Genomic DNA, 57,671 nt, shown 5'->3' on the forward strand with positions numbered 1-57,671 from the left:
TATGATAATGTTGCCTGGAAGGCCTGATAACGGATTTTGATGTTTTGCTGCAGAAACTTCCAATTCCGTTGTCTTTTGAAGCAGATCTTTTATGGTGACAGTTCCAATAAACTTATTGTTCTCTGTAACCACTATTAAATCATACAGCTTGTCATTGGTTCGTTCCATCGCTGAATCGGAAACAACATTTATGGGAGTGTCATGTTCAACATTTAAAAATTCCTTATCCATTATATCTGATATACATTTGTTTTTGTATAGTGAATATCCATAATTTCCGCTCAATTTAAGTGCAATTTTTTCTTTTGTAACTATACCAATTGGTTTACCATTGTCTACTACACATAACCCTTGGCAGTCATCATTTCTTATGATGTTTTCATAAACAATACTCACCCTTTCATCAGGTGATACTATATAAGAAGCCTTAGCTAGGTTTTTTATGTATATATTCGATGTAACCCCATTAGATATGTGGTTCTTTCTTGAATTTATTTCTATGATTGACTTTAGTACGGATTGGTCAATATCTCTAATATTTTCTTCAGGTTTTTGAAAGTAATATCCTTGTCCATATTGAACACCCAGATTAATAATTGTTTCCAGTTCATCATATGTTTCTATTCCTTCGGCTATAATTGATATGTTTGATGCTTTTGAAAATTCAACCATACCCTTGACCAATGAAAATTTTAATCTGTCCTTGCTTATGCCTCGAATCAGATTCATATCCAGCTTAATGAAATGAGGATTTACATCACTTATGAGATTTAATCCTGAATAACCGGATCCTGCATCATCAATTGCAATGCTGTAATCCTGATTTTTGTAATATGATATGGTTGATTTAAAACTGCTGATATCCGTTATTACATTCTTTTCTGTTATTTCAAAAATAATGCTCTTGGGATCGATGTTGTATTGTTTTAAGAAATCTTTGGTAAATCCCCTCTTAAATGTCTCATCATGCATTATACATGGATTTACATTTATAAATAGTTTCTTGCTGTACGGCGGAATCATGAATATGAAGGCAGCTTCCAGGGCTTTTGTCCTGCATAAAAGCTCTAATTGCCATAAGCAGTTGTACTTTACTGCTGCATTAAACAACATATCCGGATTTTTTATTTCGCTTTCACATGTTATCCTGCTAAGTGCTTCATGACCATATACTCCTCCATCCCTTAGAGATACAATAGGCTGAAAAACAGTCCTTATTTTTTTGTTATCAATCACATAATCCAATGCTTCTTTTATTTTATCTGACATTTGCTTAACTCCGTATGCAATAGTAATATTTTAAATTTTACCATATTTAAAATAATATAATATTCAATTAGTTGTAATTTTTTCGTAAATTGCATGTAAAAGAGTAATTAAAACACTCTCCTTTGAAAATTCCATGTATCTAAATGTGAAACAATACACAATTTTTACATTTTTTAATACGTGTGTTTACAAATCTCGTTTACATTATATCAATGAGACAATCTTTAATTCATATTCGAGAGGAGATAATTATGTACAAAAAAGTTCAAGAACTGAAAAAAAACGTAAATTATAAATCCATAAATACATTCATCAAAAGACTTCGAAGATTAATCCCTGATAAAACCAAATCAAAAAAAACTGAATTTGAAATTTCAGAAGATAAAAAAATAAGATTCAATGACTTAAAACTAGGAACAAAGCTTACAATTTCATTTGCATTGTTAATATTGCTTTTTATTATTCCAATTTCCATAAGTCTTTACAACTTTAATGATGCCGCTGAATTACTCAGTAATACAAATGAAGTAACAGTACCAGAAATATATCTGGCATCTTCAGTGTCAAAAAGCCTAAAGGACATTGAAAAAAATCTGTATGCCTCAACATTAACAGACAATATTACTAAAAAGGAAGAATACATTTCCATCAGCAGAGATTTATATAATCAAATGACTTCTAACATGAAGGACTTAGAAATACTGCTTGTTACTGACACAGATAAAGTTAAAGATACATTAAAACTTCTGGAAAAAGAAGCAGTAATCAGGGATGAGGTTATGAATCTCAAATATAAAAGCGATGCTACAAGGCTAATTTTCAATTCATATGAGCCTGTTGTAAATGATATCAATAAAAATCTAAATGAAATAACAGATGGAATAAATCTCAGATTACAGGAGGACGCACATACATCAAATAGAAGTGTAAGATTTTCATTTCTATTAACTGTATCAATTACCATGGCTGCAGTTTTCTTAGGTTTTATTATTACCAGAATAATAACAAACAGTATAGTATCACCCGTCAACGAAATTGAGGGATTGGCTAAATCCTTATCAGAAGGCAACTTAAATTACAAAATAACATATACATCAAAGAATGAACTGGGCAAATTAGCTGAAAATATGAGAAAATCAATTAATACATTAATTTTATACATAAAAGAAATAGATGAAGTAATGAGTGAAATATCAAAAGGTAATTTTAATGTAAAAATAAGCCAAAGTTTTAACGGACACTTTGAAAGGATAGAGCATTCAATTTCGGAATCTGCACACATGCTTTCAAAAACAATAAAAAATATAAACGGATTATCTTCAGTAGTATCAAACAAATCAGAAAATATATTATTAAATTCTCAGAAAATTTCAAAAGGCGTTACTGAGCAGGCTAATTCAATAGAAGAGTCATCTGCAGCAATTGAAGAAATCTCCGTCCATATAAAAGACACTGCCAAAAACACTTCTATTGCAAGCAATAAGTTAATTGCTATAGGCAACGAAATTACTGCCTGCAATAAAAGAATGGAAGAGATGGTTGCTGCAATGACGGAGATAAATATCAAATCAAATGAAGTAGGAAAAATAATTAAACTCATTGATGACATAGCATTTCAGACTAATATTCTTGCACTGAATGCTGCAGTTGAAGCAGCACATGCAGGTTCTGCAGGCAAAGGATTTGCCGTAGTTGCAGATGAAGTGAGAAATCTTGCAGTCAGAAGTGCTGAAGCTGCCAAAAAAACATCCATTCTTATAGAAGAAACAGTAAAAGCTGTAACAAATGGAAATGAAATTGCCGATAAAACTGCTTTAACGCTTAAAAACATTGTAGTTAGTTCAAAAGATGCAGCTAGTACAGTAGAAGAAATTTCGAAAGCATCAGAAGAACAATCTGTTGCAATTGAACAAATTAAAGTTGGAATAGAACAAATCGCCGCAGTTGTACAAGTTAATTCTGCAGCTGCAGATAATGCCTCAGAAGAATGTGACGATTTGTTTACTCAGACAAATATGCTTAATGATTTATTGTGCGGGTTTAGTTTTTAAAAAGGCGCCGACTGTACAGTCAGCGCCTATGTGAGCTAATAACTAAGAGACCTGAATTTACTCTCTGTTGTACTCATGATATTGCTGAGGTGTTACCCCCACATGTTTTTTGAAGATTTTTCCGAAATAATTTGCATCCTTAAACCCCACAGAGTTTGCAATTTCAAATACCTTCATTTCGCTTTCACTTAATAGTTTTTTTGACTTTTCAATCCTTAGTCTTGTAAGGTACTGCGGAATGCTCATTCCGATTTCTTTATTGAAAATTTCACTCAAATAAGTAGGCACAACTTTAACATGGGCAGCAATATCGTCCGGTAAGCAATATGTAATAATCGCTGAACCTGACATTCAATTCAGCGCCGCAATGTGAAATAAGCTCACTCTTTACATATTCTTCCTTTTGTCCAATGACGATTTCATTCAGTAAAATCATCCGGACAAATTCATTGTTATTCCTGAATCCTTGGTCAATATAATCCATAAATTGCCTCCATGTTAATATTATAACATAATGCAACAAAAAACCCTCAGTATTTTTCTTTGGGTTTTTTGTCACTTGAAGGGTATGTGAAATCAGATTTCTGCTATTAGCATATACTATTTAACTTTCGACAATGCATCCTTCACTGCCTCGATTATTGCTTTGCTTGTAACAGTTGCACCGGAAATTGTATCAACATCTGCAGACTGAGCTTCAACAATGGCTGATGGAACATCGGAAATAGCCTTATCTGATATGTTAGGTGTTTCGCTGTGCTTCAAGACTTCTACAGAAGCTATCTTTGTTCCGTCCATAGTCACCTTAACTGTCAGGGTGCCCCCCATGCCTGAACCTTCGCCTGAATATTCATTTTCACCCAGTTTTATATCCTCTTCAGCATTAAGATCTGATGGTATTGTATTTTCCACAACTGTAACAGGAGCGTCATCTTTTGCCTTAGCTGCGTTTTTTCCTGAAATTCGTCCAAAGAATATACACTCAGCCAGGTTTCCACCGCCATTATATATATCAGCATACACTGAGCCAAGTTCTCCAGCACTGTACAAATGCGGAATAGGGTTACCGTCCAGGTCAAGCACTTCCCCATTCTCGTTACGAACAGGACCTCCCTGAGTATTGGTGAATGATGGCACAAGTTTTAAAGCATAGTATGGACCGCTTTCGGAAAGAGATTTAAGGTTTTCAGGAGCACGGTCAAATTGAGGGGCATCCTGGTCTGCGCAATATGAATTATATTCAGATACCTGATTCGTGAGGCCTTCAGCATTAACGCCTATTTTTTCTGCAAGTTCCTTTATTGAATCAGCTTTAACAATTCAGCCCTTTTCAATTTCTTCAGAACTGTCCTTGCTCCAGGACGGATATATTGGTCCTTCCAGACGAGCAGCTTCATCAAATACAGCATAGGCAGGAGACGGAATCTGCATTGAAACCCATGTGCCGCTGTTGTTTATGTGTCCGTGTCTTGGAAAAAATGCCTCATTGACAAAACGGGTACCGTCAGAACCTACAAATATTATACTCTTCTTATTAAATCCATATAACTGCAATGCATACCCGAATGTGGTTTCACTGTTGGGATCCTTGAAATTCAGGTCAGGTCCGGACAAAGTGCTCATGTGCCACAAATCAGCTCCAGCCTTCATAGCCATTTTTATTCCGTCCCCTGTGTTGTAATGAGCGCCTTTAGAGAAACATTCCGGCATTTGTGTATAATTTTCTACCATTGTTTCATTGTTTTCAAATCCTCCGGTAGCAAGAACTACACCATTTTGTGCACGGACGTTCAATGTCTTTCCGTCCTTATCAACTTTAATTCCAAGAACTATTTTGCTTTCTGGATCCTGAATCAATTCTGTTCCAGGAGCCTCAAACCATACATCAATATTGTCCTTGTGTTCTGCTACATTCTTTTTGAAAAGACTCCAGAATTTGCCTGTGAATACTTCTTTTTCATCAATTATTACTGAGCTGATTCCATCAGAACCCGGTGCTTCAGGATATTCTATTAAAGGATATTCTATTATTTCTTTTGCGCCGTGGGCAGTGAGCCATTCTCTTATTGCCATGCTGCCGTCAACTATGGTTTCAACTATTGCATCGCTTTGATTGTCATAACCTCCGCGGATTGCTTTAAAGTAAGTCAGGGCTTTTTCCCTATCTGTTGGAGCCGGTATTATCTGTGCCGCATATTTTGTGTTTCCGCCTTCCTGTCCTTCAGGTGCTTTTTCAAGAAGCAATACTTTAGCTCCTTCTTCAGCAGCTGTTAAACTGGCTACAGCTCCTGCTCCTCCATAACCTACAACAACTACATCGTATGCAGCATCCCATTTTATTGTATCCGCATAGGACTTTACTTCTGGTTCAGCAGCTGCTGGTTCTTCAGCTGCAGTTTGTTTTTCCTGAGCGCAAGCTGCAAGTGAAAACATCATAACTACAACCATTACTAATGAAATCAATTGTTTGAAGCTTTTCATTTTGTTTTCTCCCCTTATGTATAATTTTGTTACATATGTTAATATAGTAACATTGTTGCAGAGTTTTGGTAGAGTAAAGAATTATAAACATAAGGAAAATATTAGGTTTTTTCAAATAAAGTTCTTATTTTTATTGTTTTTTGCTTTTATATGATGTATTGGCATTCAAATTCTTTGCTGCCCAACCTGTTAATTACATAACTCAATTTGTATTTAATTGAATAATATAGGGTTGTTTTGTTTAGTTTATTATTTAAATGACATAAAAATAAACCAACATTCATTGATTGGCGACCAGGTTTCCAGAAATACTCACTATTCTTTTGTAATTTTTTCTTTATATTGCTGACCCCATAAAAACATGGAATCAAGTATGGGTTTTAAGCTGTTTCCTGTTTCCGTCAGCGAATACTCCACCCTTGGAGGTATTTCTGCATATGCTTTTCTGTTAACAAGCCCGTCTTCCTCCATATCTCTCAGTTGTTGTGTAAGAACCTTCTGACTTATTGAGCCGATGGATTTTTTTAATTCCCCAAAACGCTTGGTTCCTTCTATTAAGTCTCTCAGTATAAGTATCTTCCACTTGTCGCCTATGATGGACAGCGTTGCTTCAACCGGGCAAAGCGGCATTTCTTTTTTCATTGTTCCTCCCATTAGTTACCTTGAGGTACCTACAGCACTTCAAGGTGCTTACTTGCGTTTATATACCGTTGGCATTATTATATACATGTGGCCGTAAATAATCAAACAAAGAAATATTATTTATTTGGTTATAATATTGATTGTACAAAGTGAAAAACTTACTAATTGTCAACGTAAAGGAGAAAAAAATGAATGAAGCAATAAAATTTATTAAAGAAAACCCGGTGATGTACTTTTCTACAGTTGGGCTGGACAGCAATCCCAAGGTTCGCCCATTCCAATTTATGTTTGAAAAAGAAGGAAAGCTCTACTTCTGCACCAGCAACCAAAAGGATGTATATGCTGAAATAAAAAATCACCCTGTTGTCGAACTGACAACCTGCAATTCAAATTTCGCATGGATCAGATTAAGCGGTAAGGCCGCTTTTGTATCAGATGCCGGAATAAAAAAAGATGTTCTTGAAAGCAGCGAACTGGTAAAATCCATATACAAGACACCTGACAATCCAACATTCGAAGTATTTTACCTGGAAAGTGCAAAAGCAACAATTGCAGATTTTTCCGGCAATCCTCCCAAGGAATATTCTCTTTAAACAAAAACCTCACTTGCCCTATGTCAAGGAGAAGTGAGGTTGAATTATTTTAACTCATTAATTAAAATATCTGACAAAAAAATGCATGTCTTCGGATTTGTATCCCCGTTTAGTGTAGAAGTTATATGCATCAGGGTTGCTGAACTCTGACTGGAACTGCAGTCTTTTATAGCCATTTTCCTTAGCGTAATTTTCAATGCATTCCATAGCTTTTTTCCCCAACCCTTTTCTACGACACCCTTCCGACAGGAACAGGTCATCAAGTATTAAGGCCTTACCGTGAGCCCATACGCTGAATATGGTCATAAGATTGGCAAAACCAACTGTTTCATTTTCCTCTTCTACCATCATCATTGTAATTAATTCAGGACTGTTGAAGGCCTCTTCAAAAACAGATCCAAACTGTTCATCAGAAATAGTGTCAGCATTATTCCAAAACTCTTCATCGTTCAACTCATATGCCATAAATGCCCTATTCAGCCTTATCCAATTTTCCTTGTCATTAATGTTGCATAATCTAATATTCATTTCACTTCTGTTCCTCCCCATTCAACTGCGGCAAAACCGTTTCTCTTAAATGTGTTCAGTCTTTGTTCCGGAACTTCAATATAATTATCCAAAGCCTTGTATGCCATAAAAACTCTTAGTACGCTGTCCGGTTTAGGCGTAATATATAGATTTGCATTGTTTTCATAAGCAGCTGTCTGGAAAGTTATGAGATTATATTTATTATCCTTCATCAGCGGCAGCCAATACACTATAAATTCATTCAGCTCCCTTGCAGTCAATCCAAGATACTCCAGCTTATCCTGTAAAAACCTGGCGGTATCAGATCCCTTAACAACAAAACCTTGTGACATATCCCAATCAGCGGCACCTTTGCCTTCCCAATATAAATATGAGTATTCTCGTCCATCTGATTTGTTAATAAGAGTGCCGTCCGGATAAGCCGTTACATTCCATCCGTCATTATATTCAGGATATGAACAAGTCAACACTCCATTTAGTTCAATTTTAACGGATACATCTTCTTGTTTTGTGGGATACAGGTATATGACCGGTTTTGCATAGTCTCCCAGAAACCTGTACTCAAAATACTGTTTGATTGCATCATAGGAACCTAAATAATAAGAATCTACCAGGTATGCTACATTATAGCTTATCATACGTTCAGTCAATTGCAGCTTGTAGGATTTATTGTTTGGATCCGTATGAGAAAGCCAGTCACTGTACAGATTAAATGAAGAATCTTTCATATCTTCACAATAGCCTTGCTTGATTTTTCCTATTAGTTCCCATGTACCAAATGTGGATTTGTAATTTTCCCAGCTGTACATAGTGCTTGTGGTTTCCAGTCCATAAATCTCATGAGTAAATGGACTTTCTTCAAAAACCATGGGTTCTCCAAAGTAGTAATAAATGCCTTCTTTATCTTTGCTGAACACTTCTTGAAACTTCAGTTCATTTCCTTCCAATGTAAAAATGTAGTCCGTGTCAGAAACTTCTCCTGTGCTTCTGTTCTTATATGACATATTAAACCAAGCTTTGCTTCCATCTTCAAGAGTTTTTAACCCTAAGACGTTACCTAACTCGTAGATGACTGTGTGATAGTTATAAAGTGTTCCAATGTAAATGAGATTTTCATTTTCAATACGGTAAATATCAACATCAGCAGCTTCAGTGTCGTAGACTGTGTATGAAGGATCCGAAATATCAGAATATCTTGTAGCAAGAACCTCAGGTGTATTGTCAAAATCCAAATCAAGCAATGTTATGCCCAATGTGGATTCCGTGTTCAACACATCCATTTTTGACATGAGGGTGTTGTAAACGCCAAGCATCTCAGGATTCTTATCCTCTGTATTTTCAAACATAAATGACTTTGTAAGAACTCTTTCCGTATCTGTTGTAATCAATTTATAATCATCAATAGAAGCTGTGATGTTGTAGCCGGATTTAACACCATAGCTGCAGTCAATTTCACCAAATGTAAGCTGAGCATATACATAGGATGAACTTGATCTCATCAGTGTATCTTTCAATGCACCGTCAACATCAGCAACATTCAAGAAAAGTGTATCCGCCTTAATATTGAGACCATTGATGGTATAATCACAACAAGTAGCATTCGAATGATATATAGGCAAGCCGTACATGTAAGCAGGATCTATAATAACATCGAAAGTATCGCTTGTATTTCTGCGTATAAAGCAATTTAACGTTATGTTATCAACACAGTATCCATAAACAATATCCTTAACATTAACTTCTGAACTTTCATCTGTACCTTCTAAAACTAAAACCGTATTTTTCTTGATTAAATTATAAGGACTTTCAAAGCTTGAAAACGAATTTGTACCACTGTTGTCAAAATGCACAAATTCCATGTCTGAAATATTGGAATCTATGAGATTATTGTCGAATCCTTCATCAAATCCGTCACAGTACAATGCCTGACTTGAATTGCGTACAGTATCATAATATTCATCTGAAAAAACAGCTTCTGTTTCAGATACTATTTCTGTTGCGGATAAATAATCATCAAATAAGACTCTGTTTCCATCTTTTTCAGTTATCTTGATTTCATTTAACCGGTTTATATCAATTTCTTTTAGAGAAAATGTATTATTTTCTGCCGGCGAAACGTTATCCACATCGCTGTTATTAGTTATTTCTTCAACTTCGCTCATATTTTCTTTTACAGCAGCCTCATCAACTTTTTCTGTATTGCTGCAAGCCGTCAATAAAATCAAAATGCCGATCACTATCATTTTTCTGCTCATATTCATCACCCCTAATAAGCAAAAGTATTATAGAATATTATTGTCCTTTAATTCCTTTATTGCATGTTTTATAGCCAGCTTAATGACAAAATACAAAACAATCGCCGGTACAATTATAAATATTGGAAACATAAAAACACCAAGTAGTCTTGACATGTATCTTCCTCCTCTCACTTTCATGTTGATCTTTTTCTTTCATCAACTGCTCAATTTTCTTTTCCAGTTCCTCTACGTCTTCAGTTACATGTTTGTTTGGCCAATTTTAAACGCTGCAAACATAAGAAAAGCAATGATTGTAGAAGGAACAATAAATACTTTGGTATAATAAACCACATAATCTCTGACGGTGTATTTATCTCTATGATCATCCAGATAGTTTCCAATCATTGATAAGCATTCCTTTATTTGTGATGCACTGACATTATCAAATATGATATTGTTAGATCCCAGTGATATGTCAGATGTGCCTTGTAAATTTTGAGACTTATATTCCTGTATTATCTTTGATATTTCATCTCTGTTTTTTCTTACGAAACTTTTGTCTATTCCCTTGAAACAATAAAATTTAGACTTAATTACAATAGTGTAAATTATAATTAAAACTGCCGGAACAAATAACAAACTGAAGAGATAATATGCTTCAGGAGAAAATCCGGTTCCGGCCCACCTAACAGCAAAAATAACAATATATAATGAAATTATGAGAATATTGGAGTATTTCTCCGGTATAAAGTTTTTAAGTTTAAAGTCCATTGTCAGCATAATAGCCACAAAAAACAAATAAATGATTATAGTCTTAATAATTATACCTTCCATAATCCCTCCCGAACTTCTGGCAAATAATTAATCTTATAAAATGGGACAAAATTTAATTGATTTATTTAAACTTCATTGTCTATTAGCTTTCGTGCGAATGACCTGGCATGTTCTGCTTTATCATCAGACATGAACTCGGTCTTATATCCCAAGTCTCTTTCAGACAGCATGCCAAGATAACTCAGTTGTGAATGAGCACAATATCTTTTTATGCCTTCCTCAAACAAATCTGCCCCTTTTTCAGGTCTGTATCCGCAGGTTGTAATAACAGCCAGCATCTTGCCTTTCCATATGGAAGGACCCTTTTCATCTCCATAATACTTATTCATTCCATAAACTAAACGGTCCAGCACAGATTTCAAAGGAGGTGTACAATACCATGAATAAATTGGTGATGCCAAAACAATCACATCGCTGTCCAGTACTTTATCAAAAATTTCCTGCATATCATCATTGTAGCGACACCCGAAAACAGTCCAGTCCTTTTGACATCTGCGGCAGGCAGTGCAAGGCTCAATATGTTTGTCGTAAAGCCAAATAAAATCATACTTGACCTGGTTAATATCAAGTTCTTCCAAAAATGGCTTCAACAGCTGATATGTATTTCCGCTTTTCCTGGGGCTCCCCATAAGAATACAACACTTCATTTTACGTCTCCTTAAGATAGATATTATAAGATGTACTATTTAAATTAAAATATATCTTCTAAATTGCTATATGTCAATTGAATTGGATTAAAAACTAATTAACTATGGTTTTTGGATACTCAAACACTCTATAGTCTGATATTTTCCATTCATTGTCTTCTCGTTCAAGTCTTAATTGGCCTTTAGCGGAATCATCCTGCAACACACTTCCGTCATTGGAAATAAACTGAATTTTAACTTCAAAATTGTAATCTGCCTTATTTTCTTCTGCTCCAGATTCTTTTCCGGACAAATCTACATCCATCACCTGAATTGTACAATTATTTAAGGCACAATGCTGCGTAAACATGAAGTTTTGCCTGTTTTTCAAGAGTACATTGTATGCTCTGTTTGTCATTAAGGATTTGATGACTTCGTCATTTGCTTCTATAGCTTCTGCAAACTCCTTTTCATCTGCAGGTCTTAAATCCAGGAAATTATTATACTTTTCAACTTCTTCTTTATCCACCGTATACATTTCCATAAAAAACTTTTCTGCAACAGCTTGACTGTCATTGTCAACAGATTTGTCACATCCCGCCATAATGAATAGACTTAAACATAAGGTAAATAAAATCACTGTTTTTTTCATAATACCTCCCTAAAATTTGCACAACAATATATGGTAAATTAATCCTATATAATAGGACGAAAATTTTTAATAATTGTTCACTTAAATTTTTAAACAAGTATTGACAAAAATTCTTTTTTGCCATATAATGAACAATGTTCAGTTTGAAAGGAGAAAGTATGAATACAGTAGTTACTTCTAAAGAAGCTATTTTAAAGGCAAGTAAAGAAATTGCAACTGCAAAAGGGCTTCAAGCTCTCAACATGCGTGACGTTGCAAAGCACTGTAATGTTGCAGTAGGTTCGGTTTACAATTACTTTCCTTCTAAGGCAGACCTTGCAGCTGAAACAGTGGAAGATATCTGGAAAGATATATTTCATAAATTAAGCAATACTCATAATGAAAATAACTTTATAGAACGTGTAACATGGTTATTTGAAACTGTAAATAGCGGAGTAAAAGAATATCCGGCTTTCTTTACCATACATTCTGTTAATTTTGCTAATGAAGATAAAGCAAAGGGTCGCAAAGTCATGAATGAGTATTTCACTCATATGAAGAAAGGCCTGCTTCAATCATTGCAAAACGATAATAATGTAAAAAGGAATACATTTAATGAAACATTTACACAGGAGCATTTTATTGATTTTGTATTTTCAAACATCATTACATTGTTGATTAATAACCAACAGTCCTGTTATGTGTTGAATGAAATCATTAAGCGCACAATTTATTAAATAAAGATAAAGATCCCAACGGTTGTTGGGTTTTTATAAAAATCAAAATGAACAACGTTCAGTTTAAGGAGGATTTTATGCAAGCTATATTTGAAACAATATTCGATGCTGTGTACCTGATTATGGTTATTACCATAGGCATCACAATAATTTTAAAAAGTAAAGGAAACAAACAATATTTGCTGTTCGGTATCATGGCTGTGACTCTTGGAGCAGGAGATTCGTTCCATCTGATTCCTCGGGCATATGCTCTTAGCACCACTGGCCTTGATAATTTCGTCATCGCCCTTGGTATAGGAAAGTTCATCACTTCAATAACAATGACTGTATTTTATGTATTGTTATATTATGTATGGCGCTTGCGCTACAATGTAAAAGATAAAAACGGACTTACCATAACCATGTATGCACTGGCAGCATTAAGAATTTTTCTTTGCCTTTTCCCCCAGAATGCATGGACAAGTGCCACTGCTCCATTATCATGGGCAATATATCGCAACCTGCCATTTGCTGCAATGGGAATTATTATAATATTCTTGTTCTACAGCAAGTCCAAGAATACATCTGATCATGATTTTAGGTTCATGTGGCTGACAATTGTTCTCAGTTTTGCATTCTATATACCGGTAGTATTGTTTGCAGACATTATTCCGGTTATTGGAATTTTAATGATACCCAAGACATGTGCCTATGTCTGCACTGTACTGATTGGATATAAGGAGATGAAAAAAATGTCAGTAAATGCAACATAGTTCAATTAACCTTGTTAAAAAAGGTCGGTATTTATAATTAAAATACCGACTTTTTGCATTATTTGAAGAGACCTAGACTTAATCCTTAAGCACGTACTAATTACAAGATTATTTTCAGATGCAATATTTTCATATCCAGGTCTTAAACTGAAAAAAGTTTTACCAAGGTAAGCTTCATAGAAAGAGCATCCTATGATATTTCCATCATCTTCCCAAATCATATTCCTGTGGCTCATAGTCTTATCTGCCCATCCTGAAGAAAGTGCATATTCTAAAAATGGAGCAGGAACACCATTTCTCCAGTCTCTTTCATAAACATCAATCATGAATTGATATACCTTCATAAAATCCGAAAGAATCATGAATGGCCTTTTCATTATATTTTTCATATTATTCCCCTCCTATAATATCTTTTAATTAATAATTTGAATAAAAGATCAAGCATACAATGTCATAGGCAGTGTCGTAGTTACAGGGTTATTATTAGGCTGTTATTTATTTGGACAGCCTTTTTTGTAAAATTGTCGGTGAAGGCACCTTGAATTATGCAGCTTTAATATATATTAATTATTTTATCAGAAAACACAATTTTTCCGTCTTCAAGTAAAATTATGTCACCAAGGAAATTATCCACAATATTTACATTTGTCTTATTGCATAGGTAAGCAGGTGCTTCTGTTAATATTATTTCACCTTCAAACATGAAAGCGATCTTGTCGCTCATGATAAATGCATCTTCTTTGTCGTGGGTGATCATAACAATTGTTATATTAAATTGTTTATGAATTTTCAAAATAAAATCCCGAATGTAAATTTTCAGGTTATTGTCAAGACCAGTGAATGGTTCATCTAACAACAGTACCTTTGGCTCAACTGCCAATGCCCTCATTAAAGCAACCAGCTGCTGCTGACCTCCTGAAAGCTGAGAAGGGTATTTGTTTAAATGTAATTTCATATTAAAAAAATCTGTTAATTCAACTGTCTTTTCATCGACGTAACTCTGGCTATATTTTTTCATCTTCATTCCAAACTGAATGTTATCAAGTACAGTTAAGTGTGGAAACAGCTGCTTTGACTGATACACCATTACAATCTGCCTTTTTTCCATGGGCACATCATTAATAACCTTTTTATCCAAAACAACTTTTCCGCTGTCAGGGTTAAGAGCCCCTGTAATTATTCTAAGTACAGTGGTCTTGCCCGCTCCGCTTGGTCCCAAAATGGAAAACAGCTGACCTTTTTCAATATTCAAATTTATATTTCTTAAAAGTTTATTTTTCCCAATAGTATAATTTATATTTTCTAAGGCTAAAAAGCTCATACATTTCTTCCTTTGTTAAATAATTTTTCAATCAATGAACACAGCACCATTATTACTATACCATACAATATGTATAGCAGGGTATACACTGATGAAATGTTTCTGTCAGATCCGGTAATATAAGGCGTCATTATCATAGAGAAATTGACAAACTCTGAATCACCTATGAAGAAGTTTATAAAATACTGTGAATAAGAGATTATGAAAGCCATTATGAAGCCTGTAACATAGCCCTTAAAATAAACAGGCACATTGATTAAGTAAAATGATTTCCACTTTGATGCCCCAAGTCCTCTTGCTACCTGCTCCTGTTCGATTCCCCAGATTTCATAGCATGAATATACTAATTTAAATGAATATGGCAGAGAAAAATATATGTGAAGTAATATTACAATTAATCCACTGCATCCCGAGAAAAGTTGAAGAAACATTTTGTGGCTTCCAATGCATATGCTGACTACCGGAAGAAGCATGGGCAAGTAAAACAAGCTTTCAAGTTGAATTTTATATTTAAAATTCGTTTTTATTAAAAATCTGGAAAGCATTATGCTTAAAACTAAAGAAATAAATGCAACCAATAATGAATATACAACTGACTTTGATGCAATTATATAGTCTTGAGAATTAAAAAAATACGCAAAACCTTTTAACGTAAAATTATGAGGCAGTAAGTTTTCTGTCCCCCAGCTTGAAAAGAATGACCATAAAATCATAGACACAAGAGGCAATATGAGGAATATCATTATGATAAAAAATATTAATTTATTTAATAATTTCATATTGCACCTTCATTTTCACTTTTTAAGATTCTGTAGTATACAAAACATAGTATAAAAGAAATTGCTATCATTATCATATTTATTGCCATGCCATAGGCACGATATGTCATATCTGGATTTAAATAAGTATTATACGCAAGCACTCCTATTGAAGGAGGATTAGAAGGTCCTAAAAAGTAAAATCCTTCGTAAACAAACAAATTATAATTGAATATAACTAAAGCAGACGACAATATAGCCTTTTTACAAAGGGGCAGCAGAATCTTCATTACATACGTATTATTTGTGCAACCCAGGTTTCTTGCTGTTTCCTTATATGCAGCGTCAGTTTTTAATAATATGGGATAAACAGAAAATGCAATAAATGGAATCCCCTTAAACATGTTGAGCAAAATTACAGCCAAACCGTTTGAATTATAAATAATATTCAAACTATCTATTTCAATACCAATAAATTGAAACATGTGATATAAAAGGCCTTTGTCACTGTATGTATTGTAAATTAAAGCTGCGGCTGCAACATATGACAGAAAAATCGGAAATCTGTATGAAATGTTAGTAAAAGAACTTTTTGACTTAGAAATAGCATATCCCAAATATGTACCGAGGACAACCGATAAGGAGGATGACATTGAAGCAACAAAAATACTGTACAAAAAGCTACTAACAAATATCTTGTCAGTAAAGAGATTTGCATAATATTTATAGGTTATTTCATATAAAAAAAGCTCAGGAATCAACCCTAAGCTTTCCTTTAAAGTGTTTACAACAACATATGCTGTAATAGAAAACACAATTAAAAATGATGGCATCACCAAAATTGCGTTATTTATTTTATTGTTTTCCAAAAAGAACCACATCCTCCCAAACTTTTTCAATAATGGTTACTAAGTCAGCTCTTAATTCAGGCTGCTTGTGTTTAGAAAGCTCATCATAGCTTAAAATGCTGTTTTTATATTGATCTTGAGGTGTCAATGCTTCATCAAGACTTTTTTGTTCATTTACACTTAAACTGTCATATTCTAAAACAGGAAGGTCCCCCCATCCACTTAAATTTGCTTTTGATATCTGCATTTCAGGAGAAAGCGCTGCTTCAATAAGTTTAATGGAATTTTCCACATGTGGCGAATTTGCCGCTATTGCCAGATAATGAGTGTTGAAAGGCGTTCCCTTTTCCCACACAAATGTTTTAGTGCTTTCACTCCAACTCTTGTCCTTTACCTTGCTTAACGCTTTGTTTGCATTGTAATCCATGGCTATATAAACATCTTTGTCCTGATACAAACCATCAAGCTGAGCAGAATCTTTTGGATAGGTCTTGCCTTCCTTCCAAAGATACGGCTTTATTTCATTTAAATAATTCATTGCAGGCATTACTGCTTCTTTAATAATTTCATAATCTGCGGGAAGATCCTTAATATTTTCATATCCTATGATGTCGTATATGACAGTTCGTATAAAAGCAGAACCAACGAAGTCTGTGGCTTCAGGATAAGTAAATATGCCCGGATTGTTTTTAACCAGCTCTTTTAACTCTTCTGAATTCTTTGGGGGTTCAGGTAGAAGTTCCTTGTCATGAACGAATACAAACTGAGCCTTTCCCCATGGTGCCTCATATCCTTCAGTTGAATATCCAAAATCAACAGTTGCTTCCGGTCCTTCTAAATCCACATATTTTTGAGCATTTTCTGTTTTATTTAAAAATGGTCCGTATAATAAATCATATTGTTTTGCATAATAAAAGTTTTCTCCATTAATCCATATAACATCAATAGAGCCGTTATTGTTATAATTTTTTTCATTAGTAAGCTTCATTAAAATTTCATCAATATTCATTGGAACTCGAACGACTTCAATGCCATAGTTTTCCGATGCATATGGTGCAAGTTCATTGTCAATCCATTCATTAACTCTCTGATCTCCGCCCCAGCCATATATTGTAACGGTATTATCCGTCTTGGGCCTGTTAATAAATATTGCTCCTATAATAATTACTGCTAATAATCCAATTATAATTTTTATTTTATTTTTCATAAATTTCCTCCAATGCTTAATGCTCTTGTAGCATCAATAAGCCTTTGCATTGCCGTAAATAATACTAACCCAGCATAAATGAATGCCATTATCCTCATAAATGAATTTAAAATCATCATAATAGTAAACATTATAAATCCTTCAGTTCTTTCCATGAGCCCTGCCTGATAATGAAAACTCTTCTTTCCTTTGTTTTCCATCAGCATACCTGAAGTTAAAAATACTGACATTGAAAGAACAATGGCAGAGGTGAGACATAGAAGTGCAAAAGTAGAATCTTGGTGCTTCAATGCAAACACAATTATAAAAACAAGTTCAACCACTCTGTCAAAGCATATGTCCAGCAAAGTTCCGGTCTTAGTGATTGCTTTCATCTTTCTTGCCATTGTTCCGTCTACAGCATCTAAAAAACCGGAAACCCACAGCAATAATATTGCTATCACAATGTTATCGAAATAGTAAACAATGCTTGCAAAAATTCCTGTAACCAAGGCAATAACAGTAACCTGCGTTGGTTTTAATCTTAAATTGATTAAATATTCGGATGTTTTGTCAAAATATTTATCCACATATTTTCTGCAGCGTGTATCAAGCATTATTTTGCTCCTTTTTAATAAAACTGACTGCCCTGAATCTATTTACCCACGATGATGATGCTTCTGTCTCAAACAACAGCTCAAGGATGTGTTTTGATTCATAGGAGTTTTGTTTAAATGTATCCCTGCATGAAGCACAATAAGTAACTATTTTTTAGAAGGAGCCTGGTTCTCACGTAGATTAAAAAGTTTTTTTCCCTTTTCTGGTTCCAGTGTCATGAGCATATTCTTTTTGCCGCAGCAAATGGTGTTTTCCTTGTTATTTTTAAATTCCAATACTTCAACACCTAATTTGTTCAGAATATTTCTCACATAATCTGCTGCCTTTACGTCGTGAACTATGGGACAAGGATCATGAAGTGAATAACATTCACCTTTCAAACTATCGTGTTTTTCTTCTGGGAAAATTTCATCTATTAATGCCCATGCTGACTGCACATTGATTTCTTTATATTCTGATAGTGTTACCAGACAGTTTGGGCACAGTGTATATATGTTTTTTACCTTATTTTCTTTAAACAATTTATGTAGGTTCGCTTCTATTTTTATATAGTCCTTGCCTTTATTTATATACTTTGACGGCTTGCCACAGCAATATGTGCTGTAAACAAGTCCGGGAACTTTCTTTTTAAGAAGAAGGTATGTTTTTTCCGTTATTTCTCTTCCAAGAGATAAAACAGCACAGCCGGGCCAAAATATATCCTGACCCGGTTGTATATTAGCAAATACTTTATTATAGCTCATTAACTGATGATTTTTAACAATTAATTCTCTGAAATTCATAATTATAATTCTTTCTTTTTATTTTGTCTGTCATTATATAAATGCTTTATTAACACAATTAAAATACTCAGTGCAAATAATATTAACAGTGCAGTTACAAACATTTGTGCTCCACCTGTGAGCATCCCTCCCACATAAGAGTAAATTACTGTTGCAGGCAGCTGTCCTATGCCAGTTGCTATAAAGAACGGTATGAAACCCATAGATGTAAGTCCTGCTGCATAACTAACATAATCAAAGGATATGAAGGGAAGCAATCTGCAAATTATTATGGTGTGTTTTCCATACTTATCAAAAAATCCATCCACGCTTTCAAGAGCAAATTTACTTGTAATTTTTTCAACCGCATCTCGACCCAATATTTTTGCAATATAAAAACACAATGCTGCTCCTGCCATTGAACTTGTCCAAGATAAAATTGCACCTTGCCACCATCCAAATACAGCTGCATTAGCAAATGTAATTAAAAATGCAGGCAATGGAGCTACTAATGATTGAAACATCATCAGCAAAAATGATACTACTAAAGCATAAGCACCAAAGGACCTCACATATCCTATTATCATATCAACGCTCATGGAACTGAAAAGCATGAACAGCCAGTTAATTTTAGATTTCACCCCTGGTATCAACAAATAAAATATCACGACTAATACCAATATTGCAATAATTATATATTTAATTATTAGTTTGTTTTTTAAAGATGAATTACTATTCATATCTCACCTGATTACTTTTCTAATTCGTTAACTGCACTCCATCTATAAAATGATTCATCATAGTTGTATGAGTTTTCAAAACCTGTCATTTCCAGCAAAAGCTGCATATATGCTGATCTGATTCCAGCTGTGCAGTATGTAACAATTTTATCATTCTTGCTTAATCCAGCATCTGTAAAGATTTTTGTAACGTCTTCATTAGATTTTAAAGTCCCGTCTGCCTCGAATAAGTCTGTAAATTTTATATGAATAGCTCCCGGTAAATGTCCGCCTTTTGCTTCTCCATAAAGAACCTGTCCTTCATATTCTTCATCTGCACGAACATCGACGACCTTATAGCTTTCATAATCAGCAACCAAAGCATCAGTGTTTATATTGTGTGTGTTATTGATTTCAGAAACAGCTACATCAGCAAAAATAGGTGCTGCAGCCCCTTTTACTATATTTAATCCGGCATTAGTTAAAGAAGCTAATCCTCCATCAACCATTTTTACATTTTCAAAACCCGCAGCGATTAATTCCCAGGTTATTCTTCCTTCATCTCCCCAGCCATCCTTGGCTGCTCCAAATACTATTATTTCCTTATCCTTGCTTATTCCAAGATTGCTTAGAGCTTCACTTAAGTCAGCTGGCTCAAGAATTGTTCCCCACATTGGATCACCTGGTTTTCCTTCCATAGCAGCTAGCATTTGCCATTTAATTGCTATAGCTCCTTCAACAGTTCCTTCCTTTGCAGCATCTACACCTCTTGCATCAATTAATAATATATTATCATTGCCTGCAAATGATTTAACATATTCAGCACTTACCAGATATTTTCCTTCAAATGCTGAACCTTCTTTTGAAGTATCAGGTGCTGTGACTTCAGGTTGTTCCTTGGCAGCACATCCTGCTACAACCATACTTAATACTAAAATTAATACTAGAATTTTTGAAATTTTCATTTTTTTCATTTTCTCCTATTATTTTTTATATTAACATTTCTCATGTTAATTACTTATTGTTGTTCACCATTTCTGCTTTCAAGTTAAAGAATTTTTTAGGAAGTATAATAAGAGTACATAATCCAATTAATAAAAAACTTGAATATATTATTATTTTGTCCATAGTCATTGAACTGTAAGCTAAAGCCCCAAAACAGGTGTATATAAATGTTCCGGGTACCATAAAAATCAATGAGTACCAGAAGTATGTGCCAAACTTAATATCTGTAATACCATAAACGTAATTTTGCAAATTGAAAGGAAACAAGGGAACAAGTCTGCTTATAATTAATATTGTATTTCCTTGTTCCTTAATATAATTATCGAGCCTTGACATACGTTCATTTTTGCCAGCCATTTTCTTTACAAATTCTCTGCCTATGTATCTTCCAATAAAAAAAGCCAAAGAAACTCCTATTGTTGAACCAATAACCACATATACAGTACCCCAGAATGCACCAAATAATATTCCGGACAATACTGTTATTGGAAGCCCGGGAACAAATAAGACAGTTGCTAAAGCAAACATTAAAATAAACACACAAGGTGCCATTATACCAAAGGATTTTATGTATAACTTAAGTTCACTAATATTTTCAAAACTGAAAAAATAATATATATTATATTGCTTTATTAAAATTATAATTATAATAAAAGTTAGTAGCATAAAAATTCTTTTTTTCAATTATATGCCCTCGATCATTAAAATTCTTAAGTCTATCATTTATATCCTAACACAATCGAACAATTAATACTAATAACATAATTTCATATTAATTTATTATAATGCAAGTTTTTTTCATATCGACTACCAATTAATAATTATTCCATAAAATTAAATTTGATAAATGTAGTAATGTATAAAAATTTGGAAACATATTGCCCTTCTTCATAAATATTATTCATAGCTGCTTAACTTGACTTAACAATTTAAAACTGTTAACATTTTATCGTTATCATAAAATTATTTGGAGGCTAAAAATGAACAAAAGAAATTTATCCCTGCTTTTTGTGCTTATATTATTGGTAAGCATATTTACAGGTTGTAGTCAAGAAAAGAAGGAATCAAGTAATGCACCTGCAACAGAAAAACCAGCTGCAGAAGAACAATCACAAAAAGCAGAAGCTGTGGACGTAAAGAAAGTTTTCGTTTCTCCTGAATGGGTAAAAAGTGTGATTGATGGAAATCAAAAGGAATCTGATAATTACATAATTTTGGAAGCTAATTGGGGAACGGCTGATGAAAGTCCTGATTACAATACAGGACACATACCTGGCGCAGTACATGTTGATATAGCTAGCATAGAAGGTGAACCATATTGGAATATTAAAACTCCTGAAGAAGTTGAGCAAGCAATGCTAGATCTTGGCATTACAAAAGATAAAACAGTAGTTCTTTACGGTGCAGACGTTTCAGGTACTGCTAGAGTTGTATATGCTTACCTTTGGGCAGGTGTTGAAAATGTTAAGGTGTTAAACGGCAGCCTCAATGCATGGACAAACGCAGGATTTGAATTGGAAACAACTGCAAACGCAGCGACACCTGCAACAGACTTTGGCGCAAAGGTTCCGGTTCATCCTGAATATTGGACATCTATAGAGGATGCAGCAAAAAGATTAAATGATGATTCTAATTTCCGTTTGGTAAGCATTCGTTCATACAAGGAATTCATTGGCGAAACAAGCGGATATTCATATATAGATAAAGCTGGGGAACCAAAAGGTGCTGTTTGGGGAAAAGCCGGCAGCGATCCTTATCACATGGAAGACTACATACATGAAGACGGAACTTATATAACAATGGACGAAATGAAAGAACTTTGGAAGGATCTTGATTTTACTTTGGATAACCACCTTGCTTTCTACTGCGGGACAGGCTGGCGTGCTACAATTCCATTCTTAGTTATGTATGAAAACGGATATACAGATATGAGTTTATACGACGGAGGATGGTATCAATGGCAAATGAATGATGATCTTCCAGTACAAGTTGGTGATCCTAATACCGGCGATGTATTATACACAACGGTAGGTGAACTTCCCAATGACAAAGCGGCAAAATAAAGTTTGTTATATATGTATAATTCTGTGCATAGTTTTAGAGATAACTGCAGCTATTGGGGCGTACGCAGCTAATTATTATACTAAAACACGTATGGGGATGCTTCGCCACGTGGTTTATCTTAACGGAAAATGGGAACGATTAGTAAATATTACTGAATTAAAATGGTTAGCAATATTAATTTCAATCATTCTCATAATCTTTGTATATGTACTCTACAAAAAGCAAAAGAAGCATTCTATGACTGTAAAATTAGTAACCGTAATAACTACAGTCATAAGCTTATGGACAGTTTTTTATTTATTATTTTACAATACTGGAATAAATCGTGCATATTACATTTTAAGCATTTGTTTCATAATGATAACAGTGTTTCAACATATTATATGTTATTGCCTTTATTCAATCAAAGTAAAAAATCAATTTAATAGAAGAGACTGATATAAAAAATGAGACGTTGTGTACATACGCAAAAAGTCTCATTTTTTAGTACTGAAGATATTAAATTTCATCAGCTTTTTTATAAAATATCAATATGCATAAAACCTTGTTACAAAATAAAAAAATCTCCATAAGTTTATGTATATATCATAACTAAACTATGCAGACTTTTCAGCTATATTATTTACAAATATGTACATAATTTCACCATAAAAAAGTTTTCACATATAATGTAGGATATATTGACTATGGAGGTATCTATGAGTACTAGTACTAGAGATCATATTATTCCAGGATGTATTACTATAGGAAGAATTGCTCCAGATTTCACTACTTTATCAACAGAAGGAGTAATTACATTATCACAGTATAGAGGAAAATGGGTGGTTCTTGTTAGTGAGCCTGGAGATTTCGCCGCTACATCAACTACATCCCTTTTAGCCTTTACAAATCATTATGAAGAATTTGTTAAAAGAAACGTTCAAATATTAGCTGTAACAATAGACAACAATTTTGCAAATATTGAATGGAAAAAAAATATTGTTGATACTTATGGAATCATAATTCCATTTCCTTTATTAGAAGATAGAGATGCTGAAATAGCACGCAAATATGGAATGGTTAATCCCGACAAAATTTACGAGGAAAGTGTAAGAGATCTGTTCATAATAAGCCCTGAAGGAAAAATACGTACAATATTGACTTATCCTTCTTCCTGTGGCAGAAATACTTATGAAGTTTTAAGGATTATAGATTCGCTTCAACTAACACAAGCATACAATGTTTATACCCCATCTAATTGGATGCCGGGAGATCCTGTTATGCTCCCTACAACCAATGACTTTAACGAGGCCATGAGAAGACTCCAAGAGGAGGGCTTATATTGTACAAATTGGTATAACTGTTTTGTGGATTATTACTCACTTGGAAATACTACAAGTGATTCTACAACAAATTTAACGAACACAAGGCTGAGTTGTAAACAGTAAATTATAAAAAATTTCCTTATTCCTCTGAATACAATGCACCCGGCCGAACAACATATATAAACTCGTTATTATTATATAACATTACAACATTGTGATTTCGTGTTATGCTTAATTCTTTATTGTCAAGTGAAGTCATTTCCACAAATACATCAATGCTGCCTGTTTCATCAACCAGTCTGGCATTCATATATTTATCTTTGTTTGGCTTTAAATAATTGGATTTAACATTGATTAATGGTTCAGGCACTTTTTTATTCTCTTTAATATCTTCTAACCTTCCAGATACAACAAAGTGTTTTGAAAAAGTATCCATATCATTTACAGGAACAGCATATTCTTTTGCTGTTTCTTTTATTTCAGCTACAGTGCTTTCGATTATTTCTATATTTTCACTTGAAGCTGCTTCTTTCCAAAAATTATCTGATGTCTTTAAATAATTTTCATACTCCTCATCAGGAATTATGAGCAATGATATAACATGATTTTGATAGTTATTGGTACTAATTTTAATTCTTAAATGGTCATTACCAACTCTCTTATCCCAATATACACCATTTTCATAATTGTTTTCATTTAGACTGTAACTTAGCACTTCGTTTAGTGCTTTATCTAATTTTCTTTTATTGCCATAAAATATTCCAGGCAGTTCTAAATGTTTCGACAACTCATTACTAAAAAAATCATTCACTTGATCATTTGTCAAATTAGATGGAAAAAACCAAGACATGCTAAAAATTTTATGATTATCTTTAACCCACGCATCAACACCCATGGTTATATTTTCATCATTTTTTAATGTGTAAATATTTCTTGATTCATCAACAACACCCTTGTCTGTAATGTGCCATTCAATATTTTGTTCCGTTAATACACTTTCTACATCCTCAGTTTGTAATGGAAACTGGTACTCCTTAACAGGTTCCTGATTGTTGAAAATAAATAATACAATGCAAATTAGAAAAACACATGCAGCAAAAAATATCCAATACGTTTTCTTGTTTAATTTTGATAAATACTTACCCAATTTTAGCCCCCCTGCTTAATTTTATTCACCTTATTATACCACACAAACATTTCACTTGTTTATTTACTCTATACTATAGACAATTTTAGAGGACATTTTGTAACATTATTTTTATATTTTACAAAATTTAACTTATTTCACTTTTTTATGTATCACGCTAATGTTTACACATCAGCATATACAGTCAATGCAGCTACAGCAATCTGTATTGTATTACCAGCGCCAAATGCGGGAACCTCTAAACCTTGTACACCTAACCCGCCCTTTACTACTTCTATTTCTCCCTTGCCTACCGGAATCGCCTTCATAACTGTTTCCTTATCCACCATATCTGGATTAGTACATCCTATTTTTACATGAACATGCATCTTCAAGGGATCTATATTTAGAATATCCTCCAATCCGCATAAACAACTTCTGGATGTTGCATCCTTTACAGCTTTAACAGCTGCCTTAGTAACATCTCCTCCATGAAGATCCGCTCCCATGCCAAATTCCACAATATATCTCTTTAACATAATAACCCCTTTCTACTATTTTTTATTATCTTAACATAATAACTGTGAATTTTCTAGTGTATCACTATAAGAATAACATTTCGGCATAAATCAATAATTTTATTAATAATTTACAAACAAAAAAGACACCAACTTATTGCAGTCAGTGTCTCTCTTCATTGTAATTTAAATATTAGGCATTAGCCTTTTTATTGTTTTTATAATTTCTCAACAATGGCGCTGCCATGGATGCAACTCCTACAGCTATAAAAAAGAAACTTATGGGCCTTGTGAACAATATTAAAGGATTGCCGTTTGACATGAGCAGCGACTGTCTCAAGCCTGTTTCTGCCATAGGTCCGAGAATTATTCCCAAAACAGCAGGCGAAGCAGGTATCTTAAGAAGTTTGAACATTAGTCCCGCAAGACCGAATAAAAACATTACACTCACATCAAACATATTGTTGTTTATGGCGAAGGATCCGCTTACGCACAACACGAGGATGTATGTGGCCAGAATAGGCTGAGGCAAAAACAGCACCTTTGCAAACAATCCTGCTCCCGCCAAGCCGAGAATCAGCATTAGTACATTTGCTATAAACAATCCAAAGAAAAATACCGTCATAATTTTTTCATTTGCACCTGAGAACAGATCTGGTCCCGGCTTTAGTCCATGTATCAGGAGTGCCCCAATAAATAGTGCAGATACCGCATTTCCCGGTATTCCTAATGTTAAGAGAGGCACAAGTGACCCTCCTACGCATGCATTGTTTGATGTTTCACTTGCTACGATGCCGTCAACTATTCCTGTTCCGAATTCATGGCTTCTTTTTGACATTCTCTTGGCTTCATTGTACGCCACAAATGAAGCTACGCTTGCTCCTGCTCCGGGCAGAATTCCGACAATTGTTCCGATTATGGAAGAAACCGTGAAGTTCCCCATGTTTCTCTTAATTTCTTCCCTGTTAGGAAGCAACCTGCCTTTTATCTCAGCGAGACTTCCTTTAGATATCTTTGTTGTTCCCAGCATAAATGCTTCACAAATTGAAAACAAACCAATCAGGAGCGGAACCAGTGCGATTCCTGAAATCAGATTAATATTGCCAAATGTAAATCTCATGGCTCCCTCAACCGGATCCATGCCTATGGTTGCCAATAGCAGTCCGAACACGCCTGAAATAAGTCCTTTGATCATGTTGTTTTCTGACAAACTTACAATGATAGTAAGTCCGAAAAAGGCCAGTGCGAAATATTCGGGCGGTCCGAACCTCAGTGCCTGCTTAGCTAAAAATGGTGCAAACAATGCCAGCACGATTACGCTGAATATCCCACCGATGGCTGACGACAAGGTAGCAGTTCCAAGAGCAAGCCTGGCTTCACCTTTCTGTGCCATGGGATAACCATCAAATGTAGTAGCTGCAGCTGAAGGCGTCCCAGGAGCATTTATGAGTATAGCCGCTATGGATCCTCCGTAAATGGCTCCTACATAAATTCCTCCCAGCATTATAAGTCCGGTTTCCGGTTCCATTACAAAAGTAAAAGGTACTAAAAGAGCAACCCCCATATTTGCAGAAAGTCCTGGTATGGCGCCGATAATAATTCCGCCGGCAGTACCCAAAAGAGCCATTAACAGATTAGAAGGCGATAAGGCTGCAAGCAGTGCTTGTAATATACTTTCCATTTAAATTCCTCCTAAAAAGATTCCTACCGGCAGCGGAACATTCAGTAAACTGCTGAACGAAAAATATACAATCAATGTAAATACTGCCGAATTTATCAACAATGCAAATTTTTTTCTATATCCCAACAAGTATTGCACTATAACCAAAAATATAAAGCAGGCCGGTGCAAAACCTATAACCGTCAATCCTGCAATAAAAAGTATGTAACCTACAATCAATATTGTAAAATGCTTATGTTCCTTAATGAGTATAGCCAGCGGATTTGGTGAGTTGTCTGTCTTACTTTTTTTATGTGATGTTATAAACAGCAAGACACCTAAAAATGCCAGCAAGATAGATAAAATCATCGGATACAGCCTTGCTCCAAACGATAGTCTTAAACCCGAAGCAATAAATCCGAATGCTATTAAGATGAACACTATGGCAGTAATCTTATTAGCCTTTGACATGTAATCCTCCTTATATGTTTAGTAGCGGGATACGCGCAATGAATTGATCAGTGGTTATCCCGCTTCATTTATTTCTATTTTAGCTATTTTCCGATAGCGTCCTTGTACATTTCATATGTACTTATTATTTTGTTGCTGAAATCTTCATTGCTCAGATAATTAACGCTGAGCTGTGAATTAGTCATTTGCTCGATGTATTCAGGATCTTCCATTGCCTTTTTAAATGCTTCATGAAGAACCTGTACCACTTCATCAGGAGTATCATCCGGTGCAGCTATACCTCTCCATGCGCCCGAATAAACATCATATCCAAGCTCTTTGATTGAAGGAACATCCGGAAACATTGGATTTCTCTCTTCTGTAAGAGAAGCTATCGGTATGAGTGTACCTTCTTTGATATGATTGTCAAATGAAGAAGGTCCTCCGATTATTGCATCTACATGACCTCCAAGAATGGCTGTTATAGCCAAACCTGATCCGTCAAAGGGAATATTGCTGGCGCTTATTCCTGTAGCCTTTATCATTGCTTCATTGGCCAGGTCATCTGTTGTTCCTTTTCCTGAACATCCGAATTTGATGGTGTTCGGATTTTTCTTAGCATATGCAATAAATTCTTCAAAATTTGTGTATTCTTTTCCACTTTGCACTACCAGAAAATCTGTCTCTTCTGTCAGCTGTATAATACCCCTGAAATCCTCCACAGAAAATGGAGCTTCATTCAACAATGGATTGATTGTAACAGAAGTAGTTACTGTAGTCAGTGTGTAGCCATCAGGTTTTGCCTGAGCACCCTTGTTCTGGCCAACCATTCCTCCGCCGCCAGGTGCATTTTCAACTATGATAGTCTGTCCCAAATATTCCTCTGCATTTGAAGATAGAATTCTCGTAGTTAAATCAGCAGAACCACCTGCTGAAAATGGAACGATAATTGTTACAGGTTTCTTTGGAAAATCTACGCTTTTTTGTACTTTAGCTGCTTCAGTACTGTTTGTACTGCCGGAAGTATTTGAACTTCCTGAACCTGAAGCTGAACATGCTGTAAGTGAAGCAACAGCAATTATTAACGCAAGTATTAGTGATACAACCTTTCTACCTTTGGACATAAACATAATATACCTCCCATAATTTATTATTATAATATCCTAAAAAAGGAATACGTTATTCTTTATTGCAAGTTTTATCTCCTGGCACAGGGCTCCAAGTCAGGCTTCATCAATACGTATCCGAAAGGAGCCATTCAGGATTTGTTCTGATCATCTGATCGATCTCATTTTGATATATTCCGCGTTCCAGAAGTCCATTGACGAATTCGTTCAGAGAATCGTCCGGATAGGGATTGGATACTTGGCCTAGATCACTGGAAAGCACTATGTGCCGGCTACCGATTCTCAGTATTTGTTCCATCATGAGATTCCACGATGTAGCATTAACCTCTAACGTAAAACTTGAATGTTCAATTAACGCACCTTCCTTAACAAATTTAAGTTGTTGCTCACAATCAGTAAAAACTGAAGGAGAATCCGCATGCGTTAAAATCATTTTTGTAATACCCCGAATATGACCGGCATGTATGAGCGCTAAAGATTCTTCTACTGAAATATGCCCCGTGCACAAAATCATCTTGTATTGTTTTATCACATCAAGCACATCATAGGCTTCAGGAATCAAGACACCATTCTTCAGTATTGAAATCTTATTTTCTGTATTCTTTTTCTTATGGATGTTATAACTTAATGCATCCATCGTCGGAAACCATACAAATTTCGCACCATTTTTTGCCGCATTTTCAACCGATTCTGCACAAATACCACCAACTGATAGATTTAAGGTAATTCCACCGGCTGTATTAAGATTCGTGTATTTTTTATTAACAGCTGCTGCACGTTGAGACGTATCCTGATAATGATTTTTTATTACAAATCCTCTCATTCCCCTTGCAGAGGCCCGTTTAGCCATCTCTTCATCATCAAGTTTGCGTTCAATCATATCCGGGCTTGTATGCAGATGTATATCATATGCGTTTACTAAATAATTTTCCATCTTAAGATTCTCCCATTGTTTATTAAACATCTATTCACATATCTCTTTTCATACTCTAATACGGCAGGAAAAGCGGTATAACTGAAACTACGGCCAAGTATGTTATAAACACCATTGGAAGACCAATTTTAACGAAATCCATAAACCTGTATTTTGTCCAACCAACTGTCATCATATTTTGTGGTGCCGCAAACGGCGTTGCGTATGAAGCTGCACCTGCCAGTGTTATGGTCATCACAATTGGATACGGGCTTACACCGATAGTGTTCGCAATCGATACCCCAATCGGGAGAAATAATAAGATTGTGGGTATGTTGGACATAAATTGTGTAAGTACTGAAGCCGTAAAGAAAATTGCAGTTGTTATCATAAACGGACTAGGATTTGAACCTAGAAACTTAACTATAGCATCAGCTACTAACTGCCCTGCCCCGCTGGATTGTACACCGGATGAAATTGCACTTAATGATCCTACAATTATCAGGGTTATCCAATCGATGCTGCTGATTGCTTCTTTTGTTGTCATACATCCTGCCCCGACAATAATCAATGCACCTATTGTTGATGCTATGTGCATTGGAAACGATTTGAAATTTCCTGCAATAACAATTAAAACACCAATCATTGTAAATCCTGAAATTATTGCTTTTTTCTTATCGAACGACTTTTTTTCAGCAGTTGCAAACTCAGGAATATAGCCAGTATCCGGAATTAACTTTCTTCCGATGAAAGTAAAGTATAAAATTCCAAGAACGGAGACAGCAATACCAAACGGTGTAATGTCAAAGAAGTTGAATGGATTAAGTCCCAATTCCTTCATTGCATTAGCTGCAGCCACATTAGATCCGACGCCTACCAGTGTCATAAATCCTCCAAATTGTGCTCCAAACAGCAAACCTAGGACGGCCTTTGACGGTCCTATACCGGCTGAAGCACAAATTGCCGTAACCACGGGAACCAATGCAACCATTACTCCTATGTTGCTGCAGACACTGCTTAACAAACAAGAAACAATCAAGGTGTACAAAATAATTTTCACTTCTGACTTTCCTGTTACTTTAATCATCTTTTCGCCAATCAAATCTGTAACTCCGGTATGAAATAAAGAGGCACCTATTACCATCATGCCTGCCAATAATACAATTGTGTTGCTGTTATATCCGCTAAATACAGATTTCACTTCAATAATGCCGGTATAGGCATACGCCAGTGAAGCAGCTATTGAGGTTACTACAATAGGAATCGGTTCCTTTATGAATAAAACTACTGTAACAAGCAGTATCAGTAATGCTATTAAAACTGTATTCATACTTACTATAATTCTCCTTTATCTTTGTTTAATAATAGTTGTAAAATTTGAATTGCAAAAGGCCCCCCGCTGCTTACAAATTATTTCTAATACTCAAAATACCCATCAATTATTTCCGTATTCTTTGCCTTTAATGATTCATCAACCCAATTTCTGTTTGCAGTGCCATTTATAACAGCTTCCAGCTTCGCAGAATCTTTTTTGGCATATTCAATTGATGCTTCCAATATTTCTTTTGCATATTTTTTTGGAATTACTATCACTCCATCTGTATCTCCCAAAATTATATCTCCCGGCATAACAGCTACATTGCCGATTGATATGGGCACATTCACTTCTCCGGGTCCTTCTTTAAATGGTCCCCCCGGTGTTGAGCCTGTACCATAGATGTAAAAGTCCATCTTGGAAATCTGATCAAAATCCCTTATGGCACCGTCAAGTACTATTCCAGCTACCTTTTGTGTGGATTTTGCATATGTCACCATTATTTCGCCCATAAGTGACTGGGATCTGTCACCCTCATTTGAAACAACTATTACATCACCTTCCTGGGCCATATTTAAAGCCTTGTGAAGCATCAGGTTGTCTCCGGGTCTCACCTTTACTGTCAGTGCCACTCCTACCATTGTGGGGGCAGAAGGAGATCCGATCAGTTTAATCTCTGAACTTAATGCACATAATCTTGACATTGTATCGGCAACATTTGCAGCCGGAAGATTTTTAAAACCTTCAATAACATCGCTGTCAGGTAAATCTCTTTTTAAAAAAACTCTGTTTCCAACACTCATTATAATACTCCTCAATAAAAATCAATTATTATTTATCATATCTCTTAATTCCGGCACTATATACTTTGGAACTCTGCCGTTCAGGTAGTCATCAATTCCCATAGCGCAAAACAGCGAAGACCTGGAAGAGGCTTCTTCTGTTGCTGCTCCTATATGAGGTGCGGTTAAAACATTGTCCAGCGCAAGCAGCGGATTATCCTTATTTACAGGCTCTTCTTTCATAACATCTAAAGCTGCTCCTGCGATTTGTTTATTGATCAATGCTTTATACAAAGCATCTTCATCTACAATTGTCCCTCTTGCTGTATTGATTAAAAAGGAAGTTTCTTTCATCAATTCAAATTCCCTGGTGCTCACACTGTTAATGGTGTCCTTGGTTGCCGGGACATGCAGAGATACATAATCGCTGTCTGTAAATATTTTATCCCTGTCGTCCAGCAGTTTAATATAATCAGGTAAATTTTCTCTTTTTGCAAAGGGATCAAAGGCTATTACATTCATTCCAAGTCCCAAGCTTGCCTTTTCCGCAACCAGAGAGCCTATATTTCCTATGCCTATCAATCCAAGAGTTTTTCCGTACAACTCATTCTTTTTAGTCTTCAACTTAGCATAAAAATAATCATCAATGTATGTTTTTTGCACCATTTTAAAATTTCTTGAACAATAAAGCATATAAAATATGACAAGTTCGGCAACAGAAACACTGTTAGCACCAGGTGCATATACAACCAGTACATTGTGTTGTCTGGCAGACTCTAAATCTACACCATCATAACCTGCTCCATGTCTTGCAATAATTTTTAATTTCGGAGCGGCATTAATTATTTTTTCTGTTATCTTAGGCGTCCTTACTATAATTGCATCACAATCATATATGTCATTTATTATATCCTGTTCAGACATGCCGCGTCCATCGACTATCTCGTAACCCTTTGATAAAAGGTAATCTCTCCCTTCTTTCATTATCGGCTGTGGTAATAAAACTTTATACGTCATAGTAACCCTCCTTAGCATCAATAAAGCAATTTATGTGCCAAACAAGAAAACATTTCGGAAAAGAAATAAGTATTGTAAAAATTCGTTTGTCTAAGCTGATGAAATCGTTGGCAACATTGAGTTTTTATAACTCTAAAACTTTATCCTCATTCAAATAATTATAATTTGACAACATCCTAAAACATATGATATCTTACTGATATGAAATCAAATGAAATGAAATGAATTTCATTTGTGAAATCAAGCGAGGCGATTATGAATGAATTTAAGAATATAATTATTTTTTCTGCATCCGAAGCATTTACTAAAGTTTCAGATAATGTAATTAAAAAGAACAACCTTAGTGAATTAATAGAAACAATTGAAATGACCGGAGAAGGCATTATCGATGTTGCACAAATGGCTGTACAACATGGAACGAAGGCATTCATTGCCAGAGGAAGAAATGTTAATTTGCTCAGGGAAAACATACCGGCACCTGTTATCAATGTTCAATACACATATGAAGATATTTATTACTCCATTCAAAAATCAAAGTATAAATGTGAGAATATAGCTTTGATTGGTTTTGACGAAGCGTTTGAAGCCATGAAAAACTTCAAGGTAGTATCCGGATGTAATGCTCAGATAATTCAGCCCAAAACAGTTGACAGCATGGAAAACGATATATTAAGTGCTTTAAGTTCAGATATAAAATCGTTGATTGGCGGCATATCCGTAAAAAAGGTTGCAGCACTTCATAATCTTGAACATGTCATGCTTGATGTCAATGAAAGCTCCATTGAAATGGCTGTAAACAGCGCTTTGAACATATTAGAATCCCAGGATGAGAAGGATCAGTATCTTCAAACCATATTGACTACAATAAACGGAACTTCCGAAGCAATAATCAATATCAACAAAGACGGGGAAACAATTTTTTTAAACAATAAGGCTAAAAAAATATTTAATAACAGTACAGACAGCGAAACAAACAAGGTATTATTTTCAACAATAGACAAGGATATAATTTTCAAAAGCAAAAACCCAATATTTGATAAAGTATTGACTATTAAAAACAAAAACTACATCGCAAATTTCAAACCTGTAATAGTTAACAACAAGGTTCAGAGTGTAGTAGTTATTATTCTTGATGCAAATTTTATTCAATCAAGCGAAAAGCAATTGAGATTAACTTTTAACACTAAAGGACGTACAGCAAAAAACACATTTGACAATGTTATTGGAAAAAGCAGTGAATTAGCAAACACCATATACAAGGCGAAAAAGTATTCAAAGTCAAATTGTGCAGTATTGATAACCGGCGAAACCGGAACCGGAAAGGAAATATTTGCTCAAAGCATGCACAATTACAGTGACAGAGCCAACGAACCTTTTGTTGCCATCAACTGTGCAGCTTTGCCAAGTTCAATTTTGGAAAGCGAGCTGTTTGGGTATGTGAAAGGTGCCTTTACGGGTGCAAAGGACGAAGGCAAAATAGGAATATTTGAACTGGCACATAACGGCACTGTATTTCTGGACGAAATAGGCGAAATGGATATTAATATACAAGCTAAAATTTTAAGAGTCCTTCAGGAAAAGGAAGTAAGCAGGCTTGGCGATAATAAAATCATTCCAATTGATGTAAGAATCATAAGTGCAACCAACAAAGATTTACACGAACTCATAAAAGAAAAAAAATTCAGGGAAGATTTGTATTACAGACTTGGTGTTCTTGAACTGAATTTACCTCCTCTAAATGAGAGGTTGGATGATATACCTTACTTGGTTGATTACTATTTAAAGAAGAACAGCTATGATGTTTCTTTTTCAAATAACGCAATCGAACTGTTATGCTCCGGTTCATATCCCGGAAATGTACGTCAGCTGTTTAATATTCTGGAGCGAGCCATTGTATTAGCCGACAGCCGACACATTTCCTCAGAAGACTTTAAGAACATTATCGATATAAACAATTTTGAAGCCATAACCGTTATAAACGATAATTCTTTAAAAAATTCAAATAAGAATCACGAAAGCAGCAAAATTATAAGAACATTGGAAAAATACAACGGAGACAGAAAAAAGACATCCCAAGAATTAAATATAAGCCTGACCACACTTTGGAGAAAAATGAAAAAATACGATATTATTTACGATAATGAAGTTGAAGATAATTTTGTTGGTTAACAGATTGTTTTTATATGGTCTGTGTGTCAAGGGGACGCGGTGTCATGTGTCAAGGGGACGCATGGTGTGTCAAGGGGACGTGTGTCAAGGGGACGGTGTGTCAAGGGGACGGGGTTGTTGTCACGTGTGTCAAGGGGACTGTGTCAAGGGGACGGGGTTGTTGTCATCCCTAATGATGACAATAACCCCGTCCCACTGTCATCAGGCAAGACTTGCATTGTTGATGTGATTTACAAATATCTTCACAAGACTTGGATCAAATTGAGAACCTGAATTATCTCTTAGCTCCTGTATAGCCATTTCTTTTGTGAAAATTGGTTTATAAGATCTTTCATGAGTCATCACATCATATGCTTCCACTATGGAGAATAATCTTGCAATAAAAGGTATTTCCTCACCTTTTAAACCTTGTGGGTACCCGCTTCCATCCCAGCGCTCATGATGGGCAAAAATACCTTTACCAATGTAAGAAAGCTTCGTAGATGCACTAACTATCTTAAATCCAAGCTCTGGATGCCTTTTTACTTTCTGCCACTCCTCTGTAGTCAACGCACCTTCTTTAAGGAAAAGTTCTTTTTCGATTCCAACCTTTCCTATGTCATGAAGTTCTGCTAATAAGGCAAGACTTTCTATATCATTCTTTTCTAAATTTAAAATTTCTCCCATTTGTCTGCACATGTCGACTAGTCTTTTACAATGTTCCTTGCTTTCATTTTTATTTTCATATAGGTTTTTCTTTATAGAATTTATAATCATATCATAGTTTTTATCGCTTTCAGCCATTTTATTAGCATACATCCTGTCTTCTGCCAACTTAAACAGGCTGCTAAAGCTATTATGTACATCATCATGAATTGTTGCACATCCCAGAGCTATAAGGGGTTTAATGGGATCCTCTTTTGCAGCAAGGACAGCTTTTTGAATTTTTCCAACAATATCATTAGCATCTCGTTCATCCGTTGATGGCATAAGCACAACTATTTCATCTCCTCCAATCCTGCAGGAAACATGATTTTCGTTGATGTTTTCATTAATTATTTCAGACACCCTAATTAACATCTGATCTCCGGTTTCATGACCAAATGTATCATTTGTAATTTTTAATGCATTTAAATCTGCAACAATAATTGAAAATGGTGAAGAATTTTCTTGTTTTATCTGCTTTAGCACTTCAGCCATATACGCCCTGTTATATAGTCCTGTGAGCTCATCATGATATGTTTTAAACATTAGTTCTTTTTTAGACTCTTCAATGGCCTGAGTTTTTTCTTTTACCGCAGCTTGCAGACTTGAGTTCCATACTAAAATAACAATTATAATAATTATTAACAACAAAACAAAGCTCACTACACCTATCCAAAAATATGTGTTCTCAAATAAACTTTGTTTTTGCAAGGACATCCATTTTTGTTCAATAACCTTTTTCTCATGGTCTGTAATTTGAGCTAATCCTTTGTTGAAAATCTGACTTAATATGGGCCAATCACTTCTAGTTGCTATGGATAAGCTGGATTCATAAGGAGTTTCTATATTTACTATAAGATTTGAAATATTATCCCTTTCAATGGTCTCGGTTGCGCTCATTATTTCTATTATCATTGCATCAGCTTCGCCAAAGGCTACCATTCTAATTCCATCGCTGGGAGATTTCACAGTTCTATATTCCAGCTTAGGGTACTTATCATTAAGAAATTCTATAATATCATAACCTTCTATAACTACTATGTCCATGCTTGCATTTGTTAACTTTTCAAATGTCAAATTCTCGGAAAAGTTTTTTCGAGTAATTATAACATTTGGGTTGTCTATGTAGGGTACCGTAAACTCCAGGTACTTACTTCTTTCAGGTGTTTTAGTAGCAGCTGTTATTCCGGTCAATTCTCTTTTTTGAACTTGTTTTATGAGTTCATCAAAATTATCAAACTGTACCATCTGAATTTTAATACCTAGCTTCTGTTCCAGAAGTTTAAAATAATCTGCTGAAATACCAGCATATTGTCCATTACTTAAGAATTCCACCGGCGGATAATCTATTGTATATCCAATTTTAATCTCATTTTTATGCTCATCCAGCCATGTTCTTTCTTCAGCCGTAAGAAAAATTTCCTCAGCTTTAGCACCCTTCAAGTTGAATAAAAAAAATATCGTTATAATACCAATAATAATTAATAAAAACAAAACAATTAAATTAAACTTTTTTAGCTTTAAAATGTTTATTCTTTATTCCCCCTTCTAGCAACTCTTATGAAGTATATGCAAATGTTTTCCAAGCGATTATTCCTGTACAGCATTAGTTCATTATTTAAATTAGCAACCAAACTAAATTTAATCCAAAATTTTCATTTTCATAGGTATTTTAGCATTTTTAATGTTGCGAGTCAAATTATAAATTGTTGACAAATAGTTGCAAACAATTTATGGTATACTGTATATAAGACAAAAATAAAAAGGAGTGAGATAATGGAACAACGTAAGTTAGTATTGTTTATTGCTTCAACTTTAGATGGGTATATAGCAACAAAAGATCATAACCTGGATTGGCTCTTTAATGTTGAGGGTGAAGGTGATAACGGAATATCAGAATTTTATAATACTATCGATACAATCATAATGGGCAGAACAACTTATGACTGGATTATGGCATATGAAGATGTTTTTCCATATAAAGATAAGAAATGCTATATATTTTCAAGGACACCAAAAGAAGATACTGAATATGTATCTTTCGTAAATAAAGATGTAGCTTCTTTCACCAGGGAACTAAAATGCAAAAGCGGAAAAAACATTTGGATTATGGGCGGCAGTGAGTTAATTTCTTATTTTATCAAAGAAAAATTGATAGATGAAATTATAGTTACTTTTGCTCCGGTTTTATTGGGCAGTGGCATTCCCTTATTTAGGCAAAATGATTTTCAAACACTTTTAAGATTAACCAGTACCAATCGATTCAACCAATTTGTGGAACTTCACTATGAAGTTATAAAATAAGCTATACTTCCTTTATTTTTATAACTTCTACTCTCCACACCTCTGGTCCTTGTTCTAAATAACTCCACTCATATTGACCGGGAAAGTCTTCAGGAAATTTGTATGTAAAAATTGGTTTAAAATCATGGTCATTTAATAATTCCATTTTTTCTCCAACCTTTAACGACTCAAACGTCCCATGAACAGTTGGGTATTTATCCTGATGAGGCATTATCTCACGTATATCAACTCTTCCTTTATAATCTGACATAATAAAATACTCCTTTACAATTTTTTATTAGTCTTTGTAGGAGTATTTTATTTAACTCCATCCTTATTAATAATTTTTAATTCAGGATGATTTTTTCCATTTGTAAAAACATAAAAAACATAGTCTTTAGTTACAGCCATACCCACTTCATCTAAATAAATTTCGCTGTCAAGAGCTGTAACATTGCTGCCATCAACATTCATTTTATACAAGCCCTTAAATTTCCAATCCTCATTATCCACGTTTTTTAATGTGTAGAATATATGATTATCATCTTTTATGAATTTGAGTATTTGCTCTTTTGACAGTTGTTCAATTGTTTTATCTTTTAAACTCATTCGATATAATATTTCTTCAACATCGTCCAAATAATAAATATATTCTTCATCAACAATCATATTCCTTGTTCTGATGTTAGATAAAAATTGCCTGTCAGTTCCATCTGTATTCATCACTTCCAAAAATCCTTCTTCCTTTGTGTTATAGCTGTAGTATATCTTTCCCTTATAGACAGCCATATCTTCAATGTCTTTATCACTCAACAGCTGCTTATTCTGACCATTTACATCTATCCTGCATATTTTACTGTCATCTTCAATACTTATGAAATAAATCCCATTTCCTACAATCTGCATCTGCAAAGAGTAACCTATAAAAAGTATTTCATTATTAGTTCCATCTGTCTTAATTCTGTTTATTTCCTTACCCTGCCTGAAAAATATCCAATCTTCAACAACATTAATGGTATCCTTGCCTAAATTTTCAAGTTCGTCAAAAATAACCATATCATTTTCAAGATTTATATCTGTTCTGTATATTTTGCCTTCCATTGCATAATAGATAAAATCTTCTGCTTCAGCCACCATACCGTAATTATTAATATTGGATTCTGTATTGCCAACCAAATATTCATTTTTAATATTAATTTTTTCTGAGACTTCAATAGGAGGGCGATAATTCATAAATTTAATAACTACAACTATTGCTGCTAATGTAATTATTGCAGGAATACCAACAGTCTTAGCATAGTAAATCAAGTAGCCTTTTGCTGTTAGTTTTTCCCGGTTCTCATTTATATAATTTCCGATCAGTTGTAAACATCCTTCTATTTGAGATTGATTTAATTTATGAAATATTATTCTGGTGTTATCAAGAGATATTGATGATTCATTATCTATATTTAAGTTATTTTTGTAATCTTCAATAATCTGTAAAATTGCTTCATTGTTTTTCTTGACGAATTTTTTGTCTATGCCTTTAAAATAATAAATTCTTTTCTTTTTTAATACTGTATATGTTCCGACTATAGAAACAGGAATTAAAAGAAAAACAAACGCATCAAATATTTGAGGGATAAGGCCATCGGCGTCCCCAATATCTACGATTATAAAAAAATAAACTCCAACAATAAATATATTATAATATATTTCCGGTATAAAGCTTTTAATCTTAGGCTATGTTAGACTTAATAAGTGATATGGGTATAGAAACCTCCTAAATGTGTTATATTAAAGTTAGGTATATACATTTTGTGAGGTGACTTTTTTATGAAAAATGTAGGAAATATAAAAGCGGACATAAGGAATCTTTCGGATGTTGAATTACAAGACTTATTTAACTTTATCGGTGAAATAATGACTCTTAATTCTCTTTCTAATAATCTACCCAAAGATTGCAGAGAATCAAGATTTTCAAAGGGGGAAATATGTCCTCATTGCAATTCAGATAATATTATTAAAAATGGTAAATTGTGCGGAAAGCAGCGTTACAAATGCAAAACTTGTGGCAAAACCTTTAATGACTTCACAAAATCTGCATTATCATATACTAAACTGTCTTTAGAAACATGGATTGAATACGCTAAATGTATGGTTCTTGGTTATTCCATAAGGAAATGTGCTGATATTGTTAATATATGCGTTAAAACTTCATTTTATATGAGGCATAAAATTCTTGATGCAGTCAGAATGTTTATGGGTATTGGAAATGTAGAAGGAGTTGTTGAAATGGATGAAACTTTTGTAGCCGAATCTTTTAAGGGAAACCACATGAAAAGTGGTTTTGTAATGCCAAGGCCTCCACGTAAGCGTGGAAAACAAGTAAAAAAACGTGGAATTAGCAATGAACAGGTTTGTGTGGCAACAGCAATAGACCGAAACAATGACTTAATCATTGAAATGGTGTGTAAAGGAAGAGTAAGACATAGCGATCTTGAGAGACTCTATAAAGGTCGTATTAGTGATAATTCAATTATTTGTACTGATAGTCACAAAAGTTATATTCAATTTGCAACAAATCTTAAATTAGATCATAAGAGAATAATGAGAGGTCACTATAAGAATGGAATATATCACATTAATCATATAAACAGCCTCCATAGCAAATTTAAGGAATGGATGCTTCGATTCCACGGTGTATCGACAAAGTTCCTTGTTAACTACCTATATTGGTTTAAGTGGCTTCAGAACTTTAGTGAAGATAAGGAGATAATCAAAAATAAGAACTTATTAATTCACAGCACTATTAATTTTGTTGATACCAAAATTAATAATTTTAAAGGTAGGAAACCAATATTTGTATAATTTATAGAAGAAGTATGGTATAATATATTGCAAACGATTACGCATTTGCAATATATTACGAAGTAAAGCGGGTATTGTTATAATGGAAGGTTTTGAAGGGTTTATTATATATGCAATAGGTAGATTCATCTTATTTCTTATAATTGCAGGTGCTGTTAAAATGGATGTAAAAGAAGCCCTATATGAATTTAAGGAAGATGTAATTAATGAAATTAATCTCATAAAAGCAAATGAAGATAATAGAAATGAGCGTTAACTTATCAATCTAAAAAAGTATTCGGAATATAATATGAACAATTTTCAAAGTATTATAAGACTTGTTATATTGCGAAATAGATACATATTTCTTATGAGGAGGTGGTCGCATGAACGAAGGCGACATTAGCGATATTACAGAAATTAAGATTGAAAATCATAACAATGTTTTTATGAAAAGCAATCACAATCATTTTCTCACAGGAGGTAATTGTAATGAAAGAGATAGTATTATGTGACAACGGCGAATATTTAAGAGTTGCTGATTTATGTGAAAAATTTAATCTAAATGTAGATATTGATGCATTTAATGATCCTGAATATCTTAATACTTATCCAAATGAAATAGATAAACAATTAGAAAGGTACAAAATTATAAAAGTCTCTTCAATCCATGGTTGTTTTACCGATTTGTGCTTTGGAAGTAAAGATAGTCTTATAAGAGAGGCTACAAAAAACAGATTTGAATATTCATATGAAATATCTCATAAATTGGGTTGTAAAAACATAGTTCTTCACCATGGTTATGTACCTGGAACAAGTTATCCCCCTAATTGGGTTAAAAGAAGTAAAATATTCTGGGATGACTTTTTAAGAGATAAAGATGCTGAAACAGTTTTTTATATAGAAAATCTGCTTGAACATACTCCGGACCTGATTTCTCAAGTAGCATCAACAGTAAATGATAGTCGCTTGAATATATGTCTTGATATAGGTCATGCTCATTGTAATTCAAAAACATCAGTTTTAGATTGGATTAAAAAACTTAATAAACAAATAGGATTTGTTCATTTACACAACAATTATGGACAACAAGATGAGCATTTAGCGTTTGAAAAAGGTACAATTGATTTTTTGGAAATTTGCAACGCTTTAGAGGAATATGCTCCAAATTCAATTTGGGGAATAGAAACAAATATAAATGATATGGAAAGTTCAATAATTTGGCTAATAGAAAATAATTTTTTAAAGGCAAAAGTTTAAAAATGGTTTACTTTGAACTTAATACACAATTTTCATATATTACGTCGCATCAGTAATATTATGTAAGTTATGATTAATCGAATTAGTCAAGGAGTAATGATATAGAAAACGATTAAAGTTCTTATTGTGATTTGTGCTATATTCAATATATTTTATGGATTAGTAAATTTATTAGACATTCTAACTTTTAAATGGAATTGGATGTATATTTCAGAATCTCTAATGTGTTTATTTCTTGCAATTGGGGCTGTTAAAAGAAAATCCAAATAAGATTCTTACAAGTGTGTTATTATTGATAGGAATTATAAAGTTTATGGCATTTCTACAAAGTATTTCTATATAAAAATTGTTCATTTATATTTTTGACGCATTATTCAAATATTATGAATTAAAAAATATTAAAAATGGCTTACTTAAACGGGTAAGCCATTTTTAAAGGTATATATCACTTGTTTTATCTAACAGAGCCTAATCTTAAAATCAGCTACTATAGTTACTATACTATAAACTGATATAGCTGCTATGATTGTAAATATTTTTTCGTTCATATATTCCCCCTATTAATTTGCCTGTCATAGGGATGGGGTTGCTGTGATTGTTGTCAATAAACCCGTCCCCTAGTCACTCAATTATAGCCTATGAATTTTTCTTTATATAAATTTTGAGTGCCTTTGTAACTATAAACATGGTATATATAGCTATTATTTTTAAGAATAAGTCTATAAGCATTATTCCTAAACCCATAAATCCAGCACCTGTAGCTGTAAGATTCATATTTACCTCCTTATATATGTTGCAAATTTTATTTAATATTATTTAATATTATTTAAAATTAATTTAATTGAAAAAAATATTAGTAATATAAATCCTAAAAATGACAGTACATTAATCAGCAAAAAGTATACTTGATATACTACTGCCCAATTAATTCCATGGAGGCCTTCGAAAATACCAAGACTGGAATGTTCAAATATAGGGTTATTTAATGCAGCAAGTAAAACACTTCCTAAAATGCAATAAAGTAATTTTATATTTTTGTTCATTCAGATTCCCCCTTGTTTAATCTCGTGTCATAGTGACACCTTCCAAGTGACACCTTCCATATGAACAGGGCTGTGGTATTAGTGTCAATAACCCCGTCCCCTTGTCACTTTTGTTTTAGTTTTTCGCTAAATTTATCTTCCGGCCAAATTTCATTGCCTTCGATATGTCCATTTTCATACTTAATTTCCAGGACAATAGATTCTGTTTTATCCTTAAAGCTGTCAATGTTTGCTGACCATATATTTGTAAATAGGCTTTCACTTTCTAATTGAAATTCTGAAATTTCCTTTTCATTATTTTTATAATTAATTACAAGCTGCAATTTTTCAGGTTTATATAACCCTGAAATTAGATTCCCTTGCTGTGTAACACCAATTGCAAAATTTTGTAAATAGCCGTTACTTTCTTCATAACTCATATCAGATATTTCAATTCTGCCAGGTTTATAATAATCTTCTGGAATTTCTTTTTCTTCTGTAGCTTTTATAACACTTCCTTCAGACATAATTTTATATTTATATTCTTTATCCGGAAAAAGTATCAATGATGTTTTATACATACCGCTATCTTGTTTAATTGCTTCTTTCTTCTCATATTAACCGATTTCATCACTATATACCAAGTACACCTTTGCACTCTCTTCTATTTCATTAAATGAGAACTGAAAATCTAAATGAACTTCTTTGTTTGTTGTTTTTTCGTAATCTATTATGAATTCTTCATTTATAACCCAGCTATTATCTTTAATAAACTCATCTAATCGGCTACTTACATATCTGTCTATTTGAGAAATAGAATTATTTAAATTTTCATAACTTGCTGACATATTATTATGCAAGTTTTTTACTTCATTCTCCGTTTTCTGAAGTTTTGTATATATGAAAAAATTAAGCACTATGCTAAAAATAAGCAGTCCCACTATTGCCTTCATTCCTTTATCCGCAAATACCTCAGTTGATTTGTCACCAGTCAGAGGGACTGTTTTGATGTCATACGGTTTATGCTTGATTTGTTTTATAATGTACTTAAAAAGATAAATCACTGCTACAATTATCAAAATTGTAATTATTATTCCCGCCCATCCAAATTCTTGAGGCATTATCCTATCCACCTTCCTGTAATAATGAAACAATACAATAAATAATAATATCTTATATTACCAATTACATAAGATATAACTATCAAATGCTTATTTTATGTTTGACACGTTGTCATCTACTAAGGACAGTAAAACTTATCTCTGTTTACTATAGTTTTCTACTGCGCACATTACCAACAATAATTGAACAAAATCCTAATGGCGAAAAAATGTAGGTTTTATCTGTAAAGACACCTGTCAGAAGAAATGCTACAGCAATGCGTACCATATAGTCCTTATTCCTTTATTTTCCACATTAACTTACCTCCATTATCGTTTTAGACATGATCAGAAGTGACTTTTTAACCTATTCCTAAAGTGTAGCTATCTTTTCATCTTTAAACTGAATCTACATATATCAATTTTCAACATTAAATTAAACATAGTTAAATAAATTTATCATATGTCAATAATAATTCTACTATTACGTATAATTCGATTTATGCACATTAGTTACTCTTACAAATTGGAATTAGACGCAGAGTTTAGCCTTTAGAAACAAAGTGTTTGGGATATCCATTCAAATTGTAAATTTCTTTTTTTAGGAATTCAGGATAGATAATGACATTCTGAATTTCATCTGTAGATATCCAACCAATAACCACATTGCAATTATCTTTGTGTGATACAAATTCATCATTATCAGGGATTGCTGAGCCCTTACACAATTCGATTAGATAATAAAAAGCAATGTTGTGAGCTTGCTTTCCGTTCCATTCCCAAAAACATTCCTCACTCCATAATAAGCGTTTACACAATATATCTGCGCCAGTTTCTTCTTTGTATTCACGGATAAGTCCATTCTCTAATGTTTCGCCAATCTTCACATGACCACCTGGCAAAGCAAATTCGTTTCCGTTACGGTCCCGTTGAACAAGAATTTTATTGTCCCGAATTAAAACACCAACAGTTCTCAGGTCACAAATATATTCTTCGGTTATAAATAACCAATCTTTATCCATGTCTATTCACCTCAATAAATTCATATTTGTCGTTTTTTTAACAATTCATTGGTCACATTATCATACAATTATGACGTATAATATTACTAATGTGAACCTCAATTATTGTGAACTATAAATTTTATATCTTATAGATTTATACTATTATTCCATATTATGTTAGACTGTACTTTTCTGTAATTTGTTCATTATTTTTTGATTTTTTTAGGTAGTAGTCAGGCTTGCATTACGTAACTTTGCAAATTAGAAACTGTTTTTTCAATTTTTTCAGTCTATTATGCCGCTCATAAGCATCCTGTTAATTTTGATTGCGTCCTCCCGATTATTGCATGGTGCTGCAATTCTTTGAGTAGAACTTATGCCATATTCTATTGGAACAATAGTAATCATAGAGAATATTTTATCAATATAAACATCCCACCAAATTTGCATATCCTGTTTTTAATATTTTTAAATAATTAGTAAACTTATTTAAAAAACTGTCGATATTTATGAGTACTGAAGTTAATTGATGTATACAAAAATCAAAAACCATGTTCAATTAAATCTTTTAATCAATAAAAGCGAAAGGGATAAGTCGTGAAAAAAATTCAAATAACTAAAATTAAAATGAACAGTATTAAGACAAAAATAACTTTTATTATTTTATCAGTTGTTATAGTTTTAAGTATTACATTAGGTGCCATCAGCAGTTATCTTAATTACAAAACAACCTATGATGCACTTGAGCAGACTATGACTGAAACAGCAGTAATTGCTGCTGAAAGGGTTATTAAAGAAATAGAATCGTATAAAAATGTAGCCATGGGAGCTGGAGGCATAAAGGATTTGTCAGATTCAAATGTCTCAGTAAGTGAAAAGCAAAAAATCATTGATGCCAACGTAAAACAATATGGATTTCAAAGGGGAAATATTCTCGATTTAAACGGCATAAGTATTTTTGATGGTAAGGATTATTCGGACAGAGATTATTTTAAATCTTCAATTAATGGTCAATCCTATGCCAGTGATCCGCTTATAAGCAAAATCACTGGAAAACTTTCAATTATAATTTCTGCACCTCTATGGAAAGATGGAATACCGAATTCAACAGTTGTAGGAGTTGTATATTTTGTACCAGATGAACAATTTTTAAATAATATTGTGAGGTCAATTAATGTAGGAGATACTGGTGATGCTTATATGTTAAATAAGGATGGACTTACTATAGCATATAAAGATGAATCTATTGTTGGAGTAGAGAATACTCAGGAACTTGTTAAAACAGATGAAAGTTTAAAAGAACTTGCAGCAGTAGAAAAAAGAATGATTAATGGCGAAACAGGTTTTGGTAGTTACCCATACGATGGTGTTAAAATGTTGGCTGCATTTGCTCCTATTGAAGGTACTAATGGTTGGAGTATAACAATTAATGTTGAGCGAAGTGAATTTTTAGGTGGTGTTTATACTTCTATTATAGCCATTTGTATAGCAGTTGTAATTTTTATTCTTCTTGGAATTATTATAGCTCGGAAAACTGCTAAAAAGATTTCGGACCCAATTAAATCTTGTGCAGACCGCTTAGTTTTATTGTCCCATGGAGATTTAACTTCCGTTGTACCTAAAGCTACATCCAATGATGAAACAGGAATTTTATTAAATAGTTTGAAAACTACTATTGAAGAAATGAATCAAGTTATTGGAAATGTTTCTTATCATCTTGGGGAAATTGAAAAAGGGAATTTAACATCTACAATTGAAATGAACTATGAAGGTGATTTTGCAAAATTAAAAATTTCTACTGAAAGCATATTAAATTATTTAAATGAAGATATGACACAGATTAATCAAGCATCTGAACAAGTTGCAAGCGGAGCTGATCAAGTTTCCAGTGGTGCACAAGCATTGTCTCAAGGAGCAACGGAACAAGCAAGTTCTGTAGAAGAATTATCAGCAACATTAAATGAGATATCCGATAATGTAAAAAGTAATGCTCAAAATTCTGAAAATGCAAGAACAAGGGCTATAAACTTAAGAAACGAAATAGCAAAAAGTAATGTCCAAATGCAAGACATGATAAAAGCCATGGATGAAATTAATAATTCATCAAATCAAATTGGTAAAATAATAAAAGCAATAGAGGATATAGCTTTCCAAACAAATATATTAGCTTTAAATGCAGCTGTTGAAGCAGCCAGGGCCGGTTCTGCCGGAAAAGGCTTTGCAGTTGTTGCTGACGAAGTTAGGAATTTAGCATCTAAGAGTGCAACTGCAGCTATGGATACTACTTCTTTGATCGAGCAATCTATACAGGCAGTAAAAAATGGAAAAAAATTAGCTGATGAAACAGCAAATTCCTTATCAATAGTGGTAGAAGGAGGGGAATATCTTACAAATGTTGTTGAGGAAATTTCAAGAGCATCTGAAGCCCAAGCTACTTCAATAGGTGAAGTAACTATGGGAATTGAGCAAGTATCTGCAGTTGTTCAAAACAATTCAGCTACTGCTGAAGAAAGTGCTGCAGCAAGTGAAGAATTATCAGGACAAGCGCAGATTTTAAAAGATTTAGTTGGCAAGTATACGCTTAAATCTAATAAAGCAAAAATTTCGAAACTAACGGAAAAAAATAATGATAGAATAGAAAATAGAAATATTATATGTGGATGTTCTAATCTTACTGAAAAAGATTTAATAAATGCAGTAAATAGTGGCGCCACAACATTTGAAGAAGTTCAGCAAATAACTAAAGTTAGTACAGGTTGCGGTAAGTGTAAAGGTAGTAATGAAAAACTAGTTAATAATTTAATACTTAAGAAAAAAATAGATGAAAATCAAGTAGTATGCGGGTGTTACAATGTAAAAGTTCAAGATATGATTCAAGCGATTAAAAAAGGAGCAAGATCATTTGAAGAAGTTCAAAAAGTTACAAAAGCCGGTACTGGATGCGGCGGGTGTGTTGAAAGCAATAAAGTATTAGTTGATGAACTTTTAGCAAAATATTAATTTGATTATATAATTTAAAAAGTTATCAGGTATAACGACATCTATCTAAAGCTGAATTAGCAGGTGGAATTATCCTTATTGCAATGGGAATTAAAATTTTGTTAGGACATATATAAAGGAATTATAATACCATAACATTCTTTATTAAAGGGTACAACTTAAAAATTGTAGATAGTGCAGTTATACATGTTTGTTGTACCCTCTTATCTTGCTTAATTTCATTACTATATTAAACATTAAAACACAAGATTATAGCACTTTAAGTATTAGTAAAAATCATAATTTCCTAATACTAGCTCAAAACTATTGCAAACTAAAAAGACACCAACCTGTTGCAGTCAGTGCCTTTCTTCAATTGGTTAATTACATATTGCTTACTTCTTCGTGCTCATGTGCTTCTTTATATTTTAAGCGAGTAGCTTTACCTCCCCGAATCTTAAGGGGTAGAACGGTATTAATACTATGTTTAAATTTCAATACTCTCAAAGGTATCTTAGACATTTTTATTAATACCGTTTGATACTGCTTATTATAAAAATTTGCCCACAATTTGCCCGAAGTCGTTTTTAAATTTATACTTATATTGTGATTTTTATTCTTTATCCACTGTTATATTATAAAGTATTTTCAATACGTTATCTCCTTAGTAATGCTTTAAATTAGTAATACGGTATTAATTTGTTGTATTTGTGTAACTAATATGGCGTTATTACACCACTTAAGTTTACTGCAAATACTTCGGGTACTAAGGTAAAACAAAGGGAATTTTTAAAGACTTGCATATATTTTGGAAGATGTGTAAAATAAGGTAAGAGTATAATGTAAAAAGCATTTCTAATATCAAAAAAGGTGGTATTTATAATGAAGAAATATATTTATGCTATGTGTATTTTTTTGTTAATAGTAATTAATTTTACTGGATGTAAAAGTATTAATACAAACACCCCAGCTGATGTAAGCGTAGATTCTGATGAAAAAAGTAATGAAGATAGCAATGAAGATGATGAAGATATGACTGAAGATAGTAATGAAGATAAGAATAAAGATATGAATGAACAAAGCACAGATATTTCTGAAAATAATCTTATACCACTAGAAGAAGCAACGCCTGAACAGCTAAGCTTAATTAATATTAACAAAATTATAAATGGTCATCAGATTAGTTTTAATTTAGGTGACACATATATTTCATCCAATTCTGCATATTTTAATGAGTATAACGATTTTGTAAGAAACTCTACAAAAATACTATATTGCGAAGGATACGACGATAAATACAACACTGAGAATATCCAATTAAGTATAGAAAAAGAATATTACAATAATTTTCAATCTTTTGAAACTCCCCTTACTATCAGACAACTTTCACCATATGCTACTTTCAACGGTTACAATGAAGCCTCAGAAATAATTAAAGTTGAGAGCTTTAACTTTGGTTATGATATGTGGCAAGTTACCTTCAATGCATTTATAAAAAGAAATGATGACGGTAAAACCTTTAATATAATAATTGATCCTGCTTATATGTATGGAATACCTGTTTATCATGACAAAGATGATTTGTGTAAGTTCAATATTAATGGTTTGAATATAAAAGCTGATACGCTGGAATTTAATTGTGAAATTGATATAGATATGACGGGACAAAATACAAAAGAAAATATTGATAGTTTCAATGATGTAGATACTGATTATATATATGCAACAATAGAGGCTGATTGTTTATTGGTAAATTATAAAATAAGCCCAAACAAAACGGAGTATTTAAATAAGGGAATATTAACAAAATGTACTCCTGTAAGTGGAGACACCACCAAAATTTTAACAAATTCTACAGATTTAGATTTTAGTGCAGAAAACAAAGATCCAAATATGAAAATAATATATGATTTATTAATATCTAATATAGATACTATAATAAATGAAAAAACTGTTGGAGTTGTATTATTGGATTTAGATTTTGACACATTTCCGGAGTTGTTAGTTTCCAGACAAACCAGCTATACTGATTTTAGCGGCGTTTCTCAAAATGCTGTTGATGTAGAAATATATAGAATTAATGATAATGAATTAAAATATATTGATACCATATATAATTATCATAGAATTGTTGGAAATTTAAGCAATGTAATTGCTGTAAAAACATTAGATGATGGCTCAAAAGTATGGTTTAATATGTCATATAAAAACAGGCAAAATAATAAAATCGAGGATACAGATTATTTATTTACCTTAAAAGAAGATAATTTGATATTTACGGAGGCTTTTAGAGCAGAAATTATTAAGGATCCTGATGACGCAGAGAAAACAATTACTGATTATTATTATTTCGGTGAAAAGATGGAGTTTGAAGAAAGTACTGAATATCTTGAAGAAAGAGGAGATACTATACCACTTTACACATGGAACGGTATAACATATGCATATGGCAGATGGGCTTTCTTTGGATATTTAAAGCAGGATTATTGTGAAGATATGATAGACAGCACCTTTAACCTGTATTCTGACTGGATTGCAAATTTAGCCGAATATGATGTCGTATCTCAAAAAGAGCTGAGCACAAGGATGATACATCATGAATTGGCTTACTTGGTTGATGCATATTATTTAGGCGAATACAGCCCGAAAACCTATGACTATTATTTTGAATTTTTAGGCGGCTTTGCAAAACCTGTTATATATCTTTACCCTGAGAAAGAAACAGAAGTTTCTATTAACATAGAGCTGGATGGTGCCTTAACATGTACATATCCAACATATGAAAATGGTTGGGAAGTAATCGCCAGACCTGACGGAACATTGATTAATAAGGATGATGGCAGAGAGTATTCATACTTATATTGGGAAGGTATAGGTGAAAGCTCCTGGGATATGTCAAAAGGTTTTGTAGTAAAAGGAGCAGATACTATACAATTTTTACAGGAAAAATTAGAGTATGTGGGATTGACTCCTAAAGAACTGAATGAATTTATTGTTTATTGGCTTCCACATATGCAAAATAACAAATATAATTTAATCACATTCCAGACAGATATTTATGAAAACAGTGCTAAACTGAATATAAGTCCACAACCAGATAGTATTTTAAGAGTTTTTATGGTATATAAAGCATTAGACGAGTTTACAGAAGTGCAGGAGCCTGTATTAGACACATTTGAAAGGAACGGATTTGCGGTTATTGAATGGGGAGGAACAGAACTTAAATAGGATATATACATTTTTAGGACTTTTTTTAGAAAACACATTATTTCTATACTTTACATTTTTTTATTAAAGAAATTCAACAAATACAAAAGACACCAACATGTTGCAGTCAGTGCCTTTCTTCAATTGGTTAATTACATATTGCTTACTTCTTCGTGCTCATGTGCTTCTTTATATTTTAAGCGAGTAGCTTTACCTCCCCTAATGTGGCGTTCAGACTTATTTTTTAGCAAAACTCTTTTAACTTCGCTTGCAGCTGGAGGGTTCAATTTGGGAAGACGTTCTGTAACATCCTTATGGACTGTGCTTTTGCTGACACCGAATTTTTTTGCTGTCTGTCTTACAGTAGATTCAGTACTTATTATAAATTCCGCAATTTCCATGGCTCTCCGTTCTATGTAATCTTTCATGTTTAACCCCCTTTGGCTATACCGTCTTATTACATTTTTATGCGTTAATGTCTTTGTTAGAACATTATTTTGTTATTGAACAGTAATATAGTCCATGGGGTTAACATTTTTACCGTCAACAATCAATTCGAAATGCAGATGAGCTCCGTCAGCTGATTCAACGCTTACGGTTTTTCCTACATTTCCTATTGTTTGTCCTTGTTTAACAGAATCACCAACAGCCACGGTTGAAGAAACCAAGTTGTTGTATAATGTTTTAACATTGTTTCCATGGTCAATAATAACCTCTGTGCCTGTAATCTCTGAGTTATTTACAGCTTCAACAGTTCCTGCAAATGCAGATTCAATCATCAATGTGTCCTTTGGCTTGATATCAACGCCGTTATGTACTCTCCATTCTCCAATTGCTTCATAATATACAAGGTCATTCAAAGTAAATTCCCTGATTATTTCACCTGCCAATGGCAATTTCATTGTTTTTAAGTCAAGGCTTTTTGCTTCCTGCTCATCATCTTTATCATTGCCGGCATTTTCATAATCTTCAATCACACCTTCAATATAATCCTCATATGGGTCTACATTGGCACCTATGTTTTCGTCTTCTGTTTCATTTTCTGCCAAATCATTTCCTTTATCTGAATTTGGATTTGATGTATATCTCCAAATTATTGCAGTTGATAAAAGTACAATACAAAGTGCAATTATAAAGAAACTTGTATCCCTGTTCTTGAGTCTAATAAAGAAATTTTTCATTTTCGCCTGAGCGTTTTTTAATCTGTTGTTCTTCATGTAAACCTCCTGTTTTATCTTCTTTATTATCTTCACATAGTGTGTCCCATTTTTTTTATTTAATACAAAATTGTTCTAATTTTTTTTTACGCTCATAAAATGTTATGAAACTTATGATAAAGGGGTAGATATTATGTTAAACCGAATTATTTATGCTGCTGTTATATTTACAATGCTTCTGACAGTTCCAAACATTTCTCTGGCTGTGTTGGAGAATAAATTTGATATTAAAGATGCGGCTGCAACAGTAGATACCAAAAGCAGCAATGAAGGCAATGAAACAAAAGGATCACAAAATGGTGATGATGAAGAGATACTTGAAACTTACAGCATTGAAGAACCTGAGCTCATTAAAGTGTACAACGTAAAAACAAATGATGTTATGGTTATTGATTTTGAGGATTACCTCAAGGGAGTTGTGGCTTCAGAAATGCCTGCCGAATTCAACATTGAAGCGCTGAAGGCACAGGTAATTACAGCAAGAACATATCTATTGTACAGAATGAAGAAATATCCTGAAGGACAGCCTGAACACACGGATGCTCCCATATGCTCGGGAACCCACTGCCAGGTGTGGACATCAAAGGAGGATCTCATTGCATCCCACGATGACGGCTGGTATGATACATCTTGGGGGAAAATTGAAGAATCTGTAAATTCAACAAGAGGACAGATTTTAACTTACGAAGGCAAAATTATTGAGCCTTTGTTTCATTCTGCCAGCGGAGGAAGAACTGAAAATTCAGAGGATGTTTTTTCTGCTTCTGTTCCATACTTAAGAAGTGTTGAAAGTCCTTATGAAAGCGAAGCTCCAAAACTTCATGCTTCTGTCAAGGTGACAGTCAGCGACTTTATAAACAAAATTGAATCCGTTTATGGAGACTTAGGGCTCACAAAAGACAACCTTGATGATATGATAGTGCTTGGAGAGGTCAGTGAAGGCGGAAAAATAAAGACATTGTTGGTTAATGGTGCTGAAATCACAGGACGTGAAATGCGTTCAATTTTTGGTCTTAATTCTACAAACTTCAGTTTCATTCAGACAGGAAATGAAATAGAAATTGTAACAACAGGTTACGGACACGGTGTAGGAATGAGCCAGTGGGGTGCTGATGGGATGGCCGAAGAAGGTTATAATTACAAGGAAATCTTAAAACATTACTACACAGGAGTTGAAATTGTAAGTATGAAGTAAAGAAATTAAGAATTAAGAGTTAAGAGTTAAGAATTTTATGTATATCAGGTCAGTTTGTTTTGCATATGTGTACGAGAATTAAAATCGCATGATTATTTAATATAATTTATTATGTACAACACAATTTTAATATGATATCATGATGTGTAACAAAAATGATTAACCAGAAAGGATTATACCATGATATTTATAAATGATACAGCATACGATGAATTCAAGGCATTGCTTGATGAGGCAAATGTTGATTCATACAACATAAGAATAGGAATTGACAACTATGCATGCAGCGGCCCTGTATTTGGAATATCAGTGAGCGAAGCTACTGATGGGGATGATGTTGAAACAATCAAAGAAGTCACTTTCATTGCAGAAAAATCACTGATTGAACAATTTGGAGGATTCATAATTGTTTCAAGCGAAGAAAACAACGGATACGGTGTAGGTCTTAAACCGGTCGTTCAGCCTCAGTCAGGCTGCAGCGGATGCGGCGGCGGATGCCACTAAACAATTAAGAATTAAGAGTTAAGAATTAAAAATGATTGAAGCTAACGGATTACCGTTAGCTTTTTTTATTTATTATATGAATTATGAGATGTACAGCAACAATCCGGGAGGACAGTAGTCCGCCCCTACAAAATGGGATTTTAAGTTCATTGCAAATGCCGATATTATCAGTCTGTAACCACTCATTACAAAAACCAGCAACAAAAAAGACTTGTGCGAGCACAAATCTTTATTATTATTGTTTATTAGTCTGCTACGTATGGCATTAAAGCAATAGTTCTTGCTCTTTTAATTGCTCTTGTTACCATTCTCTGGTGTTTAGCACAAGCACCTGTGATTCTTCTTGGTAATATTTTACCTCTTTCAGTTGTATATTTCTTTAACTTTCCAAGGTCTTTATAATCTATATGTGTAGCTTTTTCCTGGCAGAACTGGCACACTTTCTTGCGTGGTCTTCTTTTGTTGCCCATTCTGTCATTTCTGTCGCCTCTATCTTCTCTAGAGTTGTTTCCGCCTTGTCTTGAACTCATTTATATTTCCTCCTTCCGTAATATTCTATTCATTAAAATGGGATATCTTCATCATCTACTGGTTGGAAAATGTCATTGTCTTCATCTGGGAATCCATCGAAAAAGCTGCTATCTGGCTGAACCGGTCTTCCCTGTTGCGGTGATGATGATTGGCCTTTTCCTGCGCCAACAAATTCTATTCTATCTGCTACGATATCGGTTGTATATCTTTTTTCGCCTGACTGTGTAGTGTAACTGCCTGTTGAAATTCTGCCGTGAACTGCACATTGGCTTCCTTTTGCAAGGTAGTTTGCACAATTTTCAGCTTGTTTTCCGAATACAGTTATACCTATAAAATCCGCGGTCTGTTTTCCTTGAGATGTCGCTTCTTGTTTCTTATCTCTTGACATTTCTCTGTCTACAGCTAAAGTGAATTTTGCTACAGCCATACCTGTTGAAGGTATGAATCTCAGTTCCGGATCTCTGGCTAGTCTTCCAATTAATACAACACTATTCATATTTTATCCTCTTTTATATAGTTTCTATTCTTCTACTGTTATCATGTGTCTAACAAAGTTATCGCTGATTTTACAAATTCTGTCTATTTCATTAACAGCATCTGCTTCTGATGTAAAGTCAACGAATACATAATAACCTTCTCTTTTTTTGTCGATTTCATAAGCAAGTCTTCTCTGACCCCACTCATTAACCTTTTCGATTGTTCCTTGTCTTTCAGTTATTATGTTTTTTACTTTTTCGATTTCAGCGTTTCTTACATCTTCTTCTAAATTAGCAAGTAGAATGAATGCGCCTTCATATTTTCTCATCATTTGAGTCACCTCCCTTTGGACTTTGGCCCCTGTACTCCCAGGAGCAAGGATAGCGAATATATTATAGCATTGGAGAAAATTTAATACAAGCATTTTTTTGAATTTTTCCAAATTAATTTTAATTACATAAATCATTGACTAGTTTATACTTAAGTGCTAAGATTAATACAATTAAATATTTCGGGAGCTTTTGAAGGCTGAGAGGAAACATTGGTTTCGACCGTACCTGATTTGGATAATGCCAACGTAGGGAACATTGCAATGATACTATTGTATTAGCATATAGCGCACTTCACAAGCAGGTGCGCTTTTTATTTTACATTTTTGTCAGATGCAGCAGGTAATACTCTGATTCAGACCAAAATATTTAAAATGAAATTTGGAGGTTTTTATGTCAAATTCTAAGAAATTAGCCCAGGCAGGAATTTTAATTGCCGTGGGTGTGGTGTGTTCAACATTTTCAATTCCCATTGGAGCAGCAAAAGTTTTTCCAGTGCAGCATTTCATCAACGTTCTTGCAGGTGTTACTCTTGGACCTTTTTACGGCATCAGCATGGCTTTTGTAACATCTCTGCTCCGTGTAATGATGGGTACAGGAAGTCTTCTGGCTTTCCCCGGAAGCATGTGCGGAGCATTCTTATGCGGCACGCTTTACAAGCATACTGAAAAAACATCCCTTGCTTTTTTCGGTGAAATAGTGGGAACAGGAATAATAGGAGCATTGCTGGCTTATCCTGTAGCATCTCTTGTAATGGGGCGTGAGGCTGCATTATTTGGTTTTATTGTTCCCTTTGGAATAAGTTCTGTTGCAGGTGCAGGGATTTCTTTAGTTTTTATAACAGCTTTGAAAAAAACCGGATTACAAATAATTGGAGGTATTAAATGAAAAATTACAGCACACAAATGGAAGCAGCAAAAAATGGAATCATAACTTCTGAAATGGAAGTAGTTGCAGAAAAGGAAAATATGAGCGCCGAGAAAATAAGAGAACTTGTAGCCATTGGAAGGGTTGCTATACCTGCTAACATAAATCACAAATCCCTGAGTCCCGAGGGTATAGGCGAAGGTCTTAAAACAAAAGTAAATGTAAATCTTGGTGTTTCAGGTGACTGCGCGAATTATGAAAAAGAATTTGAAAAGGTTAAAATGTCCATTGACTTCGGTGCAGAAGCAATAATGGACCTGAGTAACTACGGCAAGACAAACACATTCAGAAGGCAGCTCATAGATTATTCTCCTGCGATGATTGGAACTGTACCCATGTATGATGCCATCGGATATCTGGAAAAAGACCTTCTGGAAATAAAGGCAGAAGACTTTCTGAGAGTTATTGAAGCTCATGCTGTTGAAGGTGTTGATTTCATGACTATTCATGCAGGATTAAACAAGAGGTCAATTGAAAGCTTCAAGCGCTCAAAACGACTTACAAACATTGTTTCAAGAGGAGGTTCACTGATTTTCGCTTGGATGGAAATGACGGGAAATGAAAATCCATTCTACGAACACTACGATGAGCTGCTGGACATATTGTACAAATATGATGTAACCATAAGCCTTGGGGATGCACTGAGGCCGGGAAGCATTAACGATTCAACGGATGCAGGACAAATTTCAGAACTCATTGAAATTGGACACCTTACAAAAAGAGCTTGGGACAAAAATGTGCAGGTACTGGTTGAGGGGCCTGGACACATGGCATTAAATGAAATTGCAGCAAACATGCAGCTTCAGAAAAGACTTTGTCACGGTGCTCCATTTTACGTTCTTGGGCCAATTGTTACAGACATTGCTCCCGGTTATGATCACATAACATCAGCCATCGGCGGAGCTGTTGCTGCTGCAAACGGAGCAGACTTTCTGTGCTATGTCACTCCTGCAGAACACTTGAGGCTTCCCGATGTTAATGATGTAAAAGAAGGAATAATAGCCTCAAAAATTGCTGCCCATGCTGCAGATATAGCAAAAGGAATTCCTAATGCCAGAGACATAGACAACAAAATGAG

General features: G+C 33.9%; 62 protein-coding genes and 1 riboswitch (2 of these 63 cut by a window edge). Of the genes, 18 read left to right on the forward strand and 44 right to left on the reverse strand.

Annotated features, from left to right (window positions below):
• Window positions 1–1,269, reverse strand: the 5' portion of a protein-coding gene (locus BN358_RS03685; RefSeq protein WP_019227944.1) for a GGDEF domain-containing protein. The gene continues 474 nt to the left of window position 1, outside the view; 1,269 of the gene's 1,743 nt are visible here — the first part of the coding sequence; its start codon is at window positions 1,267–1,269; the stop codon falls past the left edge of the window.
• A gap of 251 nt (window positions 1,270–1,520) precedes the next feature.
• Here BN358_RS03685 and BN358_RS03690 point away from each other — a divergent pair, with 251 nt between their 5' ends.
• The gene (locus BN358_RS03690; protein WP_019227945.1) at window positions 1,521–3,320 is read left to right on the forward strand and encodes a methyl-accepting chemotaxis protein; all 1,800 of its coding nucleotides are present in this window, start codon (window positions 1,521–1,523) and stop codon (window positions 3,318–3,320) included.
• Window positions 3,321–3,377: 57 nt separating this feature from the next.
• Here the strand turns inward: BN358_RS03690 and BN358_RS03695 are convergent, their stop codons facing one another.
• From BN358_RS03695 to BN358_RS03705, 5 genes are all read right to left on the reverse strand, one after another.
• The gene (locus BN358_RS03695) at window positions 3,378–3,671 is read right to left on the reverse strand and encodes an AraC family transcriptional regulator (protein ID WP_019227946.1); all 294 of its coding nucleotides are present in this window, start codon (window positions 3,669–3,671) and stop codon (window positions 3,378–3,380) included.
• Window positions 3,613–3,804, reverse strand: a complete 192-nt coding sequence (locus BN358_RS25955; RefSeq protein ID WP_198018340.1) for a hypothetical protein — start codon at window positions 3,802–3,804, stop codon at window positions 3,613–3,615. Before BN358_RS25955 ends, BN358_RS03695 begins: the two co-directional genes overlap by 59 nt.
• Before the next feature lie 116 nt (window positions 3,805–3,920).
• On the reverse strand, window positions 3,921–4,640 hold the full coding sequence (locus tag BN358_RS22210; protein WP_306461323.1) for an FMN-binding protein: 720 nt from the start codon (window positions 4,638–4,640) through the stop codon (window positions 3,921–3,923).
• On the reverse strand, window positions 4,641–5,801 hold the full coding sequence (locus BN358_RS03700) for an FAD-binding protein (protein ID WP_019227948.1): 1,161 nt from the start codon (window positions 5,799–5,801) through the stop codon (window positions 4,641–4,643).
• Window positions 5,802–6,116: 315 nt separating this feature from the next.
• Window positions 6,117–6,443 carry a helix-turn-helix domain-containing protein gene (locus BN358_RS03705; RefSeq protein ID WP_019227949.1) on the reverse strand — a complete coding sequence of 109 codons (327 nt, stop codon included), beginning with the start codon at window positions 6,441–6,443 and terminating at the stop codon, window positions 6,117–6,119.
• 188 nt (window positions 6,444–6,631) lie between these two features.
• Between BN358_RS03705 and BN358_RS03710 the strand changes: the two genes are divergently transcribed.
• Entirely contained in the window at window positions 6,632–7,036 is a 405-nt protein-coding gene (locus BN358_RS03710; protein WP_019227950.1) for a pyridoxamine 5'-phosphate oxidase family protein, read from the forward strand.
• Between the two features lie 57 nt (window positions 7,037–7,093).
• Here the strand turns inward: BN358_RS03710 and BN358_RS03715 are convergent, their stop codons facing one another.
• The 6 genes from BN358_RS03715 to BN358_RS03735 form a co-directional block, all read right to left on the reverse strand.
• On the reverse strand, window positions 7,094–7,564 hold the full coding sequence (locus tag BN358_RS03715) for a GNAT family N-acetyltransferase (protein WP_019227951.1): 471 nt from the start codon (window positions 7,562–7,564) through the stop codon (window positions 7,094–7,096).
• Window positions 7,561–9,819, reverse strand: a complete 2,259-nt coding sequence (locus BN358_RS27430; RefSeq protein ID WP_019227952.1) for a hypothetical protein — start codon at window positions 9,817–9,819, stop codon at window positions 7,561–7,563. The genes BN358_RS03715 and BN358_RS27430 overlap by 4 nt, the downstream gene beginning before the upstream one ends.
• 27 nt (window positions 9,820–9,846) lie before the next feature.
• The gene (locus BN358_RS28270; protein WP_019227953.1) at window positions 9,847–9,975 is read right to left on the reverse strand and encodes a hypothetical protein; all 129 of its coding nucleotides are present in this window, start codon (window positions 9,973–9,975) and stop codon (window positions 9,847–9,849) included.
• A gap of 84 nt (window positions 9,976–10,059) precedes the next feature.
• A complete protein-coding gene (locus BN358_RS03725; RefSeq protein ID WP_019227954.1) occupies window positions 10,060–10,635 on the reverse strand; it encodes a hypothetical protein in 576 nt (191 codons plus the stop codon).
• A gap of 65 nt (window positions 10,636–10,700) precedes the next feature.
• Window positions 10,701–11,282 carry a flavodoxin family protein gene (locus tag BN358_RS03730; protein ID WP_019227955.1) on the reverse strand — a complete coding sequence of 194 codons (582 nt, stop codon included), beginning with the start codon at window positions 11,280–11,282 and terminating at the stop codon, window positions 10,701–10,703.
• Window positions 11,283–11,376: 94 nt separating this feature from the next.
• Window positions 11,377–11,913 carry a hypothetical protein gene (locus BN358_RS03735; protein ID WP_019227956.1) on the reverse strand — a complete coding sequence of 179 codons (537 nt, stop codon included), beginning with the start codon at window positions 11,911–11,913 and terminating at the stop codon, window positions 11,377–11,379.
• A gap of 158 nt (window positions 11,914–12,071) precedes the next feature.
• On the opposite strand from BN358_RS03735, the gene BN358_RS03740 reads away from it, so the two are divergent.
• Both BN358_RS03740 and BN358_RS03745 read left to right on the forward strand, forming a co-directional pair.
• Entirely contained in the window at window positions 12,072–12,629 is a 558-nt protein-coding gene (locus tag BN358_RS03740; RefSeq protein WP_019227957.1) for a TetR/AcrR family transcriptional regulator, read from the forward strand.
• A 77-nt stretch (window positions 12,630–12,706) separates the two neighbouring features.
• Window positions 12,707–13,381 carry a hypothetical protein gene (locus BN358_RS03745; RefSeq protein ID WP_019227958.1) on the forward strand — a complete coding sequence of 225 codons (675 nt, stop codon included), beginning with the start codon at window positions 12,707–12,709 and terminating at the stop codon, window positions 13,379–13,381.
• Between the two features lie 14 nt (window positions 13,382–13,395).
• On the opposite strand, the gene BN358_RS03750 is transcribed toward BN358_RS03745, so the two are convergent.
• From BN358_RS03750 to BN358_RS03795, 10 genes are all read right to left on the reverse strand, one after another.
• Window positions 13,396–13,770: a hypothetical protein gene (locus BN358_RS03750; RefSeq protein ID WP_019227959.1), complete on the reverse strand. Its 375-nt coding sequence runs from the start codon at window positions 13,768–13,770 to the stop codon at window positions 13,396–13,398.
• A gap of 164 nt (window positions 13,771–13,934) precedes the next feature.
• Entirely contained in the window at window positions 13,935–14,702 is a 768-nt protein-coding gene (locus tag BN358_RS03755) for an ABC transporter ATP-binding protein (protein ID WP_019227960.1), read from the reverse strand.
• Window positions 14,699–15,481 carry an ABC transporter permease gene (locus BN358_RS03760; RefSeq protein WP_019227961.1) on the reverse strand — a complete coding sequence of 261 codons (783 nt, stop codon included), beginning with the start codon at window positions 15,479–15,481 and terminating at the stop codon, window positions 14,699–14,701. The genes BN358_RS03755 and BN358_RS03760 overlap by 4 nt, the downstream gene beginning before the upstream one ends.
• Window positions 15,478–16,329 carry an ABC transporter permease subunit gene (locus BN358_RS03765; RefSeq protein ID WP_019227962.1) on the reverse strand — a complete coding sequence of 284 codons (852 nt, stop codon included), beginning with the start codon at window positions 16,327–16,329 and terminating at the stop codon, window positions 15,478–15,480. The genes BN358_RS03760 and BN358_RS03765 overlap by 4 nt, the downstream gene beginning before the upstream one ends.
• Window positions 16,316–17,515, reverse strand: a complete 1,200-nt coding sequence (locus BN358_RS03770; RefSeq protein WP_019227963.1) for an ABC transporter substrate-binding protein — start codon at window positions 17,513–17,515, stop codon at window positions 16,316–16,318. The genes BN358_RS03765 and BN358_RS03770 overlap by 14 nt, the downstream gene beginning before the upstream one ends.
• Window positions 17,512–18,111 carry a CDP-alcohol phosphatidyltransferase family protein gene (locus BN358_RS03775; RefSeq protein WP_019227964.1) on the reverse strand — a complete coding sequence of 200 codons (600 nt, stop codon included), beginning with the start codon at window positions 18,109–18,111 and terminating at the stop codon, window positions 17,512–17,514. Before BN358_RS03775 ends, BN358_RS03770 begins: the two co-directional genes overlap by 4 nt.
• A 147-nt stretch (window positions 18,112–18,258) precedes the next feature.
• On the reverse strand, window positions 18,259–18,894 hold the full coding sequence (locus tag BN358_RS03780) for a (Fe-S)-binding protein (protein ID WP_019227965.1): 636 nt from the start codon (window positions 18,892–18,894) through the stop codon (window positions 18,259–18,261).
• A gap of 2 nt (window positions 18,895–18,896) precedes the next feature.
• Complete coding sequence (locus BN358_RS03785; protein ID WP_019227966.1) at window positions 18,897–19,613, reverse strand: TVP38/TMEM64 family protein; 717 nt, start codon at window positions 19,611–19,613, stop codon at window positions 18,897–18,899.
• A gap of 11 nt (window positions 19,614–19,624) precedes the next feature.
• The gene (locus BN358_RS03790; protein WP_019227967.1) at window positions 19,625–20,566 is read right to left on the reverse strand and encodes a sulfurtransferase; all 942 of its coding nucleotides are present in this window, start codon (window positions 20,564–20,566) and stop codon (window positions 19,625–19,627) included.
• A 40-nt stretch (window positions 20,567–20,606) separates the two neighbouring features.
• Window positions 20,607–21,281, reverse strand: coding sequence for a TVP38/TMEM64 family protein (locus tag BN358_RS03795; protein ID WP_019227968.1), 675 nt, complete (start codon window positions 21,279–21,281; stop codon window positions 20,607–20,609).
• Between the two features lie 296 nt (window positions 21,282–21,577).
• Between BN358_RS03795 and BN358_RS03800 the strand changes: the two genes are divergently transcribed.
• Window positions 21,578–22,660 carry a sulfurtransferase gene (locus tag BN358_RS03800; protein WP_019227969.1) on the forward strand — a complete coding sequence of 361 codons (1,083 nt, stop codon included), beginning with the start codon at window positions 21,578–21,580 and terminating at the stop codon, window positions 22,658–22,660.
• A 699-nt stretch (window positions 22,661–23,359) separates the two neighbouring features.
• Complete coding sequence (locus tag BN358_RS03810) at window positions 23,360–24,088, forward strand: redoxin domain-containing protein (protein ID WP_019227971.1); 729 nt, start codon at window positions 23,360–23,362, stop codon at window positions 24,086–24,088.
• A gap of 16 nt (window positions 24,089–24,104) precedes the next feature.
• On the opposite strand, the gene BN358_RS03815 is transcribed toward BN358_RS03810, so the two are convergent.
• From BN358_RS03815 to BN358_RS03855, 9 genes are all read right to left on the reverse strand, one after another.
• Window positions 24,105–25,112 (reverse strand): hypothetical protein, encoded by a 1,008-nt coding sequence (locus tag BN358_RS03815; protein ID WP_019227972.1) that lies wholly within the window; start codon window positions 25,110–25,112, stop codon window positions 24,105–24,107.
• A gap of 164 nt (window positions 25,113–25,276) precedes the next feature.
• Window positions 25,277–25,630, reverse strand: coding sequence for a Lin0512 family protein (locus BN358_RS03820; RefSeq protein WP_019227973.1), 354 nt, complete (start codon window positions 25,628–25,630; stop codon window positions 25,277–25,279).
• A 172-nt stretch (window positions 25,631–25,802) separates the two neighbouring features.
• Window positions 25,803–27,290 carry a tripartite tricarboxylate transporter permease gene (locus tag BN358_RS03825; protein WP_019227974.1) on the reverse strand — a complete coding sequence of 496 codons (1,488 nt, stop codon included), beginning with the start codon at window positions 27,288–27,290 and terminating at the stop codon, window positions 25,803–25,805.
• Window positions 27,291–27,740: a tripartite tricarboxylate transporter TctB family protein gene (locus BN358_RS03830; RefSeq protein ID WP_019227975.1), complete on the reverse strand. Its 450-nt coding sequence runs from the start codon at window positions 27,738–27,740 to the stop codon at window positions 27,291–27,293.
• Between the two features lie 83 nt (window positions 27,741–27,823).
• On the reverse strand, window positions 27,824–28,849 hold the full coding sequence (locus BN358_RS03835) for a tripartite tricarboxylate transporter substrate binding protein (protein ID WP_019227976.1): 1,026 nt from the start codon (window positions 28,847–28,849) through the stop codon (window positions 27,824–27,826).
• Between the two features lie 103 nt (window positions 28,850–28,952).
• Window positions 28,953–29,780 (reverse strand): DUF6282 family protein, encoded by an 828-nt coding sequence (locus BN358_RS03840; protein WP_040581977.1) that lies wholly within the window; start codon window positions 29,778–29,780, stop codon window positions 28,953–28,955.
• Between the two features lie 55 nt (window positions 29,781–29,835).
• A complete protein-coding gene (locus BN358_RS03845; protein WP_019227978.1) occupies window positions 29,836–31,089 on the reverse strand; it encodes an SLC13 family permease in 1,254 nt (417 codons plus the stop codon).
• Window positions 31,090–31,175: 86 nt separating this feature from the next.
• Window positions 31,176–31,877, reverse strand: coding sequence for an RraA family protein (locus BN358_RS03850; protein ID WP_019227979.1), 702 nt, complete (start codon window positions 31,875–31,877; stop codon window positions 31,176–31,178).
• A gap of 21 nt (window positions 31,878–31,898) precedes the next feature.
• A complete protein-coding gene (locus tag BN358_RS03855; protein ID WP_019227980.1) occupies window positions 31,899–32,873 on the reverse strand; it encodes a hydroxyacid dehydrogenase in 975 nt (324 codons plus the stop codon).
• 255 nt (window positions 32,874–33,128) lie between these two features.
• On the opposite strand from BN358_RS03855, the gene BN358_RS03860 reads away from it, so the two are divergent.
• On the forward strand, window positions 33,129–35,042 hold the full coding sequence (locus BN358_RS03860; RefSeq protein WP_019227981.1) for a sigma-54-dependent Fis family transcriptional regulator: 1,914 nt from the start codon (window positions 33,129–33,131) through the stop codon (window positions 35,040–35,042).
• A 201-nt stretch (window positions 35,043–35,243) separates the two neighbouring features.
• On the opposite strand, the gene BN358_RS22215 is transcribed toward BN358_RS03860, so the two are convergent.
• Complete coding sequence (locus BN358_RS22215) at window positions 35,244–37,169, reverse strand: transporter substrate-binding domain-containing protein (protein WP_019227982.1); 1,926 nt, start codon at window positions 37,167–37,169, stop codon at window positions 35,244–35,246.
• Between the two features lie 333 nt (window positions 37,170–37,502).
• Between BN358_RS22215 and BN358_RS03870 the strand changes: the two genes are divergently transcribed.
• Window positions 37,503–38,030 (forward strand): dihydrofolate reductase family protein, encoded by a 528-nt coding sequence (locus BN358_RS03870; protein ID WP_019227983.1) that lies wholly within the window; start codon window positions 37,503–37,505, stop codon window positions 38,028–38,030.
• Window position 38,031: 1 nt separating this feature from the next.
• Here BN358_RS03870 and BN358_RS03875 read toward each other — a convergent pair whose 3' ends face one another.
• Window positions 38,032–38,280: a DUF2249 domain-containing protein gene (locus BN358_RS03875; RefSeq protein ID WP_019227984.1), complete on the reverse strand. Its 249-nt coding sequence runs from the start codon at window positions 38,278–38,280 to the stop codon at window positions 38,032–38,034.
• A 47-nt stretch (window positions 38,281–38,327) separates the two neighbouring features.
• The gene (locus tag BN358_RS03880; RefSeq protein ID WP_019227985.1) at window positions 38,328–39,317 is read right to left on the reverse strand and encodes a DUF5050 domain-containing protein; all 990 of its coding nucleotides are present in this window, start codon (window positions 39,315–39,317) and stop codon (window positions 38,328–38,330) included.
• Window positions 39,318–39,827: 510 nt separating this feature from the next.
• Between BN358_RS03880 and BN358_RS03885 the strand changes: the two genes are divergently transcribed.
• From BN358_RS03885 to BN358_RS03890, 4 genes are all read left to right on the forward strand, one after another.
• The gene (locus BN358_RS03885) at window positions 39,828–40,862 is read left to right on the forward strand and encodes an IS1595 family transposase (protein WP_019227986.1); all 1,035 of its coding nucleotides are present in this window, start codon (window positions 39,828–39,830) and stop codon (window positions 40,860–40,862) included.
• Window positions 40,863–40,944: 82 nt separating this feature from the next.
• Window positions 40,945–41,118 carry a hypothetical protein gene (locus BN358_RS25960; protein ID WP_019227987.1) on the forward strand — a complete coding sequence of 58 codons (174 nt, stop codon included), beginning with the start codon at window positions 40,945–40,947 and terminating at the stop codon, window positions 41,116–41,118.
• 109 nt (window positions 41,119–41,227) lie between these two features.
• Window positions 41,228–41,356 carry a hypothetical protein gene (locus BN358_RS28275; protein WP_019227988.1) on the forward strand — a complete coding sequence of 43 codons (129 nt, stop codon included), beginning with the start codon at window positions 41,228–41,230 and terminating at the stop codon, window positions 41,354–41,356.
• Window positions 41,334–42,101: a sugar phosphate isomerase/epimerase gene (locus tag BN358_RS03890; RefSeq protein ID WP_019227989.1), complete on the forward strand. Its 768-nt coding sequence runs from the start codon at window positions 41,334–41,336 to the stop codon at window positions 42,099–42,101. Before BN358_RS28275 ends, BN358_RS03890 begins: the two co-directional genes overlap by 23 nt.
• A gap of 636 nt (window positions 42,102–42,737) precedes the next feature.
• On the opposite strand, the gene BN358_RS25270 is transcribed toward BN358_RS03890, so the two are convergent.
• The 5 genes from BN358_RS25270 to BN358_RS22220 form a co-directional block, all read right to left on the reverse strand.
• A complete protein-coding gene (locus tag BN358_RS25270; RefSeq protein ID WP_019227991.1) occupies window positions 42,738–42,875 on the reverse strand; it encodes a hypothetical protein in 138 nt (45 codons plus the stop codon).
• 38 nt (window positions 42,876–42,913) lie between these two features.
• Window positions 42,914–43,144, reverse strand: coding sequence for a hypothetical protein (locus BN358_RS03895; RefSeq protein ID WP_019227992.1), 231 nt, complete (start codon window positions 43,142–43,144; stop codon window positions 42,914–42,916).
• 104 nt (window positions 43,145–43,248) lie between these two features.
• Window positions 43,249–43,704 carry a hypothetical protein gene (locus BN358_RS03900; protein WP_019227993.1) on the reverse strand — a complete coding sequence of 152 codons (456 nt, stop codon included), beginning with the start codon at window positions 43,702–43,704 and terminating at the stop codon, window positions 43,249–43,251.
• Between the two features lie 36 nt (window positions 43,705–43,740).
• Window positions 43,741–44,244 (reverse strand): hypothetical protein, encoded by a 504-nt coding sequence (locus BN358_RS03905; RefSeq protein WP_019227994.1) that lies wholly within the window; start codon window positions 44,242–44,244, stop codon window positions 43,741–43,743.
• Between the two features lie 524 nt (window positions 44,245–44,768).
• Window positions 44,769–45,245, reverse strand: coding sequence for an NUDIX hydrolase (locus BN358_RS22220; protein WP_019227995.1), 477 nt, complete (start codon window positions 45,243–45,245; stop codon window positions 44,769–44,771).
• 579 nt (window positions 45,246–45,824) lie between these two features.
• Between BN358_RS22220 and BN358_RS03915 the strand changes: the two genes are divergently transcribed.
• Window positions 45,825–48,227: a methyl-accepting chemotaxis protein gene (locus tag BN358_RS03915; protein WP_019227996.1), complete on the forward strand. Its 2,403-nt coding sequence runs from the start codon at window positions 45,825–45,827 to the stop codon at window positions 48,225–48,227.
• 861 nt (window positions 48,228–49,088) lie between these two features.
• On the forward strand, window positions 49,089–51,434 hold the full coding sequence (locus BN358_RS27435) for a hypothetical protein (protein ID WP_019227997.1): 2,346 nt from the start codon (window positions 49,089–49,091) through the stop codon (window positions 51,432–51,434).
• A 131-nt stretch (window positions 51,435–51,565) separates the two neighbouring features.
• On the opposite strand, the gene spoIIID is transcribed toward BN358_RS27435, so the two are convergent.
• Both spoIIID and BN358_RS22225 read right to left on the reverse strand, forming a co-directional pair.
• Window positions 51,566–51,841 (reverse strand): sporulation transcriptional regulator SpoIIID, encoded by a 276-nt coding sequence (spoIIID, locus tag BN358_RS03925; RefSeq protein ID WP_019227998.1) that lies wholly within the window; start codon window positions 51,839–51,841, stop codon window positions 51,566–51,568.
• Between the two features lie 72 nt (window positions 51,842–51,913).
• The gene (locus tag BN358_RS22225; RefSeq protein WP_019227999.1) at window positions 51,914–52,630 is read right to left on the reverse strand and encodes a M23 family metallopeptidase; all 717 of its coding nucleotides are present in this window, start codon (window positions 52,628–52,630) and stop codon (window positions 51,914–51,916) included.
• A 133-nt stretch (window positions 52,631–52,763) separates the two neighbouring features.
• Between BN358_RS22225 and spoIID the strand changes: the two genes are divergently transcribed.
• Together spoIID and BN358_RS03940 are read left to right on the forward strand one after the other, a co-directional pair.
• Window positions 52,764–53,825 (forward strand): stage II sporulation protein D, encoded by a 1,062-nt coding sequence (spoIID, locus tag BN358_RS03935; protein ID WP_019228000.1) that lies wholly within the window; start codon window positions 52,764–52,766, stop codon window positions 53,823–53,825.
• A gap of 180 nt (window positions 53,826–54,005) precedes the next feature.
• A complete protein-coding gene (locus BN358_RS03940; RefSeq protein ID WP_019228001.1) occupies window positions 54,006–54,329 on the forward strand; it encodes a HesB-like protein in 324 nt (107 codons plus the stop codon).
• A 245-nt stretch (window positions 54,330–54,574) separates the two neighbouring features.
• Here the strand turns inward: BN358_RS03940 and rpsR are convergent, their stop codons facing one another.
• The 3 genes from rpsR to rpsF all read right to left on the reverse strand — a co-directional run bounded on the left by rpsR (window position 54,575) and on the right by rpsF (window position 55,668).
• The gene (rpsR, locus tag BN358_RS03945; protein ID WP_040581985.1) at window positions 54,575–54,799 is read right to left on the reverse strand and encodes a 30S ribosomal protein S18; all 225 of its coding nucleotides are present in this window, start codon (window positions 54,797–54,799) and stop codon (window positions 54,575–54,577) included.
• A 92-nt stretch (window positions 54,800–54,891) separates the two neighbouring features.
• Window positions 54,892–55,356 carry a single-stranded DNA-binding protein gene (locus BN358_RS03950; RefSeq protein ID WP_019228003.1) on the reverse strand — a complete coding sequence of 155 codons (465 nt, stop codon included), beginning with the start codon at window positions 55,354–55,356 and terminating at the stop codon, window positions 54,892–54,894.
• A gap of 24 nt (window positions 55,357–55,380) precedes the next feature.
• Entirely contained in the window at window positions 55,381–55,668 is a 288-nt protein-coding gene (gene rpsF / locus BN358_RS03955) for a 30S ribosomal protein S6 (protein ID WP_019228004.1), read from the reverse strand.
• 170 nt (window positions 55,669–55,838) lie between these two features.
• A riboswitch (TPP riboswitch) is annotated at window positions 55,839–55,938 on the forward strand.
• Between the two features lie 121 nt (window positions 55,939–56,059).
• On the opposite strand from rpsF, the gene thiW reads away from it, so the two are divergent.
• Complete coding sequence (gene thiW / locus BN358_RS03960; protein WP_019228005.1) at window positions 56,060–56,554, forward strand: energy coupling factor transporter S component ThiW; 495 nt, start codon at window positions 56,060–56,062, stop codon at window positions 56,552–56,554.
• Window positions 56,551–57,671, forward strand: partial view of a phosphomethylpyrimidine synthase ThiC gene (gene thiC / locus BN358_RS03965; protein WP_019228006.1) — the 5' portion only. The gene runs 187 nt beyond the window's last position; the window shows 1,121 of its 1,308 coding nt (coding positions 1–1,121); it begins with the start codon at window positions 56,551–56,553; the stop codon falls past the right edge of the window. The genes thiW and thiC overlap by 4 nt, the downstream gene beginning before the upstream one ends.

Origin of the sequence: Sedimentibacter sp. B4 (assembly GCF_000309315.1) — a bacterium.
Lineage (GTDB): Bacteria > Bacillota > Clostridia > Tissierellales > Sedimentibacteraceae > Sedimentibacter > Sedimentibacter saalensis.

Excerpts from the sequence above, each read along its gene's own strand:
- rpsR (WP_040581985.1), bottom strand. The coding sequence starts at position 54,799 with ATGGGCAACAAAAGAAGACCACGCAAGAAAGTGTGCCAGTTCTGCCAG.
- BN358_RS03890 (WP_019227989.1), top strand. The coding sequence starts at position 41,334 with ATGAAAGAGATAGTATTATGTGACAACGGCGAATATTTAAGAGTTGCT.
- BN358_RS03905 (WP_019227994.1), bottom strand. The coding sequence starts at position 44,244 with ATGCCTCAAGAATTTGGATGGGCGGGAATAATAATTACAATTTTGATA.
- BN358_RS03840 (WP_040581977.1), bottom strand. The coding sequence starts at position 29,780 with ATGGAAAATTATTTAGTAAACGCATATGATATACATCTGCATACAAGC.
- BN358_RS03735 (WP_019227956.1), bottom strand. The coding sequence starts at position 11,913 with ATGAAAAAAACAGTGATTTTATTTACCTTATGTTTAAGTCTATTCATT.
- BN358_RS25960 (WP_019227987.1), top strand. The coding sequence starts at position 40,945 with ATGGAAGGTTTTGAAGGGTTTATTATATATGCAATAGGTAGATTCATC.
- BN358_RS03760 (WP_019227961.1), bottom strand. The coding sequence starts at position 15,481 with ATGAAATTATTAAATAAATTAATATTTTTTATCATAATGATATTCCTC.
- BN358_RS03895 (WP_019227992.1), bottom strand. The coding sequence starts at position 43,144 with ATGAACAAAAATATAAAATTACTTTATTGCATTTTAGGAAGTGTTTTA.
- BN358_RS03940 (WP_019228001.1), top strand. The coding sequence starts at position 54,006 with ATGATATTTATAAATGATACAGCATACGATGAATTCAAGGCATTGCTT.
- BN358_RS03845 (WP_019227978.1), bottom strand. The coding sequence starts at position 31,089 with ATGAATACAGTTTTAATAGCATTACTGATACTGCTTGTTACAGTAGTT.
- BN358_RS03715 (WP_019227951.1), bottom strand. The coding sequence starts at position 7,564 with ATGAATATTAGATTATGCAACATTAATGACAAGGAAAATTGGATAAGG.
- BN358_RS28275 (WP_019227988.1), top strand. The coding sequence starts at position 41,228 with ATGAACGAAGGCGACATTAGCGATATTACAGAAATTAAGATTGAAAAT.
- BN358_RS03855 (WP_019227980.1), bottom strand. The coding sequence starts at position 32,873 with ATGACGTATAAAGTTTTATTACCACAGCCGATAATGAAAGAAGGGAGA.
- BN358_RS03850 (WP_019227979.1), bottom strand. The coding sequence starts at position 31,877 with ATGAGTGTTGGAAACAGAGTTTTTTTAAAAAGAGATTTACCTGACAGC.
- BN358_RS03790 (WP_019227967.1), bottom strand. The coding sequence starts at position 20,566 with ATGAAAAAAATGAAAATTTCAAAAATTCTAGTATTAATTTTAGTATTA.
- spoIIID (WP_019227998.1), bottom strand. The coding sequence starts at position 51,841 with ATGAAAGATTACATAGAACGGAGAGCCATGGAAATTGCGGAATTTATA.
- BN358_RS03740 (WP_019227957.1), top strand. The coding sequence starts at position 12,072 with ATGAATACAGTAGTTACTTCTAAAGAAGCTATTTTAAAGGCAAGTAAA.
- BN358_RS03820 (WP_019227973.1), bottom strand. The coding sequence starts at position 25,630 with ATGTTAAAGAGATATATTGTGGAATTTGGCATGGGAGCGGATCTTCAT.
- BN358_RS03725 (WP_019227954.1), bottom strand. The coding sequence starts at position 10,635 with ATGGAAGGTATAATTATTAAGACTATAATCATTTATTTGTTTTTTGTG.
- BN358_RS03900 (WP_019227993.1), bottom strand. The coding sequence starts at position 43,704 with ATGTATAAAACATCATTGATACTTTTTCCGGATAAAGAATATAAATAT.
- BN358_RS03830 (WP_019227975.1), bottom strand. The coding sequence starts at position 27,740 with ATGTCAAAGGCTAATAAGATTACTGCCATAGTGTTCATCTTAATAGCA.
- BN358_RS03825 (WP_019227974.1), bottom strand. The coding sequence starts at position 27,290 with ATGGAAAGTATATTACAAGCACTGCTTGCAGCCTTATCGCCTTCTAAT.
- BN358_RS22220 (WP_019227995.1), bottom strand. The coding sequence starts at position 45,245 with ATGGATAAAGATTGGTTATTTATAACCGAAGAATATATTTGTGACCTG.
- BN358_RS03700 (WP_019227948.1), bottom strand. The coding sequence starts at position 5,801 with ATGAAAAGCTTCAAACAATTGATTTCATTAGTAATGGTTGTAGTTATG.
- BN358_RS03775 (WP_019227964.1), bottom strand. The coding sequence starts at position 18,111 with ATGCTTGATACACGCTGCAGAAAATATGTGGATAAATATTTTGACAAA.
- BN358_RS03835 (WP_019227976.1), bottom strand. The coding sequence starts at position 28,849 with ATGTTTATGTCCAAAGGTAGAAAGGTTGTATCACTAATACTTGCGTTA.
- BN358_RS03730 (WP_019227955.1), bottom strand. The coding sequence starts at position 11,282 with ATGAAGTGTTGTATTCTTATGGGGAGCCCCAGGAAAAGCGGAAATACA.
- BN358_RS03810 (WP_019227971.1), top strand. The coding sequence starts at position 23,360 with ATGAGTACTAGTACTAGAGATCATATTATTCCAGGATGTATTACTATA.
- BN358_RS03745 (WP_019227958.1), top strand. The coding sequence starts at position 12,707 with ATGCAAGCTATATTTGAAACAATATTCGATGCTGTGTACCTGATTATG.
- BN358_RS03950 (WP_019228003.1), bottom strand. The coding sequence starts at position 55,356 with ATGAATAGTGTTGTATTAATTGGAAGACTAGCCAGAGATCCGGAACTG.
- BN358_RS22225 (WP_019227999.1), bottom strand. The coding sequence starts at position 52,630 with ATGAAGAACAACAGATTAAAAAACGCTCAGGCGAAAATGAAAAATTTC.
- spoIID (WP_019228000.1), top strand. The coding sequence starts at position 52,764 with ATGTTAAACCGAATTATTTATGCTGCTGTTATATTTACAATGCTTCTG.
- BN358_RS03770 (WP_019227963.1), bottom strand. The coding sequence starts at position 17,515 with ATGAAAAATAAAATAAAAATTATAATTGGATTATTAGCAGTAATTATT.
- BN358_RS03860 (WP_019227981.1), top strand. The coding sequence starts at position 33,129 with ATGAATGAATTTAAGAATATAATTATTTTTTCTGCATCCGAAGCATTT.
- BN358_RS03710 (WP_019227950.1), top strand. The coding sequence starts at position 6,632 with ATGAATGAAGCAATAAAATTTATTAAAGAAAACCCGGTGATGTACTTT.
- BN358_RS03800 (WP_019227969.1), top strand. The coding sequence starts at position 21,578 with ATGAACAAAAGAAATTTATCCCTGCTTTTTGTGCTTATATTATTGGTA.
- BN358_RS28270 (WP_019227953.1), bottom strand. The coding sequence starts at position 9,975 with ATGTCAAGACTACTTGGTGTTTTTATGTTTCCAATATTTATAATTGTA.
- thiW (WP_019228005.1), top strand. The coding sequence starts at position 56,060 with ATGTCAAATTCTAAGAAATTAGCCCAGGCAGGAATTTTAATTGCCGTG.
- BN358_RS03705 (WP_019227949.1), bottom strand. The coding sequence starts at position 6,443 with ATGAAAAAAGAAATGCCGCTTTGCCCGGTTGAAGCAACGCTGTCCATC.
- BN358_RS03885 (WP_019227986.1), top strand. The coding sequence starts at position 39,828 with ATGAAAAATGTAGGAAATATAAAAGCGGACATAAGGAATCTTTCGGAT.
- BN358_RS25955 (WP_198018340.1), bottom strand. The coding sequence starts at position 3,804 with ATGGATTATATTGACCAAGGATTCAGGAATAACAATGAATTTGTCCGG.
- BN358_RS03785 (WP_019227966.1), bottom strand. The coding sequence starts at position 19,613 with ATGAATAGTAATTCATCTTTAAAAAACAAACTAATAATTAAATATATA.
- BN358_RS03755 (WP_019227960.1), bottom strand. The coding sequence starts at position 14,702 with ATGAGCTTTTTAGCCTTAGAAAATATAAATTATACTATTGGGAAAAAT.
- BN358_RS27430 (WP_019227952.1), bottom strand. The coding sequence starts at position 9,819 with ATGAGCAGAAAAATGATAGTGATCGGCATTTTGATTTTATTGACGGCT.
- BN358_RS03750 (WP_019227959.1), bottom strand. The coding sequence starts at position 13,770 with ATGAAAAATATAATGAAAAGGCCATTCATGATTCTTTCGGATTTTATG.
- BN358_RS03780 (WP_019227965.1), bottom strand. The coding sequence starts at position 18,894 with ATGAATTTCAGAGAATTAATTGTTAAAAATCATCAGTTAATGAGCTAT.
- BN358_RS03695 (WP_019227946.1), bottom strand. The coding sequence starts at position 3,671 with ATGTCAGGTTCAGCGATTATTACATATTGCTTACCGGACGATATTGCT.
- BN358_RS25270 (WP_019227991.1), bottom strand. The coding sequence starts at position 42,875 with ATGAATCTTACAGCTACAGGTGCTGGATTTATGGGTTTAGGAATAATG.
- BN358_RS27435 (WP_019227997.1), top strand. The coding sequence starts at position 49,089 with ATGAAGAAATATATTTATGCTATGTGTATTTTTTTGTTAATAGTAATT.
- BN358_RS03690 (WP_019227945.1), top strand. The coding sequence starts at position 1,521 with ATGTACAAAAAAGTTCAAGAACTGAAAAAAAACGTAAATTATAAATCC.
- rpsF (WP_019228004.1), bottom strand. The coding sequence starts at position 55,668 with ATGATGAGAAAATATGAAGGCGCATTCATTCTACTTGCTAATTTAGAA.
- BN358_RS03875 (WP_019227984.1), bottom strand. The coding sequence starts at position 38,280 with ATGTCAGATTATAAAGGAAGAGTTGATATACGTGAGATAATGCCTCAT.
- BN358_RS03870 (WP_019227983.1), top strand. The coding sequence starts at position 37,503 with ATGGAACAACGTAAGTTAGTATTGTTTATTGCTTCAACTTTAGATGGG.